56 protein-coding genes and 1 tRNA gene (2 of these 57 running past the window's edge) are annotated in these 55,375 nt (G+C 67.7%); 27 read left to right on the top strand and 30 right to left on the bottom strand.

The features are described 5' to 3' along the window. Together DIE04_RS18420 and DIE04_RS18415 are read left to right on the top strand one after the other, a co-directional pair. On the top strand, nt 1–1,000 hold the 3' portion of the coding sequence (locus DIE04_RS18420; RefSeq protein ID WP_124521126.1) for an MFS transporter. It extends 308 nt beyond the left edge of the window; the window shows 1,000 of its 1,308 coding nt (coding positions 309–1,308); its start codon lies off the left edge, out of view; it ends in the stop codon at nt 998–1,000. Between the two features lie 454 nt (nt 1,001–1,454). Continuing rightward, entirely contained in the window at nt 1,455–2,219 is a 765-nt protein-coding gene (locus DIE04_RS18415; protein WP_124521128.1) for a DUF4397 domain-containing protein, read from the top strand. Between the two features lie 60 nt (nt 2,220–2,279). Here the strand turns inward: DIE04_RS18415 and DIE04_RS18410 are convergent, their stop codons facing one another. After that, nucleotides 2,280–2,846, bottom strand: a complete 567-nt coding sequence (locus DIE04_RS18410; RefSeq protein WP_124524171.1) for a DUF3005 domain-containing protein — start codon at nt 2,844–2,846, stop codon at nt 2,280–2,282. A gap of 257 nt (nt 2,847–3,103) precedes the next feature. Here DIE04_RS18410 and DIE04_RS30185 point away from each other — a divergent pair, with 257 nt between their 5' ends. The 4 genes from DIE04_RS30185 to DIE04_RS18385 all read left to right on the top strand — a co-directional run bounded on the left by DIE04_RS30185 (nt 3,104) and on the right by DIE04_RS18385 (nt 7,049). Next, nucleotides 3,104–3,292 (top strand): hypothetical protein, encoded by a 189-nt coding sequence (locus DIE04_RS30185; RefSeq protein WP_260426911.1) that lies wholly within the window; start codon nt 3,104–3,106, stop codon nt 3,290–3,292. 276 nt (nt 3,293–3,568) lie between these two features. After that, nucleotides 3,569–5,101 carry an NCS1 family nucleobase:cation symporter-1 gene (locus DIE04_RS18395; RefSeq protein ID WP_124524170.1) on the top strand — a complete coding sequence of 511 codons (1,533 nt, stop codon included), beginning with the start codon at nt 3,569–3,571 and terminating at the stop codon, nt 5,099–5,101. A gap of 22 nt (nt 5,102–5,123) precedes the next feature. Continuing rightward, nucleotides 5,124–5,852, top strand: a complete 729-nt coding sequence (locus DIE04_RS18390) for an aspartate/glutamate racemase family protein (protein ID WP_124521136.1) — start codon at nt 5,124–5,126, stop codon at nt 5,850–5,852. Nucleotides 5,853–5,876: 24 nt separating this feature from the next. After that, a complete protein-coding gene (locus DIE04_RS18385) occupies nt 5,877–7,049 on the top strand; it encodes a LysR family transcriptional regulator (RefSeq protein ID WP_124524169.1) in 1,173 nt (390 codons plus the stop codon). Nucleotides 7,050–7,139: 90 nt separating this feature from the next. Here the strand turns inward: DIE04_RS18385 and DIE04_RS18380 are convergent, their stop codons facing one another. Continuing rightward, nucleotides 7,140–8,708 (bottom strand): MFS transporter, encoded by a 1,569-nt coding sequence (locus DIE04_RS18380; protein WP_124524168.1) that lies wholly within the window; start codon nt 8,706–8,708, stop codon nt 7,140–7,142. Nucleotides 8,709–8,808: 100 nt separating this feature from the next. On the opposite strand from DIE04_RS18380, the gene DIE04_RS18375 reads away from it, so the two are divergent. After that, nucleotides 8,809–9,687: a LysR family transcriptional regulator gene (locus tag DIE04_RS18375; RefSeq protein WP_124524167.1), complete on the top strand. Its 879-nt coding sequence runs from the start codon at nt 8,809–8,811 to the stop codon at nt 9,685–9,687. Nucleotides 9,688–9,818: 131 nt separating this feature from the next. Beyond that, a complete protein-coding gene (locus DIE04_RS18370) occupies nt 9,819–10,808 on the top strand; it encodes an ABC transporter substrate-binding protein (protein WP_124488406.1) in 990 nt (329 codons plus the stop codon). 30 nt (nt 10,809–10,838) lie between these two features. Here the strand turns inward: DIE04_RS18370 and DIE04_RS18365 are convergent, their stop codons facing one another. Continuing rightward, nucleotides 10,839–11,213 carry a phage protein NinX family protein gene (locus DIE04_RS18365; RefSeq protein WP_044843879.1) on the bottom strand — a complete coding sequence of 125 codons (375 nt, stop codon included), beginning with the start codon at nt 11,211–11,213 and terminating at the stop codon, nt 10,839–10,841. 289 nt (nt 11,214–11,502) lie between these two features. On the opposite strand from DIE04_RS18365, the gene DIE04_RS18360 reads away from it, so the two are divergent. Together DIE04_RS18360 and DIE04_RS18355 are read left to right on the top strand one after the other, a co-directional pair. Next, on the top strand, nt 11,503–12,579 hold the full coding sequence (locus DIE04_RS18360) for a glycosyltransferase family 2 protein (RefSeq protein ID WP_124521144.1): 1,077 nt from the start codon (nt 11,503–11,505) through the stop codon (nt 12,577–12,579). Nucleotides 12,580–12,595: 16 nt separating this feature from the next. Then, nucleotides 12,596–13,858 carry a glycosyltransferase family 87 protein gene (locus tag DIE04_RS18355; protein WP_260426307.1) on the top strand — a complete coding sequence of 421 codons (1,263 nt, stop codon included), beginning with the start codon at nt 12,596–12,598 and terminating at the stop codon, nt 13,856–13,858. Here DIE04_RS18355 and DIE04_RS18350 read toward each other — a convergent pair. From DIE04_RS18350 to DIE04_RS18290, 13 genes are all read right to left on the bottom strand, one after another. Beyond that, entirely contained in the window at nt 13,822–14,862 is a 1,041-nt protein-coding gene (locus DIE04_RS18350) for a TadG family pilus assembly protein (protein WP_124524166.1), read from the bottom strand. The two genes, DIE04_RS18355 and DIE04_RS18350, sit on opposite strands and share 37 nt — an antisense overlap. Beyond that, entirely contained in the window at nt 14,855–15,283 is a 429-nt protein-coding gene (locus DIE04_RS18345; protein WP_124524165.1) for a TadE/TadG family type IV pilus assembly protein, read from the bottom strand. The genes DIE04_RS18350 and DIE04_RS18345 overlap by 8 nt, the downstream gene beginning before the upstream one ends. Next, complete coding sequence (locus DIE04_RS18340; RefSeq protein ID WP_124524164.1) at nt 15,280–16,137, bottom strand: lipopolysaccharide assembly protein LapB; 858 nt, start codon at nt 16,135–16,137, stop codon at nt 15,280–15,282. The genes DIE04_RS18345 and DIE04_RS18340 overlap by 4 nt, the downstream gene beginning before the upstream one ends. Continuing rightward, nucleotides 16,134–17,078, bottom strand: coding sequence for a type II secretion system F family protein (locus DIE04_RS18335; RefSeq protein ID WP_044843873.1), 945 nt, complete (start codon nt 17,076–17,078; stop codon nt 16,134–16,136). Before DIE04_RS18335 ends, DIE04_RS18340 begins: the two co-directional genes overlap by 4 nt. Continuing rightward, nucleotides 17,075–18,052 (bottom strand): type II secretion system F family protein, encoded by a 978-nt coding sequence (locus tag DIE04_RS18330; RefSeq protein ID WP_124488401.1) that lies wholly within the window; start codon nt 18,050–18,052, stop codon nt 17,075–17,077. The genes DIE04_RS18335 and DIE04_RS18330 overlap by 4 nt, the downstream gene beginning before the upstream one ends. Beyond that, a complete protein-coding gene (locus tag DIE04_RS18325; RefSeq protein ID WP_124524163.1) occupies nt 18,049–19,461 on the bottom strand; it encodes a CpaF family protein in 1,413 nt (470 codons plus the stop codon). Before DIE04_RS18325 ends, DIE04_RS18330 begins: the two co-directional genes overlap by 4 nt. After that, complete coding sequence (locus DIE04_RS18320) at nt 19,458–20,681, bottom strand: AAA family ATPase (RefSeq protein ID WP_124524162.1); 1,224 nt, start codon at nt 20,679–20,681, stop codon at nt 19,458–19,460. The genes DIE04_RS18325 and DIE04_RS18320 overlap by 4 nt, the downstream gene beginning before the upstream one ends. A 22-nt stretch (nt 20,682–20,703) precedes the next feature. After that, a complete protein-coding gene (locus tag DIE04_RS18315) occupies nt 20,704–21,087 on the bottom strand; it encodes a CpaD family pilus assembly lipoprotein (protein ID WP_044843870.1) in 384 nt (127 codons plus the stop codon). Nucleotides 21,088–21,101: 14 nt separating this feature from the next. Then, nucleotides 21,102–22,481 (bottom strand): type II and III secretion system protein family protein, encoded by a 1,380-nt coding sequence (locus DIE04_RS18310; RefSeq protein ID WP_124524161.1) that lies wholly within the window; start codon nt 22,479–22,481, stop codon nt 21,102–21,104. Nucleotides 22,482–22,534: 53 nt separating this feature from the next. Then, nucleotides 22,535–23,566 carry a Flp pilus assembly protein CpaB gene (gene cpaB, locus DIE04_RS18305; RefSeq protein WP_124524160.1) on the bottom strand — a complete coding sequence of 344 codons (1,032 nt, stop codon included), beginning with the start codon at nt 23,564–23,566 and terminating at the stop codon, nt 22,535–22,537. Nucleotides 23,567–23,585: 19 nt separating this feature from the next. Then, entirely contained in the window at nt 23,586–24,065 is a 480-nt protein-coding gene (locus DIE04_RS18300) for a prepilin peptidase (RefSeq protein ID WP_124524159.1), read from the bottom strand. 88 nt (nt 24,066–24,153) lie between these two features. Then, on the bottom strand, nt 24,154–24,336 hold the full coding sequence (locus DIE04_RS18295) for a Flp family type IVb pilin (RefSeq protein ID WP_044843866.1): 183 nt from the start codon (nt 24,334–24,336) through the stop codon (nt 24,154–24,156). A gap of 314 nt (nt 24,337–24,650) precedes the next feature. Further along, nucleotides 24,651–24,905 carry a hypothetical protein gene (locus DIE04_RS18290; protein ID WP_124524158.1) on the bottom strand — a complete coding sequence of 85 codons (255 nt, stop codon included), beginning with the start codon at nt 24,903–24,905 and terminating at the stop codon, nt 24,651–24,653. A 215-nt stretch (nt 24,906–25,120) separates the two neighbouring features. Between DIE04_RS18290 and DIE04_RS18285 the strand changes: the two genes are divergently transcribed. The 6 genes from DIE04_RS18285 to DIE04_RS18260 all read left to right on the top strand — a co-directional run bounded on the left by DIE04_RS18285 (nt 25,121) and on the right by DIE04_RS18260 (nt 31,030). Continuing rightward, nucleotides 25,121–26,203: an ABC transporter substrate-binding protein gene (locus DIE04_RS18285; protein WP_124488394.1), complete on the top strand. Its 1,083-nt coding sequence runs from the start codon at nt 25,121–25,123 to the stop codon at nt 26,201–26,203. A 15-nt stretch (nt 26,204–26,218) separates the two neighbouring features. Further along, a complete protein-coding gene (locus tag DIE04_RS18280; protein ID WP_124524157.1) occupies nt 26,219–27,058 on the top strand; it encodes an ABC transporter permease in 840 nt (279 codons plus the stop codon). Nucleotides 27,059–27,082: 24 nt separating this feature from the next. Further along, nucleotides 27,083–27,907: an ABC transporter permease gene (locus DIE04_RS18275; RefSeq protein ID WP_124524156.1), complete on the top strand. Its 825-nt coding sequence runs from the start codon at nt 27,083–27,085 to the stop codon at nt 27,905–27,907. Nucleotides 27,908–27,942: 35 nt separating this feature from the next. After that, entirely contained in the window at nt 27,943–28,794 is an 852-nt protein-coding gene (locus tag DIE04_RS18270) for an ABC transporter ATP-binding protein (protein ID WP_124524155.1), read from the top strand. 162 nt (nt 28,795–28,956) lie between these two features. After that, entirely contained in the window at nt 28,957–29,913 is a 957-nt protein-coding gene (locus tag DIE04_RS18265; RefSeq protein WP_044843861.1) for a TauD/TfdA family dioxygenase, read from the top strand. Between the two features lie 169 nt (nt 29,914–30,082). Then, complete coding sequence (locus DIE04_RS18260; protein WP_124521168.1) at nt 30,083–31,030, top strand: TauD/TfdA family dioxygenase; 948 nt, start codon at nt 30,083–30,085, stop codon at nt 31,028–31,030. 43 nt (nt 31,031–31,073) lie between these two features. Here the strand turns inward: DIE04_RS18260 and DIE04_RS18255 are convergent, their stop codons facing one another. Continuing rightward, on the bottom strand, nt 31,074–32,735 hold the full coding sequence (locus DIE04_RS18255) for an ABC transporter substrate-binding protein (RefSeq protein ID WP_124521170.1): 1,662 nt from the start codon (nt 32,733–32,735) through the stop codon (nt 31,074–31,076). A gap of 360 nt (nt 32,736–33,095) precedes the next feature. On the opposite strand from DIE04_RS18255, the gene DIE04_RS18250 reads away from it, so the two are divergent. Further along, nucleotides 33,096–33,503: a DUF427 domain-containing protein gene (locus DIE04_RS18250; protein ID WP_124488388.1), complete on the top strand. Its 408-nt coding sequence runs from the start codon at nt 33,096–33,098 to the stop codon at nt 33,501–33,503. Between the two features lie 207 nt (nt 33,504–33,710). After that, complete coding sequence (locus DIE04_RS18245; protein ID WP_124488387.1) at nt 33,711–34,703, top strand: sulfonate ABC transporter substrate-binding protein; 993 nt, start codon at nt 33,711–33,713, stop codon at nt 34,701–34,703. 20 nt (nt 34,704–34,723) lie between these two features. Here the strand turns inward: DIE04_RS18245 and DIE04_RS18240 are convergent, their stop codons facing one another. Beyond that, nucleotides 34,724–35,308 (bottom strand): putative glycolipid-binding domain-containing protein, encoded by a 585-nt coding sequence (locus tag DIE04_RS18240; RefSeq protein WP_124521172.1) that lies wholly within the window; start codon nt 35,306–35,308, stop codon nt 34,724–34,726. 184 nt (nt 35,309–35,492) lie between these two features. Here DIE04_RS18240 and DIE04_RS18235 point away from each other — a divergent pair, with 184 nt between their 5' ends. Then, nucleotides 35,493–36,401 (top strand): LysR family transcriptional regulator, encoded by a 909-nt coding sequence (locus tag DIE04_RS18235; RefSeq protein WP_124524154.1) that lies wholly within the window; start codon nt 35,493–35,495, stop codon nt 36,399–36,401. Nucleotides 36,402–36,582: 181 nt separating this feature from the next. On the opposite strand, the gene DIE04_RS18230 is transcribed toward DIE04_RS18235, so the two are convergent. Continuing rightward, entirely contained in the window at nt 36,583–37,740 is a 1,158-nt protein-coding gene (locus DIE04_RS18230; protein WP_124521176.1) for an iron-containing alcohol dehydrogenase, read from the bottom strand. Continuing rightward, entirely contained in the window at nt 37,737–38,072 is a 336-nt protein-coding gene (locus tag DIE04_RS18225; RefSeq protein WP_124488383.1) for a putative quinol monooxygenase, read from the bottom strand. Before DIE04_RS18225 ends, DIE04_RS18230 begins: the two co-directional genes overlap by 4 nt. A 533-nt stretch (nt 38,073–38,605) precedes the next feature. On the opposite strand from DIE04_RS18225, the gene DIE04_RS18210 reads away from it, so the two are divergent. The 3 genes from DIE04_RS18210 to DIE04_RS18200 all read left to right on the top strand — a co-directional run bounded on the left by DIE04_RS18210 (nt 38,606) and on the right by DIE04_RS18200 (nt 40,901). After that, nucleotides 38,606–39,994 (top strand): nucleobase:cation symporter-2 family protein, encoded by a 1,389-nt coding sequence (locus DIE04_RS18210; RefSeq protein WP_124521178.1) that lies wholly within the window; start codon nt 38,606–38,608, stop codon nt 39,992–39,994. 98 nt (nt 39,995–40,092) lie between these two features. Further along, nucleotides 40,093–40,515, top strand: coding sequence for an NUDIX hydrolase (locus DIE04_RS18205; protein ID WP_124524153.1), 423 nt, complete (start codon nt 40,093–40,095; stop codon nt 40,513–40,515). 86 nt (nt 40,516–40,601) lie between these two features. Then, complete coding sequence (locus DIE04_RS18200; RefSeq protein ID WP_124488380.1) at nt 40,602–40,901, top strand: hydrogenase maturation factor; 300 nt, start codon at nt 40,602–40,604, stop codon at nt 40,899–40,901. A 58-nt stretch (nt 40,902–40,959) separates the two neighbouring features. On the opposite strand, the gene DIE04_RS18195 is transcribed toward DIE04_RS18200, so the two are convergent. Beyond that, nucleotides 40,960–41,172 (bottom strand): hypothetical protein, encoded by a 213-nt coding sequence (locus DIE04_RS18195; RefSeq protein WP_044843850.1) that lies wholly within the window; start codon nt 41,170–41,172, stop codon nt 40,960–40,962. Between the two features lie 362 nt (nt 41,173–41,534). On the opposite strand from DIE04_RS18195, the gene DIE04_RS18190 reads away from it, so the two are divergent. Further along, a complete protein-coding gene (locus tag DIE04_RS18190) occupies nt 41,535–42,695 on the top strand; it encodes a DUF4382 domain-containing protein (RefSeq protein ID WP_124524152.1) in 1,161 nt (386 codons plus the stop codon). Between the two features lie 27 nt (nt 42,696–42,722). Here DIE04_RS18190 and DIE04_RS29795 read toward each other — a convergent pair whose 3' ends face one another. After that, nucleotides 42,723–42,953, bottom strand: a complete 231-nt coding sequence (locus DIE04_RS29795) for a hypothetical protein (protein ID WP_185500376.1) — start codon at nt 42,951–42,953, stop codon at nt 42,723–42,725. A gap of 264 nt (nt 42,954–43,217) precedes the next feature. After that, the gene (locus DIE04_RS18180; RefSeq protein ID WP_124524151.1) at nt 43,218–43,574 is read right to left on the bottom strand and encodes a hypothetical protein; all 357 of its coding nucleotides are present in this window, start codon (nt 43,572–43,574) and stop codon (nt 43,218–43,220) included. 552 nt (nt 43,575–44,126) lie between these two features. On the opposite strand from DIE04_RS18180, the gene DIE04_RS30175 reads away from it, so the two are divergent. Further along, nucleotides 44,127–44,249 (top strand): hypothetical protein, encoded by a 123-nt coding sequence (locus tag DIE04_RS30175; protein ID WP_260426306.1) that lies wholly within the window; start codon nt 44,127–44,129, stop codon nt 44,247–44,249. Between the two features lie 350 nt (nt 44,250–44,599). Here DIE04_RS30175 and DIE04_RS18175 read toward each other — a convergent pair whose 3' ends face one another. Beyond that, nucleotides 44,600–44,842 carry a hypothetical protein gene (locus tag DIE04_RS18175; RefSeq protein WP_124570612.1) on the bottom strand — a complete coding sequence of 81 codons (243 nt, stop codon included), beginning with the start codon at nt 44,840–44,842 and terminating at the stop codon, nt 44,600–44,602. A 533-nt stretch (nt 44,843–45,375) separates the two neighbouring features. On the opposite strand from DIE04_RS18175, the gene DIE04_RS18170 reads away from it, so the two are divergent. After that, entirely contained in the window at nt 45,376–46,209 is an 834-nt protein-coding gene (locus tag DIE04_RS18170; protein ID WP_124570611.1) for a DUF932 domain-containing protein, read from the top strand. A gap of 129 nt (nt 46,210–46,338) precedes the next feature. Continuing rightward, nucleotides 46,339–48,516 carry a ParB/RepB/Spo0J family partition protein gene (locus DIE04_RS18165; protein WP_124570610.1) on the top strand — a complete coding sequence of 726 codons (2,178 nt, stop codon included), beginning with the start codon at nt 46,339–46,341 and terminating at the stop codon, nt 48,514–48,516. A gap of 45 nt (nt 48,517–48,561) precedes the next feature. Here the strand turns inward: DIE04_RS18165 and DIE04_RS18160 are convergent, their stop codons facing one another. Beyond that, a complete protein-coding gene (locus tag DIE04_RS18160; protein WP_124570609.1) occupies nt 48,562–49,236 on the bottom strand; it encodes a hypothetical protein in 675 nt (224 codons plus the stop codon). Nucleotides 49,237–49,818: 582 nt separating this feature from the next. Between DIE04_RS18160 and DIE04_RS18155 the strand changes: the two genes are divergently transcribed. Beyond that, a complete protein-coding gene (locus tag DIE04_RS18155; RefSeq protein WP_107313287.1) occupies nt 49,819–50,112 on the top strand; it encodes an H-NS family nucleoid-associated regulatory protein in 294 nt (97 codons plus the stop codon). 347 nt (nt 50,113–50,459) lie between these two features. Here DIE04_RS18155 and DIE04_RS18150 read toward each other — a convergent pair whose 3' ends face one another. The 5 genes from DIE04_RS18150 to fdhE all read right to left on the bottom strand — a co-directional run. Further along, nucleotides 50,460–51,713, bottom strand: a complete 1,254-nt coding sequence (locus DIE04_RS18150) for a site-specific integrase (RefSeq protein ID WP_124524256.1) — start codon at nt 51,711–51,713, stop codon at nt 50,460–50,462. A 70-nt stretch (nt 51,714–51,783) separates the two neighbouring features. After that, nucleotides 51,784–51,879, bottom strand: a tRNA-Sec gene (locus DIE04_RS18145). A gap of 31 nt (nt 51,880–51,910) precedes the next feature. Continuing rightward, complete coding sequence (selB, locus tag DIE04_RS18140) at nt 51,911–53,836, bottom strand: selenocysteine-specific translation elongation factor (RefSeq protein WP_124521378.1); 1,926 nt, start codon at nt 53,834–53,836, stop codon at nt 51,911–51,913. After that, nucleotides 53,833–55,272, bottom strand: a complete 1,440-nt coding sequence (selA, locus tag DIE04_RS18135; RefSeq protein ID WP_124521375.1) for an L-seryl-tRNA(Sec) selenium transferase — start codon at nt 55,270–55,272, stop codon at nt 53,833–53,835. Before selA ends, selB begins: the two co-directional genes overlap by 4 nt. A gap of 69 nt (nt 55,273–55,341) precedes the next feature. After that, on the bottom strand, nt 55,342–55,375 hold the final stretch of the coding sequence (gene fdhE, locus DIE04_RS18130; protein ID WP_185500372.1) for a formate dehydrogenase accessory protein FdhE. 902 nt of this gene lie beyond the right edge of the window; the window shows 34 of its 936 coding nt (coding positions 903–936); the start codon falls outside the window, past its right edge — the gene reads right to left on this strand; it ends in the stop codon at nt 55,342–55,344.

The raw sequence follows: 55,375 nt of genomic DNA, 5'->3' as shown, positions 1-55,375 counted from the left end.
CCTGCTGTCGGGCGCGACGATGTTCGTGCATACGCCGATGCAGTTCTACGTCGTGCGCTTCCTGCTCGGCGCCGCCGAAGCCGGCTTCCTGCCCGGCGTGCTGCTGTACCTGACCCAGTGGTATCCCGATGCGCGCCGCGCACGCATCGTCGCGCTGTTCATGGTCGGGCTGCCGCTGTCGAGCATGATCGGCAGCCCGATTTCCGGCTGGATCATGCGTGCGTTCGACGGCGTGCACGCGCTCGGCGGCTGGCAGTGGCTGTTCCTGCTCGAAGCATTGCCGTCGGTGCTGCTCGGCTTCGCGGTGCTGCGCTGGCTGCCCAACAGCATCGAGAGCGCGCGCTGGCTGAACGCGGACGAGCAGCGCATGCTGCGCGCGAACCTCGACGCCGATCCGTCCGGCAACAAGAGCCACGCGCTCGGCCGCGCGTTCTCCGATCCGAAGGTGTGGGCACTCGGCCTCATCGACCTGTGCGTGCTGCTCGGGCTGTATGCGGTGAGCTTCTGGCTGCCGACGATCCTGCGCGACACCGGCGTGAAGGACGCGTATCACATCGGCTGGCTGATGGTGATCCCGAATGCCGCGGCCGTGCTCGCGACGCTGTATTGCGGCGCGAGCTCCGACCGTGCGCGCGAGCGCCGCTGGCATATCGTCGTGCCGTTCCTGGTGTCGGCCGTCGCGCTCGCATTCGCCGCCGCGTCGTCGCACGGCACGCTCGCGACCGTGCTGCTGTTCTCGCTGATCAACGCGGGCGCGGCCGCCGCGATGCCGGTCGTCTGGGCGCTGCCGTCCACGTTCCTGAAGGGCTCGGCCGCCGCCGGCGGGATCGCGTTCGCGTGCTCGATCGCGAACCTCGGCGGCTTCGGCAGCACCTACTTCATCGGCTGGCTGCGCGATACGTTCCATTCGCAAAGCGCGGGGCTGTACGGCTTCGCCGCATGCATGCTGGTCGGATGCGCGCTCGCGCTCGCGTATCCTGCAAAGCTCGTGAACCGCTGATGCGCTCCATGCGCGCGGCGACCCGAGGTCGTCGCGCGCGATTCGCACAATTCGCACGACTCTCCACGTATCGATGCGTGCCCAACGATACGCGCGCTGCCCCCCTCTCGCCCTTCCGCATTCGTCGCAGCGCCCCCGGCTGACGGCTTGAACAGCTTTCCTGGGCGCCGCACCCGCGCACAGGTCGCCTCCCGACGTGCCGCACTGCCTTTTTACAAACACGTCGCCTCGCGCGCGCGTTCGCGCACGGGCATGCCACTGCCTCCCCGCGCAACTTCGCGCCACACCGGCGCGTACGCGTGTCCCGCCGTGCAGGCACGTCGTTTGCGAGATCAACGCGCCCGCCCCTCGGGCGGACGGCAATCCTTCCTTCAACCCGGCGCTGCGCACCGCGCGAGTCCTCGCGCGGCGATCCCGCATCGCAAGCAGGATTCCCCCTGAACGAGAGGACGACATGAAATCCATACGAACGATAGTGGCCCTGTGCTCGGTCATTTCCGTACTCACGGCGTGCGGCGGAGACAGCAACGACGTCGGTACCGTGCTCGGCATCTCGAAGCCGCAGGCGCGCTTCATCAACGCGGTGCCGGCCGGCCCGAATCTCGACTACTACCTGAACGCGAAGCTCGATGCGTCGGGTGTCGCGTACAAGGGCGTGACCCGTTATCACGACATCGATACGGGCACGCAGACCGCCAGTTACGACGTATCGGGAACGACCACGACCGTCGCGTCGCAGTCGTTCGGCGCGGCGAACGGTCACCACTACACGACCATCGCATTGCCGAGCACCTCGTCGGCGATTTCGCTGATCGACGATCCGTTCGACAAGAAGCTGCTGTCCGACAAGGCGCGCGTGCGCAGCTTCAACGCGTCGCCGAACACGCAGAACGTCGACGTGTACGTCGTGCCGCCGGGCACCGACATCAACACGCAAAGCCCGACGCTGGCGGGCGCCGCGTATCAGAACGCCGTGCCGGCATCCACACAGGATTCCATCTACCTGAACGGCGGAACCTACCAGGTGATCGTCACGACGGCCGGCAGCAAGGCGCCGATCCTGAAGACCGCGCCGGTCGCGATCAACAACAACGCCGACTGGTTGCTGGTGACGATTCCGGCGGGCGGCATCGGCGACGTGACGCCGAACGACATTCACGTGCTCGTCGCGCAGGGCAACGATGCGGACACGTCCGCACAGGAACTCGGCCCGCAATAACGGATAGCGGCTTCGGCGGACCGCTGGCCGGCGGTCCGCCCGGCAGCCCTCACTACGGCGTCAGTCGGTCCGCTCGAGACGGATCACGTGCTCGACCCGCGTGCCGTCGCCGTGCTCGACATCGACATCGCCGACATGCCGGACGCGCCAGCCCGGCCGCGTCCCAATTTGCGGCACGTTGCCGCCCGGCCGGCTGTCGATGCCGCCGAGCCCTTCGTCCGGCGTCTCGACCGCGTCGTCGAGCGACGCATTCGAATAGATCACGTTGTCGTGCCACTCGGTCGCGCCGCTGCGCGCCTCCATGCCCTTGCCGTCGACGTCGACCGTGTTGTCGGTCATCGCCATGTTCGCGTTGTCGAGCGTCACGATCCTGCCGCTGGCGCGACGCACCGGATCGCCGCTGTCGACCGCATGCGCGCCGACGTCGATCGGCGGCAGGCCGGTCGGCGTCTTCGCCGCGACGGCCTCAGGGGTCAGCGCCCGCTTCGTGACCTCGGCGGCTTCGGCGACCTCGGCGGCCTGGGTCGCCGCATCGGGCATGTCGCCGGCCGCCGGCGTCTTCACCGGGCTCTTCGCAATCTGTTCGCGCTGCTGTTTCGGGGTTGGGTTCGATTCCGCGTTGTGCATCGCACCTCCTGTTCCGGACGGCGTGCGCCGGCGGGATGCAGCCGGCGCCGGTCCGGGAATCGCTACAACGGTCGTTGCAAATCTTTCACGCGCGCGGCGCCGCCCACGCGTGCCCTGCGACACGCGCGCCGCGCCGACAGCCGTCCCGGCGGCACGCGGGCGACGGGCCCGCGCATGCCGCCCGCGCCGACGGTCAGCCGCCGCTTGCGCCCGCGGGCGCGGACGCCGCGCCCGGCATGCTCGCCGGACCGCCGGTCATGCCGCTGCCGGCCGTGCCGCTGCCCGGCATGCCCGACGGCGCGGTGGACGGCGCCGGCGCCATGCTGCTGGTGGAGCCGGTTGAACTCCCGCCGGTAGTGGTGTCGCTTTCGCTCTTCTTCTGGCAACCCGCACCCGCCGCCAGGCCGGCAATCAGGATGCCGGCGAAGACGACCCGCGATACGTGACGAATGGAATATCGCTGCATGACACCTCCGCTGATGTCGACTGGATGGAGACCTGTGGCGAGCAATGCGCGTGCCGTCCATCTCCTCCATTGCCACCGCCGGCGACCCGGCCCCATTCATTTTTCAAATGCCCCCCAGCCGAATATTTAATTTCCCATCGCCGCGACGGCCACCCATACTCGCGAACAAATCCGAGACATAACGTCCACGGCGGCCGGGCCTGCGCTGCGTGCACACGCTGCCGGTTCGCGCCCCGCACACGGAAGGAGACAACGCGTGCAACTGGAAGCCACCCACCGCGCGGGCATCGTGCTCGGCGCGGACGACGCATTGCATCGAACCGGTACCGCCGCGCGCGACCCCGCGCTGAGCCCCCGGCTGCACAACCCCGACCTCGCGCCGACCAAGGCGGAGGGCCGCACCTGGGGCCGCTACAGCATCTTCGCGCTGTGGACCAACGACGTGCACAACATCGCGAACTACTCGTTCGCGATCGGGCTGTTCGCGCTCGGCCTGTCGGGCTGGCAGATGCTCGCATCGCTCGCGATCGGCGCGGTGCTCGTGTACGGCTTCATGAACCTCACCGGCTACATGGGCCAGAAGACCGGCGTGCCGTTCCCGGTGATCAGCCGGATGAGCTTCGGCATCTACGGCGCGCTGTTGCCCGCGATGATCCGCGCGGTGATCGCGATCGCATGGTTCGGCATCCAGACCTACCTCGCGTCGGTCGTGCTGCGCGTGCTGCTCACCGCGATCTGGCCGGGCCTCGCCGCGTTCGACGAGAACGCGATCTGCGGGCTGTCGACGCTCGGCTGGGTGACGTTCGTCGCGATCTGGCTGGTGCAGATCGGCATCCTCACCTACGGGATGGAGATGGTCCGCAAGTACGAAGGGCTCGCCGGCCCGATCATCCTCGTCACGACGCTGTCGCTCGCCGCATGGATGTTCAGCCGCACCGGCGGCCATCTCGCGATGTCGATCGGCAAGCCGATGACCGGCCTGAAGATGTGGACCGAAGTGTTCGCGGGCGGCGCGCTGTGGCTTGCAATCTACGGCACGCTGGTGCTCAACTTCTGCGATTTCGCGCGCGCGTCGCCGAGCGCGAAGACGGTGCGGGTCGGCAACTTCTGGGGCCTGCCGGTGAACATCCTGGTGTTCGCGACGATCAGCTTCGTTCTCGCGGGCGCGCAGTTCAAGCTGAACGGCCAGATCATCCACAGCCCGACGGAAATCATCGCGACGGTGCCGAACAAGCTGTTCCTCGTGCTCGGTTGCCTCGCATTCCTGATCGTGACGGTCGCGGTCAACATCATGGCGAACTTCGTCGCGCCGGCCTTCGTACTGACGAGCCTCGCGCCGCACCGCCTGACGTTCCGCCGCGCGGGCCTGATCAGCGCGACGGTCGCGGTGCTGATCCTGCCGTGGAACCTGTACAACAGCCCGATCGTGATCGTCTACTTCCTGTCCGGCCTCGGCGCGCTGCTCGGCCCGCTGTACGGGATCATCACGGTCGACTACTGGCTCGTGCGCAAGCAGCGCGTGAACGTGCCGGACCTTTATACCGAAGCGCCGAGCGGCGCGTATTTCTACACGCGCGGCGTGAACCGCAAGGCGCTCGCGGCGCTCGTGCCGTCCGCGCTGATCTCGATCACGCTCGCCGTCGTGCCGGCCTTCAGCGCGATGACGCCGTTCTCCTGGCTGCTCGGCGCGGCCATCGCGGGCAGCGTGTACTGGCTGACGGCCGATCGCAAACGGCAATACGACGAGCGCTCGGGCGAACCCATCGCGGTCGCCTGCGCCCGACACTGAACGCAGCATACGGAGTGCACCGATGAGAATCCTGGTAGTCAACGTCAACACGACCGCGTCGATCACCGACGCCATCGCCGCGCAGGCGCGGGCCGCCGCGTCGCCGGGCACGGAGATCGTCGGGCTGACGCCGCGCTTCGGCGCGGAATCGGTCGAAGGCAATTTCGAGAGCTACCTCGCGGCGATCGCCGTGATGGACCGCGTGTTGAGCTACGACGAGCCATACGACGCGGTGATCCAGGCCGGCTACGGCGAACACGGCCGCGAAGGGCTGCAGGAACTGCTGACGGTGCCGGTCGTCGACATCACCGAAGCGGCCGCGAGCATCGCGATGCTGCTCGGCCACCGCTACTCGGTCGTCACGACGCTCGACCGCACGGTGCCGCTGATCGAGGATCGCCTGAAGCTCGCCGGGCTCGACGCGCGCTGCGCGTCGGTGCGCGCGAGCGGTCTCGCGGTGCTCGAGCTCGAGGAGAACCCGGCCCGCGCGATCGAGTCGATCGTCGACCAGGCCGCGCGCGCGGTGAAGGACGATCGCGCGGAAGTGATCTGCCTCGGCTGCGGCGGGATGGCCGGCCTCGACCGGCAGATCGAGGAATGCACGGGCGTGCCCGTCGTCGACGGCGTGTCGGCCGCGGTCGCGCTCGCGGAATCGCTGGTGCGCCTGAAGCTGAAGACGTCGAAGGTCCGCACCTATGCGCCGCCGCGCCCAAAGCGGATCGTCGGCTGGCCGGGCACCTTCGTCAAATGACGGGCCGCGGGAACGCGTAGCGACATGCGGGACGCACCGGCGCCGAACGGCCTGTCCCTCGATGCGTCCGACGCAAGGAGTGCGCTCGACGGCCTGGACGCGCGCCTGATGCGCATCCTGCTCGTGCTGCTCACCGAGCGCACCGTGTCGCGCGCGGCCGTGCGGCTGAACATGTCGCAGCCGGCGACGAGCGCCGCGCTCAAGCGGCTGCGCACGCTGCTCGGCGATCCGCTGCTGGTGCGCAGCCGCTACGGCATGGTGCCGACCGAGTTCGGCGCGCGGCTGATCGAGCCGCTGCGCAACGCGCTGCGCGTGATCGACTTCATCCGCATCCAGCAGCCGACCTTCGACGCGCGCACGTCGGTGCGCACCTACCGGATCGGTTGCCCCGATTACCTGAACGTGCTGTTCGTGCCGAAGCTCGTCGCGTTGTTCCGCGAACGCGCGCCGAACGCGCAGCTCGTGTTCCATCCGCTCGGCGACGGCTACGACGACGAACGCGCGCTCGCCGACGGCGAGCTCGACGTCGTGATCGACAATCGCCCTGCCCGCGTGTCGCGGTTCCGGCAGGACGACCTGTTCGACGATCGCGTCGTGTGCCTGATGCGCGCCACGCATCCGCTCGCACGGCGCGGCGCGATGACGGCCGCCGAATTCGCGAGCGCCGCGCAACTGTGCCCGACACCGTCGTGGCTCGAAGCGTCCGGCGCGATCGACCGGCAGCTCGAACGCGTCGGCCTGCAGCGGCGGATCGTCGTCACGCTGCCGCACTTCGAACTCGCCGCGCATGCGCTCGTGCGCTCCGACCTGATCCTCACCACCACGTACCGGCTCGCGCGCCACTACGCGAAGCTGCTGCCGCTCGGCGCGGTGGCGCTGCCGGCCGAGCCGCCCGAGATCGTGTACCGGATGACGTGGAACGAGTCGGGCGCCTGCGTCGACGGCGTGCGCTGGCTGCGCGGGCTGATCGCGGAGGCGACGCGCGGCTGGCTCGACGCGGAGGCCGCGCAGCCGGCCGTCGCGGCGGTTGCCGCGAATGCGGATGCGGATGCGCGGGCGAATGTGCCGATCGCCGACGCCCCGCCGGAACCGACCCGACGCACGCGCCGCCGGCAGGCGACGCACTGCGGTGCATCGCAACGGCCGCGTGTCGCGCGCGCGGCGCGCGTTCATCGCGTCGCGACGAAGTCGCGCTGAATCGATCGCCGACGACAACCTGAACGCGCACGCTCGGCGGCTCCGTATCGTCTCGTGCAACGAGCCCGGCATGAACCCCCGCCGCACGCATCACGCGTCGAGCATCGGTTGCGCAAGCAACTTGTATGCGATGACGGCGACGGCAAGCGCGAGCACGCCGCTGACCGTCAGCGCCGCGGCGAATCCGCTCGCGAAGGCCGCGGGTGCCGCATCGGCAAGCGTGCGCGCGGCCGACGGCGGCACGTGCGCGAGCGCCTGCGCGAGATCGCCGGCCAGCAGGCTCGACATGAACGGCGCGTCGACGAACGCGCGCATGCCCGGCGCGGCGGACAGCAGCCGGTCGAGGTGCGCGTGCGTGCTGGCGGCCAGCACCGCGCCGAGCACGCCGACGGCCGTCACGATCGCCGAGAAGCGCGTGGTCGTGCTGATGCCCGACGCCATCCCGGTACGGCCCGGCGGCACGCACGCCATGATCGCCTTCTGCGTGTCGCCGTTCATGATGCCCGCGCCGCAGCCGGTCACGAACATGCCGAGCGCGACGAGCCGGTAGTCGCCGCCGGCCGTCAGCGCCGCGGTCGCGAGATTGCCCGCGCCGATCAGGGCGAGCCCGCCCGCCAGCACGCCGCCGGACGATACGCGCGCGGCGAGCAGGCCGCCGAGCGACGGCCCTGCGATCATCGCGAACGCGAACGGCAGCATCCCGAGCCCCGCATCGATCGCGGACATCCCGAACGCGTTCTGCAGGTACAGCGGCAGGAACGTCATCATCACCTGCGCGCACGCCGCATAGCCGAACATCGCGAGCACGGCACCGACGAAACGCGGCTGGCGGAACAGCGCCAGATCGATCATGGGCCGCGCCTGCCAGCGCTCCGCACCGATGAACGCGGCCAGCAGCGCGGCGGCCAGCGCGAACCGGACGAGCGTCGCGGTCGACAGCCAGCCATGCGACGGCGCGCCGATCAGCGCCGCGATCGCGCAGGCGAGCGCCGCGCCGAACAGCAGGCTGCCGGCGGCATCCACCCGTTTCGCGTGCGGATCGCGCGACTCGTCGATCGCGACGCGCGCGCCGGCCGCGAGCAGCGCGCACACCGGCAGGTTCAGCAGGAACACCCAGCGCCAGCCGATCCACTGCGTGATCGCGCCGCCGACCAGCGGCGCGACGGCCGTCGCGATCCCCATGCACATCCCCCAGATCGCCCACGCACGCGCCCGTTCGCGTCCGTCCGGAAAGCGGTTCGCGATCACCGCGAGCGCGGCCGTCAGCAACAGCGCGGCCCCGCCGCCCTTTGCCGCGCGCGCGGCGATCAGCCAGCCGGCCGACGGCGCGATCCCGCACCCGAGCGACGCGAGCGAAAAGAGCGCGAGCCCCGCGCCGAGCATGCGCTTGCGTCCGAAGCGGTCGGCCAGCCCGCCGGCCGGCAGCAGGCATGCGGCGAACGCGGTCATGTAGGCGCTCACGACCCATTCGATGTCGGCGAAACTCGCATGGAAGCCGCGCGCGATGCTCGGCAGCGACACGGCGACGACGTTCGTGTCGAGCACGATCAGCGAGCACGTCGCCGACGCGACCGCGAGCGTCGCGGCGGCCGGCAGGCGGGTGCCCGTGCGCTCGGCGGCAGGCGCGCCTGCGCGCGGGGCGGGAGAAGACTGGGACATCGACGGCTCCGGAACAAGAGGAACGAGCCGTATGCTAGGCTTGCTCGGTATTACCCGTCATTGACATACCGATGCAGTTTCATTAACGAAAATTGCAATCATGAATCCGCTCGAATTCCGTCACGTGCGCGCGTTCCTGAGCGTCGCGCAGCACCTGCATTTCGCGCGCGCGGCCGACGCGCTCGACATGGCGCCGCCCGCGCTCACGCGTCAGATCCAGGAAGCCGAGCGGCTGCTCGGCGTGCGGCTGTTCCAGCGCTCGCGCCGGGAGGTTTCGCTGACGGCGGCAGGCATTGCGTTTCTCGCCGAGGCGCGCGCGGCGGTCGAGCATCTGCAGCGCGGCCGCGAACTCGCGACGCTCGCCGAGCGCGGCGAACTCGGCCGGATCGAGATCGGCTACGTGTCGTCGGCCGTCTATTCGGGCACGCTGCAGCGCACGGTCGGCGCGTTCCGCGCCGCGCATCCGCGCATCGAGCTGAACCTGCGCGAGGTACCGATGGACGACGTCGCGAAACAGCTCGACGCGGGCCGGCTCGACCTCGCGTACGTGCGCCCGCCGTTGCCGCTGCCGGGCGGGCTGCGGATCGTCACGCTGCAGCGCGACGTATTCGTCGCGGCGGTGCCGGCCGATTCGCGTTATGCGGCGATGACCGCCGTGCGTGCCGCCGATCTCGCCGACGCGCGCTTCGCCGTGCCGGAACAGGAGCGCGGCACGCTCGAAGTCGCACGCCGCGGCCGCTTCGCGCCGGTGATCGCCGCGCGGCCGGGCGGCTTGCTCGCGGTGCTCGCGTGCGTATCGGTAAACGGCTGGGTCGCCGTGATCCCGGACGCGCTCGCCGGCTGCGTGTCGTTGCCGGGCGTCGTGTACCGGCCGATCGCCGGCAAGCCGATCATGTCCGAGCTCGCGCTCGCGCACCGGCGCTTCGAGAAGGCGCCAGCGGTACGCGCGTTCCTGCGCGCCGTTCCTGCCGCGGGCTAGCGCCTGTCCCGCCGATAACGGACGCGCGAATAAGCATTTCGCGATTCGATGTTTGCCGGCGCGAAACCGATTCCGTAATCTGCCCGGCAGCCGCGCGGCCTCTCGCGCGGATCACCGAGGACCTGCCGCCGATGACTTCGCCCCCCGCCCCGGCCCGCCGCCGCGCACTGCTGCGCGTGGCCGCCCTGGCCGCCGCACCGCTTGCCGGCGCCGCCGCACGGCCCGTCCGCGCGGCCGGCCCCGACCTGTCCAACGTGACGCTGGTGCTCGGCGACCAGGCCGGCGGCCTGCGCGCGCTGGCCGAAGCCGCGCGCGTGCTCGACGGCGTGCCGTACCGGTTTCGCTGGGCGAATTTCCAGGGCGCCGCGCCGCTGTTCGAAGCACAGCGCGCGGGTGCGATCGACCTCGCGCCGGCCGGCGACCTGCCGGTGTTGACGGCCGCGCTCGGCGATCCGGCGCTGCGGATCGTGGCCACGCGCGTCGGCTCGCCGACATCGCTCGGCATCGTCGTGCAGCCCGATTCGCCGGTGCGCACCGTCGCCGACCTGAAGGGGCGCACCGTCGTCGTGTCGTCGGCGCGCGGCAGCATCTCGCAATACCAGCTCTACGGCGCGCTGCGCGAACACGGCCTCGCGCCTGGCGACGTCGACGTGCGCTTCGTGCTGCCGGTCGACGCGTTCGCCGCGTTCGAGGCCAGGCAGATCGGTATCTGGGCGACCTTCGATCCGTATTACGGCAACGTGGTCCGGCGCGGTGCGCGCATCGTGCGCGACGGCAGCGGGATCAATTCCGGGCTCGCGTTCCTCACGTCGCCGGTCGACACGCTCGACGATCGCGCGAAGCGCGCGGCGCTGTCGGACGTGCTCGCGCGGCTCACCCGAGCCGGCCAGTGGGCGCTCGCGCATCCCGCCGATTACGCGACCGTCTATGCGTCGCTCACGCGCCTGCCGCGCGAGGCGGCCGCCGACATCGCGCGCCGGGCGGCGCTCGCGCAGCGCGGTGTCACCGACGCGGACATCGACGTGCTGCAGCGCGTCGCCGATCGCGCGGCCGCGGACGCGATCCTGCCGAAGCGCGTCGACGTCGCGTCGATCGCGGTGCGCAACCTGTCGGCCGCGTAACCGGCTGCACGTCGTCGCCTGTGCGGGCGTTCAACGCGCCTTCGCCATGTCGAGATCCGGCACGTCATCGCCGAACGTCGACGCAACCAGCGTGCGCATCGCGGCGACCAGCAGCGTCGGGCCCGACTGGTTGAACGTGCAGCGCTCGCCGGCCGCCGGCACTGCCCGATGCAGCACCGCGCGCCACGCACCGTGCCCGCCGTCGCGCTCGAACGCGCCGAACGGCAAACGCTCGACGAGCGGCCCGCCGTCTACCCACGACGACGACGGCGCGTACGGCACCGGCGTGCCGCCCGGTTCGCGCAGGACCGTGCATCCCGCGGCGTCGACGCGCGGCGCGCCGAGTGCTTCCGCCATCGCCACCCAGAAATCGAGCGGCGCACCGACCAGATCGTGAACCTGCATCGCGCCCTCCCGCGGCCGTGAAAACGCCATCCTAGCGCTGCCGCGCGCGATGCGCCGGCCACGCCGCGACCGGTGCGTTGCCCGGCAAGCGCGCCCGTCGTGCGAAACCGCCGATACGTGTTACGAATCGGCGATTCCTGCGTACAATGAACGCAACTCGTATCGTCCGGGCGGCGGTGGACACGCACCCCGGAACCGCATTCACGCCGAACCGGGCCGGGCCTGTTCGGCGGACGACAACCGGAACCATACGGTGCAGCGCAGGCCGGATCTCTCGGGAGACCGCAGCATGTCCACGCACGCCAGGAAACCGCTGATATCGCTCGTCGTGCCGTTTCATGACGAAGAGGAAACGATCGACGCGTTCTTTGCCGAAACGCTGCCCGTTCTCGAGTCGGTCGCCGGGGTCCGCTTCGAGATCGTCTGCATCAACGACGGCAGCCGCGATCGCACGCTCGACCGGCTGCTCGCGATCGCCGCCCGCGACGCGCGCGTACACGTCGTGGATCTCACACGCCGCTTCGGCAAGGAAGCCGCGCTCACCGCGGGCCTCGACGAGGCCGCCGGCGCCGCGGTGATCCTGATCGACGCCGACCTGCAGGACCCTCCCGCCCTGATTCCCGCGATGATCGAACACTGGCGCGCCGGTGCCGAAGTCGTCGCCGCGAAACGCACCGACCGCATGTGCGACCCATACCTGCAGCGCGCGGCGGCGGCGCTCTACTATCGCGTGCACAACGCGCTGTCCGAAGTCGAAATGCCGGAAAACGTCGGCGATTTCCGCCTGATGGATCGCGAGGTCGTCGAAGCGCTGCGCGCGCTGCCGGAGCGGCGGCGGTTCATGAAGGGGCTGTTCGCGTGGGTCGGCTTTCGCACCGCTATCGTCGAATACACGCGTGCGCCGCGCAGCGGCGGCCGCTCGAAGTTCTCCGGATGGCGACGCTGGAACTTCGCGCTCGAGGGCATCACGAGCTTCAGCACCGTGCCGCTGCGCGTGTGGACCTACGTCGGTCTCACGTTCGCGATGCTGTCCCTCGCGTATGGCGCCTTCATCGTGGTGCGCACGCTGCTGTACGGCAATCCGGTGCACGGCTACCCGTCGCTGATTTCCGTCGTGCTGTTCGTCGGCGGTATCCAGCTGATCGGTATCGGCGTGATCGGCGAATACCTCGGGCGGATCTATCACGAGTCCAAGCAGCGCCCCGTCTATCTCGTGAGGCGGCGCTACCGTGCCGAGCGCGATGCCGCCGCCCAGCCGGCATCGAAGCTGCTGCAGTTTCCGCTGAAGCGCGCGCCCGCGGCCCGCCGCAGGGCAGCGATGCCGGCGGTCGCCGGCGCCGCCGCCCGCAAGGCGTCGTTCAAGTAGAACCGGACCGCCGCAATTGGACATTCCCCGCGAATCGATGCGCTCGGCGGAGCGGCCCGTGCGCGCGTGGCTCACGCTGCGGCGCGTCGTCGTGTACAGCGTGTTGATGCTCGTGCTCGACGCACTGTTCGTCACGATCTGGACGACCGTCGTTCGTCACGGGGCCGGGAGCATCGGGGCACGCCCCGGTGCCGACTTCTCGGTGTTCTGGTCGGCCTCGTACGTGATGCTGCACGGCTCGCCGGCGCAGGCGTACGACTTCTCCGCCTTCTCGCGGCTGACGACCGGCCTGTTCACGCATCTTCGCCGCGACGTCTTCGCCCCGTGGCTGTACCCGCCCACCTATCTGCTGCTCGTGACCCCGCTGGCGCTACTGCCCTTCGCGCTCGGTTACCCGGTGTTCGTCGCGATCGGCGTCGTCGTGCTCGGCCTCGTCGCGTGGCGCGTTTCGCGTCTCGGCATGATTCCGGGCGCATCGCGCGTCGGCCCGCTCGCGCTGGCCGCCGCGCCTTGCGTGTTCGTCACAGCGACGCTCGGACAAAACGCGTTCCTGACCGCATCGTGCGCGGCGCTGGCCGTCCACTGGGCCGATCGGCGGCCGATCTGGGCGGGCCTCTGCATCGGCCTGCTGTCGGTCAAGCCGCAGATGGCGCTGCTGTTCCCGTTCGTGCTGGTCGCCGTGCGCGCATGGCGCACGATCGCATGGGCCGCGCTCGCCACCGGCACGTTCGTCGCGCTGAGCGTCCTGATTTGCGGCATCGAGTCGCTGCGCCTGTTCGTCGCGAGCACCGGACTCGCGCGATCGATCGTCCTCGAACACGGTGTCGTGTTCTGGCTCGCGTCGCCGACGCCGTTCGCGGCGTTCCGGCTTGCGGGCGTGCCGCTCGGCGCCGCCTATGCCGCGCAAGCGTGTATTGCGGCAATCGCGATCGCCGCCGCGTGCATCGCATGGACGCAATCGCGCGATACCCGCGTGCGCGCCGCCGTGCTGGCAGTCGCGACGCTCGTGGCGAACCCGTACGTGTGGCACTACGAACTTGCGTGGCTCGCCATCGCGATCGCCTGCATGCTGTCGATCGGCTGGCGCGACGGCTGGCTGCGCGGCGAACAGGCCGCGATCGCGCTGATGTGGGCGCTGCCGGTCGCCGAATACCTGAACCCGTGGCTGCTGCTGCCGCAGATCGGCCCGGCCGTGACGCTGTTCGCGCTGCTCGTGCTGCTGCGCCGCGCGCGGCACGATGCTCACAACGCGAGCCGCGGCGGCACGTACACGCCGTAGTACGGCCCGACGCCCGTCGCGACACCGGTCAGCTTCACGCCGCCGACGAAGTGCCCCTGGATGTACTTGTACGTGCCGCCGAGCGACACGTCGATACGGAACGCCGCGAACGCGACGATCGGCACGTAGGTGCTGCTCGCCGTCTGCGTGACGACAGGCAGCACGACCGTCGAGCCGACCGGCACCGACGTGTAGAGCGTCGCCTTCACGCCGGTCGCGAGATAGATGCTGTCGCCGATATTGAGCGTCGTCGGGTTGCCGGTCACCATCAGGCCGCCCATCGTCGTCGTGTCGGTCGCGGTCGACAGGAACGACGTCCACTGGCCGCCCATGCACAGCGTGCCGTAGGTCTGGCCGTTCGTGATCGAGAATTCGTACGGCTGGTTGGTCAGCGGATTGATCAGCGGCTGGTTGGTCAGCGTGTTCCAGTACTGGTTGTACACGCACTGGTCGATCGCGATCGGAAAGAGCCCGCCCGCCGCCACCCCGCCCGGCGCGGCGAGCACCGCGATCGCGGTCGCGCTGCCGGACGCGCCCGGAATGCCGAGCAGCCCGCCGAGCAGCAGCGGAATCGAGCCGCCGTTCACGCCCGGCGCGCGCGACACGGTCACCTGAACCGCCGGCACGTCGTATTGGCCGGGCGTGATGGTCGTCGGCTGCATCGATGCGGGGTTGCGCGTCACGTTCCAGTACCCGGTCGTCACCGTGCCGGTCGCGAGCGGCGCGCCCGCCGCCGCATTCTGCGCGATCACGCCGTTCGCCGCCGGCGCGGCCTGCGACCAGTTCAGCGCGCCGCCCGTGGGCGACATCATCGCGTCGGCCGCCGCGAGCGCGGCCGCGTCGGCGGCGTTCTGCAACTGGTTGCGCACCGTGGCCACCCACGCGATGTCGATCGCCAGCGCGCCGAACGACAGCAGCGGAATCAGGAACAGCAGGAAGAACAGCGCGACGGAGCCGCGCTCGCGCGTGGCGCCGATGCATGGCGTGCCGGCTGCGTCATTCATAGAGCATCACCGAGCTGGCCGAGATCGTCACCGGGCCGGTGAGCGCGCTGAATGCCGACCCCAGCACCAGCCCCGAATACGTGTAGGTCACCGTGACCGTCAGCGCGGTGCCGGCCGTCGTGCCGTTCGCCTGCGTCACGGTGATGGTCGGCGTCGTCGCGGTGCCGCCGGTGATGAGGCTGTTCTGCGTGTAGGTCGATGCGACGTTGGCGATCTGTGTCGGGGTCAGCATCGGCACGCGCAGCACGACGCCCGCGCGCGCGGCCTCGCGGCTCGCGTTCGTGATGACGGCCTTGTCGCACAGCAGCAGGCTCGTGTCGATGATGCCGATCAGCACCATCAGCAGGAACGGCAGCATCAGCACGAACTCGAGGGATACGACGCCGCGCGCGTGGCGGGCACCCATCGCCTGGCGTGTCATCTTGCCGCCCCCGCGGCGGACGGCAGCGCGTGCGGCTCGAGCGCGGCCCCCGTCGACGGTCGCGCGGCGGCGGGCGCCGGGCGCGCCGCGAGCTGCGCGCGCACGGCCTCGTAGACGCGCAGATTGTCGGCCACCGCCGATGCGGGCAGATCCGCCGACAACAGCTTCTTCGCCGAATCGGTGTTGCCGAGCACGCCATACGCGAACGCGAGGTTCTGGCGCGCCTGCCACGGCGCATCGGGCAGCCCGGCCACGTCGAGCAGCACGTTCACGCCTTCGCGCGGCCGGTTGCTCAGCACGAGCGACAGCCCGAGGTCGACGCGCAAGCCCTGCGCATCCGGATGCACGCGCAGCGCATCGCGGTATACGGCCTGCGCGTCTTCATGGCGGCCCTGCAGGTCGAGCACCGTACCGAGCCCTTCCGCCGCGAGCGGCAGGTTCGGCTGCGCGGCCAGCAGCTCGCGGTAGCGCTGGGCGGCCTCGTCGAGCCGGCGCTGCCGCAACGCGACGCGCGCGAGCCCGACCTGCGGCCCGGGTTCCGCGGGTGCCTGCTGTCGTGCCTGCTCGTAGAGAATCCGCGCGCGCTCCAGATCGCCCGCGCGGTAGCTGACGTCGCCCAACCCGAGGCGCGCCGGGAGCGAATCGGGATGCCGGGCGAGCACCTTCTCGTACAGCGTCGACGCGAGATCGACGTTGCCGCCGGCGAGCGCGCTGTCGGCAATGCGCAGTTCGGCCTGCGGGTCGTCGCTCTTGTGCGACAGCGCTGACCTCGTCTGGATGCCCGGCGCGCAGCCGCCGGCCAGCACCGGCAACACCGCCGCGAATGCGAACGCACGGATCACGGATCGTGTCATTTGAACACCTCGAGCAGGCGAATCGCCGCTGGGCCCGCCGCGATCAGGCCGACCGTCGGCAGGATGAACAGCATCATCGGCAGCGTGATCTTCGGCGCGAGCTTCGCGGCCTGCTCCTCGAGCGCGACGATCTGCTCGGTGCGCTCGCTGCGCGACAGCGTCCGCAACGCCTGCGTGATCGGCGTGCCGAAGCGCTGCGATTGCGTAAGCGTCGTGGCAAGCGAGCGCGCCGACGCAAAGTCGACGCGCGTCGCGAAATGCGTGAGCGCTTCGGATACGTTGCCGCTCAGCGTCAGCTCGTCCGCGCATACCGTCAGCTCGTCGGCGAGCGGCGGGCAGATGCGCTCGAGTTCGCGCGCGACGCGCCGCACGCCCGATACGAGGCTGTTGCCGGCCATCGTGCAGATCACCAGCAGGTCGAGGGCGTCCGGAAAGCACGCGGCGATGATCCGCCGGCGCCGCCGGATCATTGCGCCGAGCACGTATTCCGGCACGATCACGCCGATCACGAACGCGGCGACCATCGCCAGCGCCCGGATCACGACGTATTCGCCGAAGCGCGGAATGTACGGGCTGAACACGATCGCGACGCCCGCGAGCAGCACGCCGCAGCTCAGCTTGATGCCGATCATCGACGACACCGCACGCCGCTCGCGAAAGCCCGCGCGCGTCAGCTGCAGCCCGAGCTTCACACGCTGCATCGGGTCGAGCACGGGCAACCGCTCGCCGAGTTGCGCGAGCCGCCGCGTCAGGTCCTGACGTACCTCGCCCGGCTGCAGCCGCCCCGCCACCAGCGACAGCGGACGCTGCCCGGCCGCCAGCTGCACGCGCTCCGCGATCCGCCGGCGCGTGCCGCCGCCGGGCGTCGCGAGCGCCGCCGCGACGCACGCGAGCAGCAGCAACAATTCGAGGCCGCGGGCGGCCAGCATCGACATCGTCATCGCGCGGTATCCAGTTTCGAGATCTTGTGAATCGTCAGCAGTCCGATCGTCAGCAGCACCGCGGCGATCGTCAGCATCACGCGTCCGGCATGCGTGTCGAACAGCAGCATCACGTACGCGCGGTTCACGAGGAACAGCGCGCCGATCATCACGAACGGCACCGCCGAAATGATCTTCGTCGTGATCCGCCCCTCGGCGGTCAACGCGCGTGTCTTCAGGCGGATGTCGCGGCGCGTGCGGATGATGCTCGACAGCTCGTCGAGCGTCTCGCCGAGGCTGCCGCCGGTCTCGCGCTGCAGCAGCAGGTAGACGGTGAAGAACGAGAAATCCGCGATCATCAGCCGGTCTGCCGCGTGCGTCAGCACGTCCTTCAGATCCGCGCCGACGCGCAGGCTGTCGCCCATCGAGCGAAAGGTCGAGCGCACCGGCTCCGCCGCGCTGTCGCCCACCGTGCTGATCGCCTGCGTGACCGGAATGCCCGCGCGCACCGCCCGCACGATCAGGTCGATCGCGTCCGGGAACGCTTCGAGAAACCTCAGCCGGAACCGCTCGACCAGCGCGCGATAGCTGGCGCGCATCGCCACCAGCGGCAGCCCGACGTAGATCAGCGGATGGAGTGCGTGCGGCAACGCGACGAGTTGCACCACCACGATCGCGGCAATCGCGCCGGCGATCGTGCCGGCGACGACGATCCGCATCCCGCGTTCGCCGCCAACCGCCCGCACGCGCGTCACGTAGCGCTGCAGCCACGCGCGCGCGCGGCTTTGCCGCCGCGGCAGGTTGAACAGCGCGATGCCGGGTGCCGCGGCCGCACCGGCTTCCCGACCCGCCAGCGACGGCGCAAGGTGCCGCATCCGCTCGCGAATGCGCTGCTCCGGCGTGTGGCGCGCACGGTCCAGCCACGCGGACAGCGCGAGGCCCGCCGCGAGGATCACGACGAACGCGCCGAGCGCGAGCAGGTCCGCGGTGCTCATTGCCGGAAGACCTCGGTGAGCGCGTCCTCGACGCCGTAGTACGCGGCGCGCGGCGCGAACGCCGGCCGCAGCGACGACGCCTCGAACACGCCTTTCACCACATCCCGCGTCGTGTCGCCTTCCTGGCGGAACGCAAACAGGTCCTGCGTGATCACCACCTCGCCTTCCATTCCGACGATCTCGGTGATCCGGGTCACGCGGCGCACGCCGTCGCGCATCCGCTCGACCTGCACGAACAGGTGCACGGCGCTCGCGATCTGGCGGCGGATCGACAGCAGCTGCAGGTTCGCGTTCGCCATCATCACCATGCTTTCGAGCCGGCTGATCGCGTCGCGCGGCGAGTTCGCATGGATCGTCGTCATCGAGCCGTCGTGCCCGGTATTCATCGCCTGCAGCACGTCGAACGCTTCCGCGCCGCGGATTTCGCCGAGGATGATGCGGTCGGGCCGCATCCGCAGCGCGTTGCGCACGAGGTCGCGCTGCGAGATCCCGCCGAGCCCTTCCGTATTCTCCGGCCGCGTCTCGAGACTGACGACGTGCGGCTGCAGCAGTTGCAGCTCGGCCGCATCCTCGATCGTCACGATCCGTTCGTGCTCCTCGATGTGTTGCGACAGCGCGTTGAGCAGCGTCGTCTTGCCCGAACCGGTGCCGCCGGAGATCACGATGTTCAGCCGGCACGCGCACGCGATCTTCAGCACCTGCAGCATCCCGTGCGAGATGTTGCCCTGATGCGCCATCCGCGCGAGCGTGATGTCGCGCTTCGCGAACTTGCGGATCGAGATCGACGCGCCGCGCATCGCGATCGGCGGCAGGACCACGTTCACGCGGCTGCCGTCGGCAAGACGCGCGTCGACCATCGGGCTGCTCTCGTCGACGCGGCGCCCGACCGCCGCCGCGATCCGCTGCGCGACGCTCGTCACGTGCGCGTTGTCGCGAAACTTCAGCGGCGTGAGTTCGAGCCGGCCCGCGCGCTCGACGTACACCTGGTCGGGGCCGTTCACGAGGATGTCGGAGACGGTGTCGTCGGCGAGCAGCGGCTCGATCGGCCCGACGCCGAACATGTCGTTCAGGATCGCGTCGACGATCAGCACCTGCTCGCCCGCCGTGATCTTCAGGCGCTCGCGCTCGACCGTGTGCGCGGCCACCTGCTCGATGCCCGCGCGCACTTCGTCGCGCGTCTTCATCAGCGCCGCCGACATGTTCATCGACGAGAACACCGCGGTGCGAATCGCGTCGAACTTGCCGGAACGAATCAGCGCCTCGTGGGTATCGGCCACCGCAAGCCCGCGCGCGGATGCGGGCGCCTGGCTCGCTGCCGGGCCCGGCACCGGTGCGCCTTCGGGCGGCGCGGCGGGAGAAGCCGCCGGCCCGGGCGCAGGCGTCGGCCGTTTGCGGGTACCGAACGTCACGATCCTTTCCTCCATTTCACGAAGCGCGCGTACCACGGCTGCGCGACGGCCATCGATTCGCCGGTGATGCCGTTCGCGAGCAGCCGGATCTCGTCCAGGAAGCCGCGGCGTTTCGTGCCTTCGATCGGCTCGCCGAGGTTCTCGGCGACCGCGAGCGTCTGCGGCTCGTGCGGCAGCTCGCGCAGCCGCACGCCGCCGAATGCGTCCTCGAAGTCGGCCTGCGCGACGCGCCCCTTGACCGGCTCGAGCGGGTTGTTCAGCATCATCGACAGCAGCCGCTCGCCGGGCAGCTCCCGCACGAAGCGCGCAAGCCGGGCGGCTTCGTACGCGGCATGCACCGAGCGGTCGGCGACGATATAGACGAGATCGGACACCGTCAGCGCATCCTCGAACAGTTTGCCGGCGCGGTTGCCCACGTCGAACAGCACGTAATGGAAGCGGTCCTTCAGCATCTCGACGAGCGACGCGATCGCCTCGTCGCGCAGCGGCGCGTCGTCGCCATACGCCAGTTCGGCCGAGAGCACGTGCAGGCGGTCACCCTTCGTGACGAACATGCGGTCGAACAACGCGTCGTCGGGACGCTGTTCCATGTTCAGCAGTTCGATCAGCCCGTTGTTGCTCGACAGCCCGAGCATCGAGTTCGCGCCGCCGCCGTGCAGGTTCAGGTCGACGTATGCCACGCGGCGGCGCTTCTCGCCCGCCAGGCAGCGCGCGAGACTCACCGCGACCGTCGTCGTGCCGACGCCGCCGCGCGCGCCGACGAAGCTGACGATCTTGCCGGTGCGCACCTGCACGACCGATTCCGTCGCGGTCAACGCGCGCCGCATCAACTCGACGGTCAGCGGCTTCACGATGTAGTCCTGCACACCGATGCCGAGCAGGTTGCGGAACAGCCCGACGTCGTTCTGCGTGCCGATCGCGACCACCCTCACGGACGGATCGCACACGTCGGCGAGCCGCATCAGGTCGGACACCGGCAGCACCGAATCCGACACGTCGACGATCAGCTGGCGCGGCGAGCGCTCGTGCTGCTGCAGCAGCCGGATCGCGTCGTCACAGTTGCCCGGCTGCACGTGGGCGCGCGTGATCGACAAGTCCTGGGCGACGCGGCGAATCACGTCTTCGCTGCCGGCATCGGACACGACCGCGATGAGATCCGCCGCACCGGCTGCGGCGGCGCGCTTGGCATTCTGGCGATCGAGGACGTTCATGGGCGGCATCGCGATGGGCATCGGGAGCGGGTCAGTGGCCGGGCGAGCCGGTCGTCGTCAGCGTCTTGTCCGGAGCCGGCTGCTTCACGCGATCCTCGACGTAGCGGCGCACCGCGTCGGCGGCGACTTGCGCATCGGCGCCGCCGTACGGCACGGGCGCGACCAGGTCTTCCGGCCGCGCGAGCATCGTCGCGAGATTCGTGTAGGTCGCGCAGCCGAACGGCACGCCGGGCCGCCCGAACCCCGCATCGACGAGATGCGACGGCTGCATCAGCTTCGCGCAGTCGGGCGGCACCGCGTGCACGCCGTCGAAGCCGATCGCGCGTGCATCGGGCAGGTTGAGCGGCGGCGGCGCCGAGAAGCAGCCCGCAAGCACCAGTGGCGGCAAGGCGGCGACGATGGTTCGAACTCGCATGCGCGCTCCTCCGGTCAGTACACGAAGCCCGCGGCGCCGACGAGGCGCGGCGTATCGCCCGTCAGCAGGTCGAGCCCGAGATTGCGCTGGATCGCGAACTCGAGATCGCTGCTCGGCCGCGCGACGGTGTCGAGCGCCTGCTCGAGCTGGCCGGGGCCGGTCGGCTGCACGATGTACGGCGTCACGATCACGACGACCTCGGTCTTGTTGTCCTGGAAGTTCTTCGACGAAAACAGCCGGCCGATGATCGGCAGCCGGCCGAGCCCCGGCACCTGCGCCACGGTATCCGCCGTCTGGCTCTGCAGCAACCCGCCGATCGCGAAGCTCTGCCCGCTCGACAGCTCGACCGTCGTCTCGACGCGCCGCACCGAGAGTCCCGGCACCCTGACGCTGCCGGTCGTCACGCTGTTGTTCGAATCGACCTCGCTCACCTCCGGGCGCACCTTCAGGCTGATCCGGTTGTCGGCGAGCACGGTCGGCGTGAAGTCGAGCGACACGCCGAACGGCTTGAACTCGACCGTGATCGCGCCGGTGTTGCCGGCCTGCGCGACCGGAATCGGAATTTCGCCGCCCGCGAGAAAGCTCGCGGTCTGCCCGGACATCGCGGTGAGGTTCGGCTCCGCGAGCATCGTGATCAGGCCTTCCTGATCGAGCGCGTCGAGCACGACGTCGATCGACCAGCGCCCCGCGCGGAAGCCGCCGAGCACCGAATACGCACCGGTCGGCGACAGGTTGAACACCTTGGTCGTCGGATCGAACAGCGTGCGGCCGCTGAGCAATCCGCCGAAGAAGTTGCCGGCCGAGCCGAGCGAGCTCCAGTTGATGCCGAGCTGCTGCGTGACGTTGCGGCTCACCTCGGTCACGCGCACGCGCAGGTTCACCTGGATCGGGCGCGACAGCGTGAGCCGGTTGACGATCTTTTCCTTGTCGTTGACGTAAGGCGCGAGCGACTGCATCACGGCGTCCGCGTCGGCCGCGCTCGGCACCTTGCCCGACACCATCAGCGAGCCCGGCGCGCCGGACACCGACAGCTTCAATTGCGGAAAGCGGCTGTCGAGCACCGCCTGCAGCGACGCGGTGTCGACCTGCACGATCACCGTGCGGCGCAGGATCGGCCGATGGTTCGCGCCGAGCGCGATCAGCGTGGTGGTGCCGGCCTTCTTGCCGAACACGAACACGGTGCGCGGCGACGGCACCTGGATGTCCGCGATGCTCGGGTCCGCGACGAACATCGCGGTCGCGGGTTCGGCCAGCGACAGCATCTCGCCCTTGCCGGTCGCGATCGACAACGCCGCGCCGGCGTCCGTCGCGCTCGCGCGCTGCGCGAGTGCGACGCCCGGCGCGACGATGCAGGCCAGGCACCAGAAAGCCATCCAACGAACCATGCGCACCATGCGTGTTCCCGTCAAATGCCGGCCGCCGGGCGGCCGGCCCGAATCGTCACTGCTCACTGCGGCGCCGCGATCCGTGGCACCTGCGCCGTCGCATCCGCGGCGACATTGCCGCCCGGGGGTGCCGCGGGCGCCGCCGGCGCAACCAGCGTGCCCATCCAACCGGACGGCAGCGGCGGCAAGCCCGGCGTGCCGGTGCCGGTGCCGCGCGACCCGTCGTCGACCGACGAGCCGCGATAGATCACGACCGTATTGCCCTGCGGCGCCGGCCGCGTGTCGGCGTCCGTTCTCGCGGGCTGCGCCGGCTGCGCACGGCGCGCCGCGCGCGACACGTCGCCGGCCCACACCGGCGGCGTATCGGGCTCCGCTTCGTCGCCGCCCGCCGCCTGCCGGCGATCGCTCGTCGCGAAGCTGCGCAGCGACAGCGACAGCGAGCCGAGGCGCGTCGCGACCAGCACGACCTGCGCGGTGCGCGGCGCGACCTCGAGCGTGACCGTGCGCGCGCGGGCCGGCACGTCCGGCGCACTCGCAGGCGTCTTCGCACGCTGGAATTCCGAGCCGACCGCGAGCACGCGCGCGCGCCGCACGACCGTCTCCGCTTCGAACGTGCCGGGCGACGTCGCGGAACCGCCGATCTCCTGCGTGAGCACCACGTCGACGAAGTCGCCCGGCTGGATCAGCCCCGCGTTGCCCGACACGTCGTCGACCGGCACCGAGATCGCGCGCATGCCGGGCTGCAGCGCGGCCGCGAGAAAATCCGGCGCGGCGCCCGGAATCACGTTGTCCGCACGGATCGGCGCGCCGGCGTCGACGCGATTGCGCAGCAGCGCGCCTTTCAGGTCCGCGCCCGGTTGCGACTCGACGAACGCACCGGCCGGCACCTGCGTGCGCGGCATGCGCTTCCACGCGAGATCGTTGTCGCGCAGCAGCAGCCCTTCGGGCAGGTCCGCCGCCGCGACGCGCACGCGCACCTCGGCCGCTTCGCCGGGCACCGGCGGCGTCGACGCGGCGACATACAGTTGGCGCAGGATGAACGCGCCGATCGCGGCAGCGATGATCAGCACGGTCATTCTCAGGGGTTTGGGCATGGCGGCGTGCGTCCCCGGTCTAGGCAAGCGAAACCGCGTGAGGGAACGGCGCCCAGACGGCCAGCGCCCCGCCGAGCGCGAGCGCGATCCCGTACGGCACGCCGCGCGTCGCGATCGTACGCGCCGGCGCGGCGCGACGCTGCCATGCGACGGCCGCGAGCGCGGCGACGCCGCACGCGGCGCCGCTCGCACCGACGATCGTCAACACCGGGAACGCGAGCGCCGGGCCGGCCCACAGGAATACCGCCGCCGCGAGCTTCACGTCGCCGCCGGCGATCCAGCCCGCGTGACGCAGGCCGGCGAACAGCAGCAGCATCGCCACGGCGGTCGCCACGTGACCGGCGAGGTGCGCGAGCCCTTCGCGCGCGAGTGCCGCCGCAACGAAATACAGCATCGCGAACGCCAGCACCGCGCGATTGGAGAGGTGCCGCGCGCGCGCATCCTGCGTCGCGAGCGACACCAGCACGAGCGTCGCCGCCGACTGTACGAGAAAGAGCATCGGAGAGCCGTCCGTCGGCGCGCCCCGGCTGGATACGTCGTACCGCTGCGGATCCGTGTGTTCGTCGGCGGCGCGCGGGTTCAGGAGATCAGATCAGCGCAGTGACCTTGTTGATCAGCGCGGTGAACACGGCCGGCAAGCCGCCGGATGTACTGCTGAGGATCACCCCGACCGCCGCCAGTGCGACCACGACGATGCCGGCCAGAACCGCGTACTCGAGCGAGCTGACGCCGCGTTCATCGCGCAGCAAGGTCTTGACGTATTGCAGCATGACAACCTCCGTGTGACGGGGTCGGTGATCGACCGTTGAGTGAAAAGAAGCGGCGCTGCTTCGGTGGCACGCACGGCATTTTCGCCCATTCACGACTCATGCGGCAGCCCTGTCGTCGGGCCATGCGCATCCCCCGGAATCCATTCGATCGCTGCAACGCGCGGTGGTCGGCAATGGAATCCGCCGCGACATGCGCGCTGGTTGTATAGCTGCATTGGCACAATGCAATTCACACCGATTCGTCTAGGGTATAGACAATTTTTTTGGCGATTTCAAACTATTTAGCGTCAGAGTGTATTTATGGGCGGTGCACTTCAGCGATGAAATTCGCGCATGCCATTTGCCGCTTTTCGGCATGATGCAACAAGCCCGGCGCGGCGTGCAGTAAGAATGTTAATACCGGGATGCATCGTTGCCGACGCCGTTGTAATTCGATGATTTTTATTCAGTTTTCCGATATGCCGCGTGATTTTCCTGTTCGAACCTGAAACGGACTCGCGCGTGCGTTTCCCGGCATCTTTTTCGTGCGCGCCGACATGATCCGGAAAATTTTGCGCACCCGATCGCATCGCCCGATCCGGATTAGCGCCGCTGTCACCGACGCTCGATCCGCACGCCGCGCTCGCCCGTCTCGCCATTTCCAATCGGCGACACGCGTGATTTGCCAACCCGAAACGCGGCGATAAGCATAGTTCAAATCGTTGCTTGTCCCGCGCCCGAGGCGTCCTCCAGAATGGTTCGACACCCTCCGGCCCGATTTCGACTCCTCACCATCCGACGCACCATGATCGACCGATTCCCGTCTCCACTGCGCCTGCTGCGATCGCTGCTGATCGCGTCCCTCGTTGCGTTGCCCGCTGCCGCCGCGCACGCCGACAAGCCCGCCACGATCCGCATCGGCGTCGCCCAGCAGGGCACCGGCGATCCGCCGACCTTCGGCGGGTCGAGCGCGGCCACCGCGCAGTTGCAGCAACTCGTCGAAAAGGAATTCGCGGCCGACGGCATCAAGGTGCAGTGGCTGTTCTTCAAGGGCGCGGGCCCGGCCGTCAACGAGGCGATCGCCAACAAGGCGCTCGACTTCGCCTACCAGGGCGACCTGCCGGCCGTGCTCGCGCGCTCGAACGGCATCAGGACGCGCCTGCTGCTCGCCGCGAGCGTGCGCTCGGGCGTCAAGATCGCGGTGCCGCCCGACTCCGGTATCCGCTCGATCACCGACCTGAAGGACCGCCGCGTGTCGATCTTCCGCGGCACGAACCTGCAGCTCGTCGCCGACAACGCGCTCGCGAAGAACGGCCTCGGCGAACGCGACCTGCGCGTGATCAACCTCGACTCCGCGAGTTCGCTCGCCGCGCTCGCGTCGAAGGGCATCGACGCGTCGGTGGGCGACTATCAGTTGTACAAACTGCGCGACGCGGGCCTCGCGAAAATCATCTACGAATCGCAGAACGACGGCCCGCAATACACGCGGCAGACCCACCTGCTCGTGCTTGACGACTTCGAGCACGCGCATCCGGACATCGTGCAACGCGTCGTCAACGCGCTGGTCAAGGGTGCGCAATGGTCGTCCGACGAAGCGAACCGCGATGCGCTGTTCAGGCTGTGGGAAAAAAGCGGCGTGCCGTATGCGTCGTGGCAGGCCGACTACGCGAACCAGCGCCTGAAGGACCGCCTGTCGCCGCTGATCGATCCGTTCCTCGTCGCGCGCTACAAGGCCGTCGCCCAGGACGCGCTGAAGCTGAAACTGATCCGCCAGCCGGTCGACGTCGACGGCTGGTTCGAGCCGAAGTACCTCGACAACGCGTTGCGCGCGCAGCACCTCGAGCACTACTGGCCGCGCTACGACGCGGCCGGCAAGCCCCTCTCCTGACCCGGACCCGCCCCGATGAGCGACACCGCGATCCCGATTCCGTCGTCCGACCCGCACGCGCGCGCCGCGCCGTCCCGCGCGGCGACCGCGAAGCGCGTGGCGTGGCTGCTCGCGCCGTGGGCGCTGCCCGCGCTGCTGTTCGTGTTGTGGACCGTCGGCAGCGCGCGCGGCTGGATCGCACCGCAGATCCTGCCGCCGCCCGCACACGTCGCCGACTCGCTCGCCGAGCTCGCGGCCAGCGGCGATCTCGCGCGCCACACGCTGATCAGCCTGCAGCGCGTGCTGGTCGGCTTCGCGGCCGGCACGCTGCTCGGTTTCGCGACCGGCGCGGCGCTCGGCCTGTCGCGCACGCTCGAAGCCTACGTGCTGCCCGGCTTCAATGCGCTCGTGCAGATTCCCGTGCTCGGCTGGCTGCCGTTCCTGCTGCTGCTCGTCGGCGTCGGCGAGCCGCTGAAGTACCTGCTGATCGCGCATGCGGCGCTCGTCCCCGTGACGATGAGCACGCTGCAGGGGTTCCGCCAGGCGCCGCCCGCGCTCGATGAAGCCGCGCGCGTGTTCGGCTATACGCGCCGCCAGCGCATCGTCCACGTCGTGCTGCCGGCCGCGATTCCGACGCTCGCGACCGGCGTGCGGCTCGCATTCACGAAATCGTGGCTCGCGCTCGTCGTCGTCGAACTCGTCGCGTCGTCGGAAGGGCTCGGCTACCTGATCGTGTACGGGCGCCAGCTGTTCCAGCTCGATCTCGTGATGGCGGCGGTGATCGTGGTCGGCGCGGTCGGCCTCGCGATCAACCGGCTGCTCGACGCGCTCGAAGCACGGCTGCGCCGCGGCGTGCCGTCCGCATTCCGCGGTTGAACCCGATTCAAGGATTCTCCTCCCATGCCGCTTGACGCCACGTCCGCATCGGACGCCCCACCGCCCGCCGTCAGGATCGCCCGTCGCTTTCCCGTGCCCGATTGGCGCGGTTTCGTCCTGCCGCTCGCCACGCTCGCGCTCTGGTGGGCCGTGTCGTCCGCGCACCTCGTCAAAAGCGGGCTGCTGGTCGGCCCGGCCGACGTGCTGCACACAGCGTGGACCCAGACGACCAGCGGCGCGCTGGCACGTGCATTGTCGGCATCGCTCGCGCGCGAAGCGTGCGGCTTCGCGATCGGCGCGACCGGCGGCCTGCTGCTCGGCACCGTGCTCGGACTGTCGCGCGTCGCCGCGCGCATGGTCGGCCCGAGCTTCGACACGTTCAAGCAGATCTCGCTGTTTGCGTGGATTCCGCTGATCTCCGTCTGGTTCGGCCTCGGCGACGTCGCCAAGGTCGTGTTCCTGTCGCTCGCCGCGCTGCTGCCGGTCGCCGCGCATACGTGCGACGGCATTCATGCGGTACCGCGCACCTACGTCGACGTGGCCCGCGCGCTGCGTTATTCGCGGCTTCAGCTCGTGCGCCACGTGATCCTGCCCGCCGCGCTGCCGTCGATCTTCACCGGGCTGTATCTCGGCCTCATCTACTCGTGGCTCGCGACGCTCGGCGCCGAGTACCTGCTCGTCGCGGGCGCCGGGATCGGCAACACGCTGATCGACGGCAGCGAGCAGTTCCGGATGGATCTCGTGCTGTTCGGGATCATCGTCGTCGGCGTGACCGGCTGGGCGCTGAACGCGGTTGCGCGTGCGATCGAGCGCAAGGTGCTGGCACGGCGCGGCGAGCTGCGCCGCTGATCGCCCTCTTCCTTCCCGTTGCTTCCCTTTCCGCCATGACGACTCTCGCTTCCGATTCGCTCGATATCCTCCACGTGAGCAAACGCTATGCGCAACGCGGCGCATCGCTCGCCGTGCTCGACGACGTGTCGCTGCACGTGCGTGCCGGCGAGTTCGTCACGATCGTCGGCGCGAGCGGCTGCGGCAAGTCGACTTTGCTGCGCCTGATCGCCGGGCTCGATACCGACTACGCGGGCGAAATCCGCGCCGGCGAAGAAACGGTGCGCGACACTTCGCTGCAGCGCGGGATCGTGTTCCAGGATCACCGGCTGTTCCCGTGGCTGACGGTTGCGCAGAACATCGAGGCCGCACTGCGCAATGCGCCGCTCGACGCACCGGCCAAACGGCGCGCGGTAGCCGAGCACATCGCGCTCGTCGGGCTGAACGGCTTCGAGCATGCGTACCCGAACCAGCTGTCGGGCGGCATGGCGCAACGCGTCGCGATCGCGCGCGGCCTCGTGAATCGCCCGCGCGTGCTGCTGCTCGACGAACCGTTCGGCGCACTCGATGCACAGACGCGCGCGCGGATGCAGAACGAACTGCTGCGCATCTGGGAACAGGAACGCATCACGATGGTGCTGGTCACGCACGACGTCGACGAAGCCGTGTATCTCGGCGATCGCGTCGTCACGATGGCGCCGCGTCCGGGGCGCATCGAGCGCATCCTCGACGTCGCGTTGCCGCGGCCGCGCCGGCGCGACTCGCCGGAATTCGCGCGGCTGCGCGACGCGGTGCTCGCCGATTTCGACGATCTCGAACCGCCCGGCAACGGCGGCAGCGTCAGCCGGGCAAACCGTGACGAGGCGCCCGATGCGCACCGGATCGGCGCATGGCGGCTCGCGTGGTGATGCGCTCACGCGGCGGGCCCGATGCCGTGCCCGAAACGCTCAGCATGCCGACACATATCGATCATCACGGCGCGCACTAAGGTTGTGACGATTCATCGGTTCCGGTTCCGCGCGGTCCCTGCTTGAATGGAGACTCGATCGACCCGACCCAGGAGACTCCCGATGTCCGAAGTCCAGCACGCCGCTCACCCGTCATCGCATGCTTCGCACGCCGCCGCGCCGCGCACGGCCGCCGTCCCGCTTCAGCTTCGCCAGGTCGCCGGCCGGATCGGCGCCGAAATCGCCGGTGTCCGGCTGTCGGGCACGCTCGACGACGCGACGTTCGACGCGATCCAGGCCGCGCTGCTGCGCCACAAGGTGCTGTTCTTCCGCAACCAGGGCCATCTCGACGACACCGCGCAGGAAGCCTTCGCGCGCCGCTTCGGCGAGACGGTCGCCCACCCGACCGTGCCCTCCGTCGACGGCAGCGCGCACCTGCTCGAACTCGATTCCGCGCACGGCGCGCGCGCCAATTCGTGGCACACCGACGTGACGTTCGTCGACGCGTACCCGAAGGTGTCGATCCTGCGCGCGGTCGTGATTCCGCCATTCGGCGGCGACACCGTGTGGGCCAACACGGCGGCCGCATACACGCATCTTCCCGAGTCGCTGCGCGCGCTCGCCGACACGCTGTGGGCAGTGCACACGAACGCGTACGACTACGCGTCGACGCACGTGCATGCCGACGACACGCAACTGAAGCGCTACCGCGAAGTATTCACGTCGACCGTCTACGAAACCGAACATCCGGTCGTGCGCGTGCATCCGGAGACCGGCGAGCGCACGCTCGTGCTCGGACACTTCGTGCAGAAGATCAAGGGGCTGTCGTCGCAGGATTCCGCCCATCTGCTGCAGGTGCTGCACGAACACGTGACACGCCTCGAGAACACCGTGCGCTGGAACTGGCAGCAAGGCGACGTCGCGATCTGGGACAACCGCGCGACGCAGCACTACGCGATCAACGACTACGGCGATGCACGCCGCGTCGTGCGTCGCGCGACCGTTCACGGCGACGTGCCGGTCGGCATCGACGGCCGCCGCAGCGTCGTGCTGAAGGGGCCCGGCGCGACGCTGCAATGACGTTCCCCGCACGGTGGCGGCTTCGGTCGCCACCGTGCCGGCGCCACCCTGCATTCCCGCCTTCCCGACCGGAGGATCCGACCATGACCTTCCCGCCACCGGGCCGACGCTTGCATGCGCAACGATGTCGCCGTCCGTCCGCCCCGTTCACTTCCGCCAGGAGCGTCGCATGAGCGCCCTACCCGTACCCGCCGCCGAGCCGGTCGACGTGATCCCGCTGTCCGCCCACATCGGCGCGGAGATCCGCGGCATCGACCTCACCCAGCCGCTGACCACGCCGCAGATCGCCGCGATTCGCGCCGCACTGCTGAAATGGCGCGTGATCTTCTTCCGCGAGCAGTTCCTCACGCACGAGCAGCATGTCGCGTTCTCCGCGCAGTTCGGCGAGCCGACCGTCGGCCATCCGGTGTTCGGCCACGTCGACGGTCATCCGGCCGTCTATTCGATCGCGAAGCATCGCAAGGCGACGCGCTTCGAAGGCGAGCCGGTACGCCGGCCGTGGACGGGCTGGCACACCGACGTGACGGCCGCCGTCAATCCGCCGTGGGCGTCGATCCTGCGCGGCGTGACGATTCCGCCGTACGGCGGTGACACGCACTGGACCAACCTCGTGCGCGCCTATGAAACGCTGTCCGCACCGCTGCGCGGCTTCGTCGACGGCTTGCGCGGCATCCATCGCTTCACGCCGCCGCCCGGTGCGCGCGCGACCGGCGCATTCGACGAAGCCGTCGAGCGCCGCCCGCTCGTGACCGAGCATCCGCTGGTGCGCGTGCATCCGGAGACCGGCGAACGCGCGCTGTACGTGAGCCCGAGTTTCCTGAAGTCGATCGTCGGGCTCACGCCGCGCGAGAGCCAGGCCCTGCTCGAACTGCTGTGGGAACACGTGACGCGGCCGGAATTCACGATCCGCTTCAAGTGGGAGCCGCGCAGCATCGCGTTCTGGGACAACCGCGCGACCGCGCATCTCGCGCCGGTCGACATCTTCGATCTCGACTTCGATCGCCAGCTCTACCGCACGACGCTCATCGGCGACGTGCCGGTCGGCCCCGACGGCCGGGCGTCCGTCGCGCTCGAGGGCTCGCCGGTCGAGGCAGCGGCCGCGGTCGCGCTGAACTGACCGCCGTGTCGACAGCCGGCGCATCCGCGCCGGCTTCCCCGCCTCAATCCAGCCACACGCCGTCGAACCGGTGCCCGCCGAGCGGCGAGAACGTCAGCCCGTGCACGCGCTTCGAGATCGGCAGCGACACGATCGACGTCGCGATCGGCGTGAACGGCACCTGATCCTTGAAGACGACCTGTGCCTGCTCGTAGAGCGACGTGCGTTTCGCGACGTCCGAGTTCGTGCGCGCCGCGCTGACGAGCCGCTCGAAATCCGCGTTGCACCACTTCGCGAGATTGCTGCCGTGCACCGCCTCGCAGCCGAGCAGCGTGCCGAGCCAGTTGTCGGGGTCGCCGTTGTCGCCCGACCAGCCGTACAGGATCGCGTCGTGCTGCCCGTCGCGTTTCGCGCGGCGATTGTATTCGCCCCACTCGTAGCTGACGATCTTCGCGCGCACGCCGATCTTCGCCCAGTCCTGCTGGATCAGTTGCGCCATCAGCTGCGCGTTCGGGTTGTACGGGCGCTGCACCGGCATCGCCCACAGCGTCAGGTCGAAGCCGTTCGGGAATCCCGCCTGCGCGAGCAGCGCCTTCGCGGCGGCAGGATCGCGCGGCGCATCCTTCAGGCGCGGGTTGTACGACCATTGCGCGGGCGGCATCGGGTTCGTCGCGATCGTCGCATCGCCGTTGAACACGGTCTTGATGATCGCCGTCTTGTCGATCGCGATGTCGAGCGCGCGCCGCACGTCGACGCGATCGAGCGGCGGATGCTGCGTGTTGTACGCGACGAAGCCGACGTTGAAGCCCGTCCCCGAAAACAGCGTCAGCTTCGGATCCCGCCGCACCGTTTCGAGATCGGCCGGCCGCGGGAACACCGACACCTGGCACTCGCCGGCCGTGAGCTTCTGCAGGCGCGCGGCCGGATCGGGCGTGATCGCGAACACGAGATGCGCGAGCTTCACGTCGTCCGGCTTCCAGTAGTCGGGATTCGCGTCGTAGCGGATCACGGCGTCCTTCTGGTACGCGCGCAGCTGGAACGGCCCCGTGCCGACCGGGAGCTGGTTGATGTCGGCTTCGCGATGGCGCGCCGTCAACTGCGACGCATATTCGGCCGACAGGATCGACGCGAACGCCATCGCGAGATTGCGCACGAACACGACGTCGGGCTGCTTCAGCACGAAGCGCACCGTATCGTCGTCGAGCTTTTCGATGCGCTCGATGTTGCGGTCGAACCCGAGATCGCTGAAGTACGGGAAACTGACCGGGTAGGCCTTGCGGAACGGATCGTCGGGATCGAGCATCCGGCGGAACGTGAACACGACGTCGTCCGCCTGGAACGGACGCGTCGGCGTGAACCACGCGGTCGTCTGGAACTTCACGCCGCGCCGCAGGTGGAACGTGTAGACGCGCTGGTCGGGCGACACGTCCCAGCTCGTTGCGAGCGACGGCACGAGATCGAGCGTGCCGCGCTTGAACTGCACGAGCCCGTTGTAGACCGTGTACGTGCTCGCGTCGAAATCGGTGCTGGTCGTGTGCTGGCCCGGATCGAAGCCGGCCGGGCTGCCTTCGGTGCAGTACACGAGCGTCTTGCCGGCCGGCGCCGCGAACGCGTGCGTGACCGTGCCGGCGAGCAGCAGCGATGCGGCCACGCCGCGCAGCACTGCAACGGCAACGGAGGTGTGCCGCGCACGATGCGCGGCCGATGAAACGAATGGAATCTTCATGGTGGCGGTCAGGGAAGGACTGTCATGCGAATGACGACCGCCGATCTTCGCGCGCCGCCCGCCGATCGCTTACCAATTAATTCCGCGTTGCTTATCGCCGCGGATGCATCCCGCTGCCACCGCATGGAAACGTCCGCGCGAGCACCGTGGACATGCGTGCGAATGCCGCTGCAGCGGCCCGCCCCGCGTCGCGCATCGACGCCGTTCGCGGTCCATCCTTCCGGCCCCCTGCAGGTTCTCCGGAATGGGCGCATCGTATCGGTTGGTCAACGCCGGCAGCGGTGCGCGGGGATACGCCCGGCGCACGCGTTCCGGCGCGGCGTGCCTGCCGGCGCGCCGCCCCTTCCTGGAGGACCCACGATGTCGCTCAACCCCGCTACGCCCTCTCGTCCCGTGAAGTCGCCGGGCCCCGATCATCCGATCACGATCGAACCGCACCCGTCGCGCGTCGTGGTCAAGGTGGCCGGCAAGATCGTCGCCGATACGCGCCGTGCGCTCGCGCTGCGCGAAGCCAGCTATCCGGCCGTGCTGTACGTTCCGCGCGAGGATGCCGACATGGCGCTGCTGCAACGCACCGACCATGCGACGTACTGCCCGTACAAGGGCGATTGCGCGTACTACTCGATTCCCGCCGGCGGCGCACGCTCGACCAACGCGGTGTGGACGTACGAGCATCCGAACCCGGCCGTCGAATCGATCCGCGCGCACCTCGCGTTCTATCCGGATCGCGTCGACGCGATCGAGGAAAGCCCGCTCGGCACCGATTGAGCGCGGCGCCGCGCCGGCGTTCACGTATTGTCCGCCCGCTGATTTGCATATGCGGATTCGTTGGTTGGCCGCCAGCCCGCGCGGCCGTATCGTCGTCCATCCGGCGCGGGCGCGGCCGGCCGCGCGCATCGACCGCATCCGGCTGCGTCCCGTGCCGGTCGCGCCGACAGCCCGCGCGACCCGTGAACCCGCCAGCAGGACGCCTCGATGAACGACCTACCGCACGCAGATCTTGAAACGACCCCGGCAAACCCGCGCCGCCGCCAGTGGCTGCACGGCGCGGCCGCCGGACTGGCCGGGCTCGCGCTCGGCCCGCTCGCGGGCATGCCTGCACTGGCTCAGGGCAGCGACAAGCGGCTGCGCATCGGTTTCCAGAAATACGGCAACTTCGTCATACTCAAGGCGCGCGGCACGCTCGAGAAGCGGCTCGCAAGCCAGGGCGTGGCGGTCCAGTGGCTCGAATTCCCGGCCGGTCCGCAATTGCTCGAGGGGCTGAACGCCGGCGCGATCGACGTCGGCACGGTCGGCGAAACGCCGCCGATCTTCGCGCAGGCCGCGGGCGTCGATTTCGTCTATATCGGCAACGAACCGCCCGCGCCGCACGGCGAGGCGATCGTCGTGCTGCCCGATTCGCCGATCCGCACCGTCGCGCAGCTGCGCGGCAAGAAGGTCGCGTTCAACAAGGGTTCGAACGTCCACTACCTGCTCGTGAAGGCGCTGGAGCATGCGGGCCTCACGTATGCCGACATCCAGCCGATCTACCTGACGCCCGCCGACGCGCGCGCCGCGTTCGTGCAGCGCAACGTCGACGCGTGGGTGATCTGGGATCCGTACCTGGCCGCGGCCGAACGGCAGCTCGGCGCACGCGTGATCGCGGACGGCGACGGGCTCGTGCGCAACACGCAGTACTACCTCGCCGCCCGCAAGTATGCGGCCGCGCAGCCGCAGGTGCTGCGCACGCTGCTCGAGGAAGTCGACGCGGTCGATCGCTGGGGGCGCGACCATGTTCCGGAAGTCGCCGCGCAACTGTCGCCGCTCGTCGGCCTCGATGCGCCGACGCTCGAAGTCGCGCTCAAGCGTGCCGGCTACGGCGTGCAGCCCGTCACCGATGCGACGCTGGCGTACCAGCAGGGCATCGCCGACGCGTTCAGCACGCTGAAGCTGATTCCCGGCAAGGTGACCGTCGCCAACGCGCGCTGACGCACCGCTGCCGCGACGCGTTACGGCGAACGCGTCGCGCCGATCCGCCGCCATTCGTCGTAATCGGTGACGAGACCCGCGTCGTCGACCGCGATATCGGCCGCATACGCGCCGCTCTCGTAGCGGTACACGTGCTCCGCCGTGCGCGCATAGCGCTGCTCGCCGCGCACGATCTCGAACGACGGAAAACGCAGCCACGCGGTACGAATGACGGCCGATGCGCCGACCGCCAGCCCGAGACGCCGGATCGGCAGCGTATTGGTCGACGGACTGAAGCCGAGATCGATGTCGGTCGCGCCCGCGAGGGCCGGCGCTGCGTCACCGTCGATCGTCCAGTGCCCCGCGTCGCATTCGATCGCGAGTTGCCGGGGCGGCGCTGCGCCGAGCCAGTATGTCACGCGCACCGAGCGCGTCAGCCAGTCGGCGCCGCATACGATCGCATAGTCGACGCGAAACGGCGTGCCGTCGAGCGCGCCCGCCACTGCTCCCGACAGGTCGATGCCCGCACGCGTCTCGGCGAGCCGGCACCATTCGGCCGCCTGCCAGGTCTGCGCGATCTGCCATGCGACGCAGCGCGTGCGCGCCGCTTCGTCCCGTTGTGTCATGTCGGCTCCCGTCGATCGCATGAGCCGGATTTTCGCTCACGGCGTCGATGATCTCACGGCCTTTGTCTGGCGCGTGCCTTCGTACCGATACCGAGTATCGGCTCGTCGCGCACCTTCGGTACCGGTCCTGCTTTGGTACCATCACCGCTCGGTATCACCCGAACCGGACAAGGGGCGTGATTTCATGGATTTGCTGGCGACGATGCGCATCTACGTCAGGGTCGTCGAGCGCGGCACGATGTCGGGCGCGGCACGGGATCTGGACATGGGCCAACCGGCCGTCAGCGAGCGCATCGACAAGCTCGAAAAACGTCTCGGCACACGTCTGCTGATGCGCAGTGCGCGTACGCTCACATGCACCGACGAAGGCCGCATTTTCTACGAACGCAGCAAGGCGCTGCTCGAAGCGGCCGAAGCGTCGATCGCAGCGGTTTCGAAAACGGAAAACACGCTCGGCGGCACGATCCGGCTCGCCGCGCCGCAATGCTTCGGCGAGGTCGTGATTCCGCAGGCGCTGATGCATATCCGCACCGCGTATCCGCAACTGCACATCGACCTGGTGCTGAACGACAACATCGTCGATCCGGTCACGGAAGGCGTCGACATCTCGATCCGCCTCGGCCAGCTCGGCGACGGCGGATTCGTCGCGCATCCGCTCGGCCAGGTCGACCGCGTGCTCGTGGCCGCGCCCGCCTATCTCGACCGCCACGGCCCGATCGACACGAAGGCCGATCTGGCGAACCACCCGTTCATCCGCGTCAAGGGCATCTTCGCGAACGAGCAGTTGCCGCTGCGGAGTGAAGACAAGACGCTCGAATACGCGCGGATCCAGACGGTGATGACGACGAGCCACTGGCGCCCGATGTTCGACACGATCCTGGCCGGCGGCGGCATCGGCGTCGTGCAGGCGCCGGCCTGCGCCCATGCGCTCGCGCACGGCAGGCTCGTCGAGATTCTGCCGCAATACACGATCCCCGCATCCGCGCTCAACGCGCTGGTCCAGGCGCAACGGCCGCTGCCGCCGCGCGTGCGGGTCGTCGTCGATCTGCTGAAGAAGGAGATTCCGGCGCTTTTGGACGGAAGCAAACCCTGAGCGCGCATACCCGCCCGAGCGGTACCGTCTGCTTTCCGGACAACTGAAGCCTCGCCTCGAAACCGTCCGTCGATTCGATCCGATTCGATCCGATTCGATTCCATGCGGCCACGCGTTTGCCGGCGCCGTCGCGTCGTTGCCCGTGCAGCCGCCACGCAGTCACGCAGTCACGCGCGCCGCATCACCACGCCTGCCGATAGATCGCCAGCGCGTCGGCTTCCGTCACCTCGCGCGGATTGTTCACGAGCAGGCGCGTCTGCAGCATCGCGTCCGACGCCATCCTCGGCAGGTCGCCCTCGCCGATGCCGACCTCGCGCAGCGTGCGCGGAATGCCCGTCGCGACGATCAGGCGATCGATCTCGTCGATCAGCGCCTGCGTCCTCGCGTCGTCGCTCCCCGCGGCCGACGGCGCGACGATCGCCGCGAGTTCCGCATACAGCGGCGCGGCAGCCTGCGCATTGAAGCGCAGCACGTGCGGCAGCACGAGCGCGTTCGACAGCCCGTGCGGCACGTGGAACATGCCGCCGACCGGATAGGCCAACGCATGCACGGCCGCGACCGGCGCGTTCGCGAATGCCTGGCCGGCGAACATCGCGCCGACCAGCATCGCTTCGCGCGCGCGGCGATCGTTGCCGTCGTCGCAGGCCTTCAGCAGGTTGCGCGACAGCAGCGTCAATGCGTGCACGGCCAGCATGTCGGACACCGGATTCTTCAGCCGCGACGACGTATAGGCCTCGATCGCGTGCACCATCGCGTCGATGCCCGTCGCGGCGGTTGCCGCGCGCGGCAGCCCGAGCGTCAGCTCGGCGTCGAGGATCGCGACGTCCGCGAACAGCTGCGGCGACACGACGCCCATCTTGCGCGCCTCGCCGACCGTGACGATCGACACGGCCGTCACTTCGGAGCCGGTGCCGGCCGTGGTCGGCATCTGCACGAGCGGCAGCCGGGACGTGGCAACCTTGTCGACGCCGTACATGTCGGCCAGCGCCTGCCGCCCCGGCGCGAGCACCGCGATCAGCTTCGCGACGTCCATCGACGAACCGCCGCCGAGGCCGAGCACGATCTCGGCATCGGCCGCCACCGCCCGCGCGGTCGCCTCGAGCACGACGTGCTCGGGCGGATCGGCGATCACGTCGTCGATCACGGTCACCTGCCAGCCGTGCGCGGCGAGGCTCTCCAGCGCGGGCGCGAGCACGCCGCTGCGATGCAGGAACGCGTCGGTGACGACGCACAGCCGCGCGAGCGCCGGAAAGCGTTCGCGCAACAGCGCGCCGAGCCGGCGCGCGGCGCCGAATTCGACGATCTGCGTCGGCACGGTACGGAATTGAAACGGGTTCATCGGGTGCCTCCCGGTGGCGTCGCCGTGCCGGTGTCCGGCTGCACCATGTACTGCGTCACGTCGCGGCGATCGAGCAACGGAATGATCGCGCCGACACCGAGCCGCTGGAAATGCGGCGTTTCCCGATGCACGTCGAGGCCGTCGGCATCGCGGTAACGCTCGAGGATCACGATATGGTCGGGATCGACCGGCGACCGGAAGTACGCATAGTCGAGGTTCTTCGGCTCGGCCCGCGTGGCCGGCGCGAGTTCCGCGAGCAATTCGATCACGCGGTCGCCGTTGCCGGGTTTCGCGAAGAAATGGGCGATGACCTGCAGGTAAGGTTCGTTCATGCTGCGCTCCGTATTCGCCAGCGGCCCGTCATGACGGGCCGTCATTCGACCATGCGCGGTCGCTCGTCGAGGGCGGCAGTCGGCGGCCCGACACGGTGCCGACGCCTCGTCGTCGCATTGTATTGAATCGGTGCCGCTTGCGCCGCGCACGCGTCATGCATGCGACGGCACGCTTCGCGCGAAGGGTTCACGGCAGGGCCGTCGAATGCCCGCGCGTCACACCAGCCGGCCGCCCCCGTCGACATGCAGGATTTCGGCATTCATGAAGCCGTTGCCCAGCAGGAACGCGATCGCTCCGCCGACTTCGTCGGCGCGACCGACGCGTCCGCCAGCTGTCCGCCGGTGAGCACGATCGAGCCGGTCGCGGGCATCAGCGGCAACGCGGCGCGGATCGCATGGACCGGCCCGGCGATACGCTCCTGCAGCGCGGCGAGCAGAATTCCGAATTCCGGCTATTGCATCGCCCCCCGGGCGGCGCCGGTGGGCCCTTCGGCTAAAATGCCGCACTTTCCACCTTGTCCGGCCCGCTCGCCATGCAACCCGCTTCCCCCGCCCGATCCGCCGCCCACGGCGCCGACGATGCAGACCTGTCGCACGACCTCGTCTACGGTCCCGACGACCGGCCCGCGCCGATGGTCGCCTTCGTCGCCGCGCTGCAGCACCTGCTGGCGATCATCGTGCCGATCGTCACGCCCGGCCTGCTGATCTGCCAGGCGCTCGGCGTATCGAGTCGGGATACGACCCTTATCGTGTCGATGTCGCTGGTGATTTCCGGCATCGCGACCTTCGTGCAGTGCAAGCGCTTCGGCCCGCTCGGCGCCGGCCTCCTGATCGTGCAGGGCACCAGCTTCAACTTCGTCGGCCCGCTGATCGCCGGCGGCAGCGTGATGGTCAAGCAAGGCACGCCGGTCGAGACCGTGATGGCCGCGATCTTCGGCGTCGTGATCGCCGGTTCGTTCGTCGAGATGGGCGTGTCGCGCATCCTGCCGTTCGTGAAGCGCCTGATCACGCCGCTCGTCACCGGCATCGTCGTGCTGCTGATCGGCCTCACGCTGATCAAGGTCGGCCTCATCAGCATGGGCGGCGGCTACGGCGCGATGGCCAACGGCACGTTCGCGAGCGCCCAGAACCTGACGCTGTCGTGCCTCGTGCTCGGCACCATCATCCTGCTGAATCGCGTGCCGATCGTGTGGGTGCGCAGCACCGCACTCGTGATCGCGCTCGTGATCGGCTACGCCGCGGCTGCCGTGCTCGGCCGCCTCGATTTCACCGGCGTGCACCAGGCCGCGCTGTTCCAGGTCCCGACGCCGCTGCATTTCGGCATCGGCTTCTCATGGTCGCTGTTCGTGCCGATGCTGATCATCTACCTCGTCACGTCGCTCGAAGCGATCGGCGACGTCACCGCCACCAGCAAGATCTCGAAGGAGCCGGTCGAAGGGCCGGTGTGGATGCGGCGGATCAAGGGCGGCGTGCTCGTGAACGGCGCGAACTCGCTGCTGGCCGGCGTCTTCAACACGTTCCCGAGCTCCGTGTTCGCGCAGAACAACGGCGTGATCCAGATCACCGGCGTCGCGAGCCGCTACGTCGGCATCTGGATCGCGGGCATGCTCGTGGTGCTCGGCCTGTTCCCGGTCGTCGCGGGCGCGCTGCAGGCCGTGCCGGAGCCCGTGCTCGGCGGTGCGGCAATGGTGATGTTCGGCGCGGTGGCCGCATCGGGCATCAACATCCTGTCCGGCGTCCAGCTCGATCGCCGCGCGCTGCTGATCATCGCGGTGTCGCTCGCACTCGGCCTCGGCGTGTCGCAAGTGCCGGACATTCTGAACAGCCTGCCGCATGCACTGAAGAACGTACTGGAGTCGGGTGTCGCGACGGGCGGCATCTGCGCGCTCGTGATGAACTGGTTCTTGCCGGAACAGAAGTAACGCTACGGACTCCATGACGACGCGGTCCGGCCGACGGGCCGCGTCGCGCTCGACGAGCCCGGCTTGGCCGGGCGCCCGACTCTCGCTAGAATCGGTTCATGCCTCAAGCCCCCATCTCCACGAATGCGCCGGAAGCCAGTGCGGTCCCCGTCAAGGAACGCGCGACCGTCGTCTGCTACCGCGAACGGCAGGTCCTGCTCGTCGCGCGCGCATCGTCGCGCTGGGCACTGCCCGGCGGCACGATCAAGCGCGGCGAAACGCCGCTCGAAGCCGCGCATCGGGAGCTGCAGGAAGAGACCGGCATCACCGGCCAGGACCTCGTCTATTCGATGCAGTTCACGGGGCTCGCGAAGGTGCATCACGTGTTCTTCGCCCAAGTCGGCCCGGAGCACACGGCCCAGGCGAGCAACGAGATCGAGAAGTGCAAGTGGTTTCGCATCGACAACGTCGACGAACTGCGCGCGAGCATCCCGACGAAACGCATCGTCGAGCTCGTCTACGAGCACGAAATCCTCGAGTAGGTAGACACCCCACCCCCGCCGGCTCGCGCGAGCCGATATGATGCGCCCACGGTCCATCACCGCGTTCCCTTCCGAGCGAGCTGCAGATGAACAGTGCGTACACCTACCGCGGGTACACGATCGATATCCGCTGCGAATTCCGGCTCGACGAATCGCGCGACGACGCGCCGCCCGCCCAGCTGCGGTTCGGGTTCGTCGCGGTCGTGCAGGTACGCTCGGCCGGCAGCGCGCCGCGCCTGCTCGGACCGATTCGCCTCGCCGACGACGGCGGCCACCTGTTCCGCAACACCCGCAATGCGTTGCGCGCAGGCCGCGCGGCCGGCGAAATCCTCGTCGACGATCTGCTGGTCGATACGGGTCAGGCAAAAGGACGCGCGCATTCCTGAGCCGTCGATCGGCCCGGCATCATCTTTGCGGCGTTTTGCGGAGCGCGCGTGCCGGCGCTCAGTGCAGGCGCTTTCGTCGTAGTTCGTGTGTGGAATAGACGGCGAGGAAGATACCGAGCATCGCAACGCCGGACGCCAGGAAGTCGTTTGCGGTTCCCGTGCTATTCAGCGATTTCGGGAAGATGCCGAGACTCAGCCCTGCGGCAGCCAGAAACACGCCTGCCGCCACACCCCACACCGGTCCGGTGGTCTTTTCGATTGTGTTTTTCATACAGCACCCGTCTACAGTCTTTGCCTGAATGGCGGCGGCGCATGGCGCTCGCATCTACCATTCGTGATTCGACTATAGCGGCGAAATAATCAGGGCGGATTTAGTGCTTTCACCGATCAAGTTTTTGCCGATCGCGAACATGCCGTGTCCCGGCGACTCATGCCCTGCTCGATCGATCCGGACAGGATTCCCTCGCTGTGAGCCTTATTGCCTGCCATTGCGTCGCGAATATCGATCGACGGGCAGCGGTTCTTACGCTCCGACGCAGAATTTACGGTTCGTTTCAAAGCTGCTCATACTGTGGGCGTTCCCCGCGGCTATGCTTCGTTGCACGCACAATAACCTCGAAGGGGGACAAAACAATGAACAACACATTCTGGAAGGCCGCACTATGCGTGGCAGCGGTGCCGTTCGCGCTCGCAGGATGCGGCGGCGGCGACGATGGCGGCAGCCCGCAAACCGGCACGCTGCACGTCGCGATGACCGATGCACCGTCATGCGGCTTCGATCACGTATTCGTGACCGTTTCTCAGGTTCGCGTCAATGCGAATGGGAATGCTTCCGATAACGATGCCGGCTGGTCGACCATCACGCTGGCGACACCGCAGAAGATCGACCTGCTGTCGCTGACCAACGGCGTGCTCGCCGATATCGGCCAGACCGCCTTGCCGGCCGGCCAGTATCAGCAGATCCGCCTCGTTCTCGCGCCGAACCAGGGCAATACCCTCGCGAACTCGGTCGTCCCGACGGGCGGCACGGAACAGGCGCTCGCGACGCCGAGCGCAACGCAAAGCGGTTACAAGATCATCCAGCCTTTCACGGTCCAACCGAACACGCTCGTCGACCTCGTGCTCGACTTCAACGCGTGCAAGTCGATCGTCCAGCGCGGCAACGGCACGTATGCGCTGAAGCCGGTCGTCACCGCGATCCCGACCGTCGTGAGCGGCGCGATCTCCGGCTATGTCGCCTCGGCCGAAGCCGGCGCGACCGTGTATGCGGAACAAGGCGGCAAGGTGGTCCGCGGCACGGTTGCCGACAACACCGGGAAATTCGTGCTGTCGCCGCTGATCCAGAGCTCGACGCAAGGCAACTACGACGTCGTGATCGTGCAGAACAACTTCGCGTCCGGCATCGTCCGCTCGGTCCCGGTCGTGGTGAACACGACCACGGCCGTGTCGGCGTCGACTGCCCCGATCACGCTGCCGGCATCGACGATGAGCACGGTCAGCGGCACGGTGACGGCAAGCGCCAATGCGTTCGTGCGCGCGTTGCAGACCGTCGATGCGAATGCGTACGAGATCACGTCGATCAACGCGAACCTGGATACGGGTACGTATGCGCTCAACGTGCCCACGGCCGCGCCGATCGTCGGCACGTACTCGGGCTCGCTGCCGGTCGCGCTGGCCGCGTCGCCGACCGCCGCGGCACAATACACGATCGAAGCGGACGCAGCGTCGGGCGCAACGCAATCGACGAACGTCAACGCGACGACCAGCCAGTCGAACGTCAATTTCAGCTTCTGACGCATCTGCAGCATCATCGAAAGGGCCTCACGGCCCTTTCCTCAATAAACGGGAGAACGAAGTGAAGAAAGGGGTTATCGCATTGCTCGCCGCGGCGAGCGTGGTCGGCGCGCTCAGCGGATGCGTCGCATACGTGCCGGGGCCGCCGGTCGTCGTGGCACCGCAGGGCGGGCCGGGGAACGGGTTCTGCCCGCCCGGACAGGCGAAGAAAGGCAATTGCTGATTGCACGAGGCCCGCGTAGCGCGGGCCTTTTTCATGGTCGGTCGCTGCATGACGGGCATCGCGGCGGAATGGCGGAAGGCAGCCGACTCCAACTGTCGGGCGAGAAGCCTCGCCAGGGTTTGACTTCCATCGTTGCGAGTCTCCTCGTACCCTTGCTTCGCGCCAGTTCAACTGCGACCCGCATCACTCGCTGCATGCCGAGAAGCGCTTGCCGCTTCGCACAGATGCGTGGCGGGCGGGCTGACCAATGCGACAACGTCATGGGCATTCCCTCAGCGGCAGACATGCCGCGCACGCGACTACCGTGATCCACGATTGGCCACATTGAACGATACCGTGGAGACCCGCGAGCTGATCAGCAATGTGGCCGCCGAGGACATATACACCGCGACGTGTCCAAAGCGAATCGCATTCGCCAAACCGCCGCTTCCATCCAGCGTCGGCGCACCGCTTGACGCGGCCGCCCGATGAGTCAACGAGATTAGCCCGCCGGTCACCGCAACACCGATCAATCCACCCATCGTTCGCAGCGCTCGAACTGAGGCAGTCGCGATGCCAACCTGTGCAGGTCCGGCCAGCTGATGGCCAATGATCGTCCAAGCCCGAAAACGTAAACCGAAGGCAATCCCAAGCAACGCGACGAGGTCCGTCGTCATTCCGGTCGACCCGCCGCGAAATCCGCGACGTCAAACCCACCGACAGCCTCCGGCGATAGCTGCCCGCCCGCATCGCGCAACCACGTTGGGCGAGCGGCGCGCCGGCAAGGCATCGACAAACGCGGCGAGAGCTACATTCCCGGCATGCGCACTAAATCGCGAACTCTCCAACGCGCTGCCGCCCGATTTGCGTCGACTATACGACAGATACGCGACGCACGATCTACGCTTGATCGATCGACTTGACGACACCACGGTGATCGAAAAATGAAGCCAGGTTTGGTCGTTCGACCTGCAATCATTAATCTTGCGTCGCGGCGACTGACGCTGGAACGGCAATAGATTCATTCCCCATGCCTATTATCTCCATCCATCCCCAGAAAATAGTGACATATCTCGCGAGGAATTATCTCAAATATAGCACACCGAAATAAATTGTTTACTTTCTCTATCCCATCTATATACTTACGATTGCATTTCAACCGCAACACCTGAAGTGCAACATCAAGAACAGTTGTTTTCGCAAATTCTTCCTTACTGAAGGAGAGTGAAATGAATGCTGTCTCGATTCAACCCACCAAAGTCGTCGCCTATGGCTCGTTTCTTGCCGTCATTCTGTCCAAGAAATCTATTCCAGGCGATGGACTCTACGGGCGCGGCGTGAAAGGTATGTAACAGTAGCGCGCTGAATCACACGATGATACGAGGCACGCGCCCAAGTATCGGCTGGGCGCGTGCCTCGCGAATGCTCTCATAGTGGGCATGCATGTCACACAAGCACTCGACAGAACAAGACGCGAAATTGCTTTATCCGAACTATTCGCTCGAATGCGTTTTACTTGATGGTGAGACGATCTTCTATAGCGAGACAAAGAATAGTTATTTCGGTCTGTCAGGGGTAGCAGTCGATATTTTGACGATCTCTCGGAGATTGCACACGGGGCTACGCGCGGAGGATTTTATTAATGAGATTGCAGGTAGCCGAGCACTAACGACCACCGATAAGAAATTGATTTTAGATGGAGTCACCACATTAATCGATCTGGGCGCCCTTTATGAAAAATGACGGCGCGTACATCTTTCTCACCCATAGCCTCGTGCGAGCCATGTTGCTTGGTCGGCCGGTCAGCGACGCCTATCTCGGTATTTTCAAGTCGATCTTTCCCGGCGCGGTTAGAGGCAGGTACGTGGGCGCGGTCGACACCGCCAACTTTCAGCAGATCCATCCAGCCGCTCTGCTTCAGATACTCGATCCACTGAAGCGCCATACCCGCCCCTTTGTCCTTACGTCGCCAACAGTATACGGAATGGCTTCCTCCTGACACCTCTGTGGTTCCTGAGCGAGAGCTACCTAAGATCCATCGAATGCCCGAATCCTGACTCGTTTCGTGTCTACCGCAAGGTCCAAAGCGAAATCCGATACCTCTCAATCACTCACATTCCTGCCCTGGCAGTTATTCACAGCGTTGCCTGCAAAAACTGTGAATAACCAGTGCTTCGGAATTCTTTACCGTCGAACTCGCGCCTTGGCATCCGCCTGACACCCTGTTTCCTGCCCTGTCCCGCGACCGTAGCCGAGGGCGGGGCGGCATCAAGGGGCGAGGGACCGTGTTGCCCGCACCATCCCTCGCCTCTTTCCTTGACACCGCCCCGCCCCCGGCTCCTTGGGTCGCACGGGCAGGAAACAGGGTGTCAGGCAAAAGCAAAGGCCAACCCCGAGTTCCACCGGGAAGGGGTTCCCGCGTAAGCGGCAAGGCCATCCCACGGCCCGTCCTTCAACCTTTTTGCTGTGGAGATAGTCATGCAACTCGCCTCTTCTTTCCGTTACGGCTCCCCGATGCTGCGTGCCGACTCGCCCCTGTCGGACGACCAGATTCGCCGCGTTGCCCCGTCCATCTTCGCGGACGGCAAGCACGAAAGCCGTTCGGAACGCTACACCTACATTCCCACCATCGACGTGCTTCGAGGTCTGCGCAACGAAGGCTTCCAGCCGTTCATGATCTGCCAGACCCGCGTGCGCGATCAGGGCAAGCGCGAATACACGAAGCACATGCTTCGCCTTCGCCACACGGATCAGATCAACGGCGACGAAGCCAACGAAATCGTGCTGCTGAACTCGCACGATGGCACGAGCAGCTACCAGATGCTCGCTGGCGTGCTGCGCTTTGTCTGCCAGAACGGCATGGTGGCGGGCGACAACATTGCCGATATTCGCGTGCCGCACAAAGGGAACATCGTTCAGAACGTCATTAATGGCGCGTTCGACGTGCTCGACGACTTCGACCTGATTCGCGAACAAAAAGAAGGTATGCGCGACGTGACGCTCGACCGCGACGAACAGCACGCGCTCGCCCGCTCCGCGCTCGCGCTGCGCTACGACCCGACCGATGCCGAGGCACCGGCCCCGATCACTGAAAGCCAGTTGCTCGCTCCGCGCCGTTTCGAGGATCGCCGCGACGACCTCTGGACGGTGTTTAACCGCGTGCAGGAAAACCTCACCAAAGGCGGGCTGCATGGCCGCTCGCGTACCGGGCGCGCGATGTCCACACGCCCCATCACCGGTATCGACCAGAACGTGAAGCTCAATCGTGCCCTCTGGATGCTGGCCGACGCCATGCGCCAAATGAAGGCGTAAGCGCCATAGGGCGATGTCGCGTCGCCCTATTCCAACCATTCCTTTCAGGACTCCTATCCAGGTCTTGTCCTGACAGGTTTCGGAAAAGACGCGACCCGGACCTTTCTTCTCAATCCTCGGGAGTCAATCATGCAAACCGAAACCACCGACGTGGGCACCGCCGATGCAGCTTCCTTGCTCGAAACTAGCTTCGGCAACGAGCAGCCCATCGTGACCGTGCCGTATTCCAGCCTGCGGCGCTCGCCGCTCAACGCGCGCACAAAAACCCTTTCCGGCATTCCCGGCCTCGCCGCCAATATCCGTGCGAAGGGCCTGCTGCAAAATCTCGTTGTCCACGAAATGAAGGGATCACGCGGCAAGCAACTCCGGTATGGTGTCTGCGCGGGCCAGCGCCGCGAAGCCGCGCTTGACCTGCTATTCGAGCAGAAGCACATCGCCGCCGACTATCCGGTGCCCGTGCGGATCGTCAGCGAAGGCGAAGCCCTCGCGATTTCACTGATCGAGAACAGCGAGCGTGAAGGACTCGACCCGTTCGACGTGCTGCGCTCGTACCGGATGCTGGCCGAAGAAGGCCGCAGCGTCGATTACATCGCTGCGCTGTTTTCCGCTTCGCCTCTCACGGTCAAACGGCGCATGAAACTCGCGAACGTGTCGCCCAAGCTGCTCGCCCTGCTGCGCGAAGACGGCATTACCCTTGACCAGTTGGCCGCGCTCGCATTGGCCGACGACCATGAAACGCAGGAGCGCGTCTGGTTCGATGCGCCGAACGACTGGCAGCGTGCCCCGCAATATCTCCGTCAGGCGATCACGCGGGCCGAAATTGATGCGAGCTGCAGCCGTCTGGTGCACTTCGTCGGCCTCACTTCTTACGAGGCGGCGGGCGGGTATGTCCGACGCGACCTTTTCAGCGACGTTGAAAACGCCGGATTCATCGCCGACGCGGAACTGTTGCAGCGACTCGCGGGCGAAAAACTCGAAGCCGTGGCCGAGAAAGTCCGTGCCGAAGGGTGGAACTGGACCGAAACACGCATCGAACGAGACGCGCTCGAACTGAACCACTACGGCAGGCTCGATCCGCTCGACCGCCCATATACCGAGGACGAGCAGCGGGAAATGGATGCCCTGACGGCGCGACAAGATGAACTCACGGAACAGTACGACGCACTTTCGGAGGACGATGAAAACGCCTATGAGGAAGGCGAACGGATCGAGGTCGAACTGAACGCAGTCACCGCCTCGATTCAGGCGCTTGAAATACGCACGCAAGCATGGGACGCACAACAGATGGCAGAAGCCGGTGCGCTCGTCATCCTCGACCCGCAAGGCAACCTGATCATCGAGCGCGGGCTGGTACGCCGTGACAGCGATGCCGGGCGCGGCGCGGGTACTGCGACAATCGAGCAGGCCGTCGCCACACCCAAGGAGGCGACCCGGAAGCCCAAGCCGGTTCACAGCGCGAAGCTCTGCCAGCGCCTGAGTGCCCACCGCACCGCCGCCATTCACGCGGAACTGATCACGCAACCGTCCGTCGCCCTCGCCGCGCTGCTGTTCCGGCTCGCGCCGATCGCCTTCCCCGAGCGGTACGGTGTCGGGCCAAGCCGGGACTATCTGGAACTCAATGCCACCAGCAACCACGATGCGCTGCTGAAGGCCGCCGACGATCTGTCCGACAGCACCGCATGGGGCATCATCGACGCGCAGCGCCAACAGTGGCTCGCGGCCCTCCCCCGAAATCAGGCCGACTTGCTGCCGTGGCTGATCGAGCAGGATCCCGGCACGACGCTGTTCGACCTGCTCGCCTTCTGCACCGGCACCCTGCTCGACGGTGCGACCGGTACGGAAGGCCCGCACGCCATCAATGCTCTGACCAACGCGCTGCAACTCGACATGACTCGATACTGGACGCCGACCCGCGCCTCGTATTTCAACCACGTCAGCAAGGCTCGAATCGTGGACGTAGCCATGCAGGCAGTTTCTCCCAAGATTGCCCTCGACTTCAGCAAGATGAAAAAGGGCGATGCCGCCGCCGCTGCCGAACTGCGGCTGGCAAAGGCCGCATGGCTCCCGGAAATCCTCACCGATCGGGAAATTCCGCCAATCCGTGCCCTCGGCGTGATGAACGATTTGGACGATGAGGCTGACGAAGATGAAGCGGAAAACCCGCAGGTAGCCAGTGCAGACGAAGCCGACGCGCAGGAAGCTAGCGCTGCAGCTGACACTGCGCCGGCGAACGAACACCGCCCGGCGTGGCCCTTCCCAACCGCCGCCAGCATAGCGAATGCCGAAACGCTGCAACACATCGCGTGATGGCCCACTCCCCGCCTGTGCTCGCGCGCAGGTGGGGAATACCGTTTATCGGGCGTGTTCGCCCACCCAAAATGCGGCAGCGACCAACATCACAAGCAGACCAGCCGCGACGACCAATAAGCGGCTCAGCGCCCGAATCAAACGCCGTTCAGTCACTTCGATACCCGTCTGCACCCGTTTCAAGGCTTCCGCTATCGCCCGCTCAAACAGGCTCGCCGCCTCGTCCATCCGCTCCCGCTGGTCCCGCGCCGCCACCGCCGCTGCACCGACAAGGCGGTTACCGGCAATCTTCGCGACCCGGTTCGCCATCCCGTTCGCGAGCGCGGCTATCGATCCCTCATTGAGCACCGCAAGCGCAACCTGATACCTCGCTTCGTGTTCCCGGATCATGCCCTCGGCCAACTGGATCGTCGCCTTGCAGCGCGCGAGCGCGTCGCGATGCTGGCGCATCAAGGCATCGGTCGCCTCCTCGGCTTCCTGACGCACTGCCTCGAAACTGCCGTCCCCGGCCCTGCGGATACGGTCGGGCATTGCCTCGTAAAGCCGAGCGTAGTATTCGAGCACGACGATCATCGACCACAGCGCGTCGTTGTCCCGCAAGCTCAGCGCACCGGAAACCCGCCGCATTCGCAGGAGACTGGCATCATCGGGCAATTCACCCGTGACCTCGAAAAACAGTCGGGCGAGCGCATCAGGCGATCTCGCCCGCCTGTTACGCATGAGCCGTCACCTTGGCGAACATCGTGCTGCACACTGCGCGCCAGCGCAGCAGTACCGATCAACGCATCTGCGAAGTTGAACGATATGGAAAAACGAAACGTCCCACCACAACATCGGCGCAGAATTGGTCTGTCAATTGCACAAGATCCCGCACGTCCCGAAGAAATGAAGCGGCTTGCCTGAAGTTTCACGCTTTAGCAGAGCCGGCGATAACACAATAGGCCTCCTGATTGTGCCTCCAACGCAGCCTGATGGAGACGGTCCCAACAGGCACCGGAAGATCAGTGCGGTTGAGCGCACATCGGCGCACAGCGGGCGACCGCCCAACAATCCGCTGATGATCGTCGGCAATTTGCGTATCCAACCGAAATAGCCCAATGTACGGCTTTCGATTGCTCCGCCAGATTCGTGGCCTCGGAGACGATAAATGATCGACTCCGGGTCAAAACGATGAGAAAATCGCCCAATAGTTCCAATTGTGCTGCAGACAATGACATGTCGCAGACCCGATGCGCCGCGCCGAATTGGACTCTTCGAAGCGACGATTTCAATACTGTTTCTTTTAACCACGTGGAGTGAAGAATGGCCACCTATCAAGAACTGAAAGCCAAGGCTGATGCACTGCTCGTGCAAGCGGAAGAAGCTCGGCAGGCCGAACTAGAGACTGTGCTTGAAGAAGTTCGCGCGCGGGTTCAGGAGTACGGACTCACGCCGGACCAGATCTTCGGCCGTAAGCGCGTACGTAGCGCGAATGGCAGCCAACCCGCAACGCCGAAGTATCAGGATCCGAAAACGGGCAAGACGTGGAGCGGGCGTGGCCGCGAACCGTCATGGATCAAGGGTAAGAAACGCGATCGCTTCTTGATCGCCGAATGATCACGGCAGCGTAGCGATCGGTCGCCCTACGGACACCCTCTGGGCCCGCGGCTTCATGCTGCAGACCCAGTTGAATCTGTATCAAGCCGTGCCGGCCCAACCGATTCAGATCCGCCTTATCTGACCAACGTTGAAGACTTCCTGCGGTCCATTGGAATCCATACCGTTCGTCTCCCCGGCGACTCGATTTCACACATAGCAGCGATACCGCCAGATGTCGATGAATTCGGCATGCATTGCATCAGGATCAAGCGACATACCGACGACACAACCTCGCACTCGCGATACCGGGCAAGTGCGAACCCGCCCGGCCCGCAGCACCGTTTCAGAACAGAAGCAGCGTCGATTTAGGCAGCGAACGTTTGCGGCATGACCGGCGCCATTGACGCTTCAAGCTTGCACCCGCTTGAACAATACGCCCCCCAGTCTTCCATCATGAGCCGCCGTCTTTCGAGTTGATCACGACGCCGATAAGCCGCTATCGTCTGCGAAGTAATGACGTGTGCCAAGACTTCCTCTGCCAGAGAATCCGGATAGTCGGTGCATTCGGCGACCCAGTCACGAAATGTCGACCGAAAACCGTGCACGGTGATCCCAGAGTACGACATGCGTTTCAACAGGGCCAACATTGCCATGTTCGACAATGGGTGCCCTTCCGTGCAACCGGGAAACAGATATCCATATTTGGCCTTCGGTAGCGCAGCACGCACGACTTCGACGGCTCGCTGACAAAGCGGCACGCGAAGCGGCCGACCGCTTTTTGTACGATCGCCCGGGATGCTCCAGATACGACTGTCGAGATCGAATTCGTCGACCCGTGCAAATCGTGCCTCGTTCGTGCGAGTCGCCGTGAGAATAAGCAAATGCAGCACCCGTGCCGCGCGTCGGGGACGAAGTTCCAGTTCCCGGATAAACGTCGGCAGGTCTTCCCAAGGCAACGCCGGATGATGCTTTACCTGCGAGCGTTTCTTTGACCGGGGTAACACCAGTTGGAGATGATCTACGTACCGAGCAGGGTTGCCACCGGCGCGGTGCCCCATCACGGTCTCCGCGTCGAGGATCGCCTTGATGCGACCGCGCACCCGGCGTGCCGTTTCTGCCTTTTTGGTCCAGATCGGCTGCAGGATACGCACAATCATCGCGGTGTCGATGTCGCGCACACGCACATCGCCGATGATGGGATAGGCGTACGTCTCCAGTGTGTTGCCCCATTGCTGGACATGCTTGCGGTTTCGCCATTCCGGCTCACGCGCACGGATGAACGATTCAGCCGCGTCACGGAACGTCACATTGGCATCGGTCGAGATATCGAGCCGGTGGCGACGCTGCTCTTCACGCCGTGCGAGGATGGGATCGATATGGTTTTCGACCATCTCGCGATATCCGCTGACCAGCTTCCGGGCTTCCCCAAGCGAAACCCGCGACAGCGGTCCGAGGCCCATTTCGCGCACGCGCCCATCGATCGTGAAGCGAAACACCCATGAGCGTGCGCCGCTATCGGCGATCTGCAGGTAGAGGCCACCGCCGTCTGCGTAATGGCCTGGATCGGCCACCTTCGCGACGCGCAGTGCGCTAAGCCGATGCAAGTGTCGTCCCGCCATGTTGTCCTCCTTTCCTACCCACAAAACCCAACCCGCTACCCATGTTTCATGGGGAGATTGTGCAGAGCCGTGGCGGAAGGCAGCCGGAGTCGAACCGACCCGGGAGTGTCTGACACCCCCAACCGGGTTTGAAGCCCGGCCGTACCACCGGATACGAATGCCTTCCGTGGGGAAAAAAACCAAAGAACGACGAGCGCCTACGCCTGTACACCCACCCAACCGCTGTCAGGCCGCAGGAAGTGAAGATCGCGGTGGAAGCGAGTATACCCAACCCGATCGAAGAACTCGAGAATCTGGATCGCGCGCTTGCGGCCGAGCCCCGTCGCGTCGCGAAACGTCGCCGCGTCGAGCCCGCCGCCGCGCGTCGGCGCGAGATGCGCGACCAGCCCGGCCAGCTCGCGCACGACATCCGCGTGATAGAACAGGTCGCGCACGACCTGATGCACGTCGCCGCGCCGCGCGAGCTTGCGCAGCAGCGTGCGCACGGCCTCCTCCTGCGCGCCCGTGTCGCGCGCCAGATCGCGGACCCACGGCGGATCGAAGCGCCCCGCATGAATCAGCGGCAGCAGTTGCCGCGCCAGCGCTTCCTCGCGCGCATCGAAACTCACCGAATGCGACGGCAGATGCAGCCACGGCCCGCTTCGCGCCACCTCACCGCCGTCCACCAGCGCATCGACCAACGCACGCCACAGCGCATCGCCGACGAGCGGCGCCGCCATCCGCCGCAGGCGCGCCGCATCGAGCCCCTGCTCGTCCGGCACGCGTTCGTGATACGCGCGCAGCGTATCGATCGCCCGCGCCTGCAGCGCGTCCCAATGCACTCGCGCGATCACCGTGCCGTCGTTCGACGCGCGCTCGCGCTGGCCGATCGCCAGCGCGTCGTCCGGCAACGCCAGCACGTCGGGCGCGAAGCCCGTCAGGTGCGTGAGCATCGCGCTTGCGATCCCGAGCGGCGCCTGCGCGAGCAGCGCATCGAGCCGCCCTTCGTCGAGCCACGCCGCCAGTGCGTCGAGCCATGCGCGGCGCGCAGGCGTGCGACGCTTGCGTGCGGGACCGAACGGATCGAGCACGCGACCGCCGCCGACGGTGCGCGTCGCCTGCGGATTGCGGACGATGAAGCGATCGCCCGGCAGCGCGAACACGGGTTCGTCGAACACCAGTTGCACGCGCATCATCTGGCCCGCCGCGAGCGTATCGCCGTCGAGCAGCGCGACGTGCGCGACGCGATGCAGCGTGCCGAGATGCACGTGCAGCGGCGCCCAGTGCGTCAGCGTGAGCCCCGCATCGGCCAGCAGCGTCAGTTCGACGTCGAGACGCGGCGACGTCGCGACGAGCCGCGCATCCGCGACGGTATCGCCACGCTCGACGTCCGCACGGTCGACGCCAGCCAGGTTCAGCGCGCAGCGCTCGCCCGCGCGGCCCGCGTCGACCGGCCGGTTCTGCGCATGGATGCTGCGCACGCGCGCAGCACTGCCGGTGCGCACGACCGCGAGCGTGTCGCCGGTCGCCACGCGGCCCGCGAACGCGGTGCCCGTCACGATGGTCCCCTGCCCGGCGAGCGTGAACACGCGATCGACCGCGAGCCGGAACAGGCCGTCGTCGCGGCGCGCACGCCATGCGAGTGCCGCATCGGCGAGATGACGCTTCAATGCGGCGACGCCCGGATCGTCGTCGCGCGTCGCGCAAGTTTCGAAGATCGGCGCGCCATCGAGCGCCGAGCCGTGCAGCCACGTGGCGATCTCGTCGCGCACCGCCGACAGGCGCGCGGCGTCGACCCGATCGCACTTCGTCAGCGCGACAGCACCATGCGCGACGCCGAGCAGTTGCAGGATCGCGAGGTGCTCGCGGGTCTGCGGCATCACGCCGTCGTCCGCGGCGATCACGAGCAGCGCGAAGTCGATCCCGCTCGCACCGGCCGCCATCGTATGAATCAGCTTCTCGTGGCCCGGCACGTCGATCAGGCCGAGCACGTCGCCGTTCTCGAGCGGCGTATACGCATAGCCGAGCTCGATCGAGATGCCGCGCGCCTTCTCTTCCTTCAACCGGTCGGTATCGACGCCGGTCAGCGCGCGCACGAGCGTCGTCTTGCCGTGATCGATATGTCCCGCGGTACCGACGATCATGCAGCCGGCCCCGCGGCCTGCACGCATTGCGCGACGAATGCCGCTTCGTCCGCCGCTTCGAGGCAGCGCAGGTCGAGCCGCAGCGCATTGTCGGCGATGCGGCCGATCACCGGGCGCGGCCATTCGCGCAACCGTTTCTCGAGCTGCGCGAGCGCACGGCCGCCGCGCTTGCCGTCCGGCATGCGCACGACGAGCCCGGCGCTCGGCAACTGGTCGACCGGCAGCGCACCGCTGCCGATCTGGCTGAACATCGGCTCGACCTGCACGTCGAAGCCGCCGCCGAGCGCGGCCTGCAACGCCGGACGCACACGCTCGGCGGCCTCGGTGATCTCGCGCTGCGGCCGCGTCAGCAGACGCAGCGTGGTGAGCCGCTCGCGCAGGAATTCCGGCGCCTGGTACAGCCGCAGCACGGGCTCGAGCGCGGCGAGCGTCAGCTTGCCGACGCGCAGCGCGCGCTTGAGCGGATGTTTCTTGATCTTCGCGACGAGCGCGCGATCGCCGACGATCAGCCCGGCCTGCGGCCCGCCGAGCAGCTTGTCGCCGCTGAACGTGACGAGGTTCGCGCCTGCCGCGACGCTTTCCTGCACGGTCGTCTCGTGCGGCAGGCCCCATTGCGACAGATCGGCGAGCGTGCCGCTGCCGAGGTCGACCGCCACCGGCAGCCCGTGCTCGCGCGCGAGCGGCGCGAGTTCGGCCAGCGTCACTTCCTTGGTGAAGCCGCTGATCGCGTAGTTGCTGCAGTGCACCTTCATCAGGATCGCCGTGCGCGGACCGATCGCGTCCGCGTAGTCGCGTAGATGAGTGCGGTTGGTGGTGCCGACCTCGCGCAGCTTCGCACCCGCACGGCTCATGATGTCGGGAATGCGGAACGCGCCGCCGATCTCGACCAGTTCGCCGCGCGACACGATCACTTCGCGTTTCGGCGCAAGCGCCGACAACACGAGCAACACGGCCGCGGCATTGTTGTTGACGACGGTCGCGGCTTCCGCGCCGGTCAGTTCGCACAGCAGATCGTCGATCAGGTCGTCGCGGTCGCCGCGGCGGCCGGTGGCGAGGTCGAATTCGAGGTTGACGGGCTGCGTGAGCGCGTCGACCACCGCGCGCACCGCGTCGTCGGGCAACAGCGCGCGCCCGAGATTCGTGTGCAGCACGGTGCCGGTCAGGTTGAACACCGCGCGCACGGTGCCCGCGCTCTGCTCGGCCAGCGTGCGGGCGACGGCCGCCGCGATGCGCGGCTCGTCGAGCGGCCCGGCCGCCGGCGGATCCTGCTGCGCGGCGGTGCGCCAGCGTTCGAGTTCGGCGCGCACCGCGTTCAGCACGCGCGTACGGCCATAGTCGGCGAGCAGCGGCTGCAGCGGCGCCGACGTCAGCACGCGCTCCACCGACGGCACGCGTGCGAGGACGGCATTCAGTTCATTCAAACCCGGTTCGGTCACGTAATGGTGGCTCCAATTCCATGCGCGGCAGGCAGCCGGCGCAGGCGCTCGCGCCCCGGCTCCGTACCGTCATTCCGCTTCGCGCGACATGTCCGGCCACAGC

Source organism: Burkholderia sp. Bp8994 (genome assembly GCF_003853805.1).
Classification (GTDB): Bacteria; Pseudomonadota; Gammaproteobacteria; order Burkholderiales; family Burkholderiaceae; genus Burkholderia.
Note: the sequence above shows the minus strand (reverse complement) of the source record. Positions and strands in the feature narration are given on the sequence as shown.

What these genes read in the sequence shown, in the direction of transcription:
- DIE04_RS18415 (WP_124521128.1), top strand. Translation starts at nt 1,455, where the DNA reads ATGAAATCCATACGAACGATAGTGGCCCTGTGCTCGGTCATTTCCGTA.
- DIE04_RS18410 (WP_124524171.1), bottom strand. Translation starts at nt 2,846, where the DNA reads ATGCACAACGCGGAATCGAACCCAACCCCGAAACAGCAGCGCGAACAG.
- DIE04_RS30185 (WP_260426911.1), top strand. Translation starts at nt 3,104, where the DNA reads ATGCCGCTGCCGGCCGTGCCGCTGCCCGGCATGCCCGACGGCGCGGTG.
- DIE04_RS18390 (WP_124521136.1), top strand. Translation starts at nt 5,124, where the DNA reads ATGAGAATCCTGGTAGTCAACGTCAACACGACCGCGTCGATCACCGAC.
- DIE04_RS18385 (WP_124524169.1), top strand. Translation starts at nt 5,877, where the DNA reads ATGCGGGACGCACCGGCGCCGAACGGCCTGTCCCTCGATGCGTCCGAC.
- DIE04_RS18380 (WP_124524168.1), bottom strand. Translation starts at nt 8,708, where the DNA reads ATGTCCCAGTCTTCTCCCGCCCCGCGCGCAGGCGCGCCTGCCGCCGAG.
- DIE04_RS18375 (WP_124524167.1), top strand. Translation starts at nt 8,809, where the DNA reads ATGAATCCGCTCGAATTCCGTCACGTGCGCGCGTTCCTGAGCGTCGCG.
- DIE04_RS18370 (WP_124488406.1), top strand. Translation starts at nt 9,819, where the DNA reads ATGACTTCGCCCCCCGCCCCGGCCCGCCGCCGCGCACTGCTGCGCGTG.
- DIE04_RS18365 (WP_044843879.1), bottom strand. Translation starts at nt 11,213, where the DNA reads ATGCAGGTTCACGATCTGGTCGGTGCGCCGCTCGATTTCTGGGTGGCG.
- DIE04_RS18360 (WP_124521144.1), top strand. Translation starts at nt 11,503, where the DNA reads ATGTCCACGCACGCCAGGAAACCGCTGATATCGCTCGTCGTGCCGTTT.
- DIE04_RS18350 (WP_124524166.1), bottom strand. Translation starts at nt 14,862, where the DNA reads ATGAATGACGCAGCCGGCACGCCATGCATCGGCGCCACGCGCGAGCGC.
- DIE04_RS18345 (WP_124524165.1), bottom strand. Translation starts at nt 15,283, where the DNA reads ATGACACGCCAGGCGATGGGTGCCCGCCACGCGCGCGGCGTCGTATCC.
- DIE04_RS18340 (WP_124524164.1), bottom strand. Translation starts at nt 16,137, where the DNA reads ATGACACGATCCGTGATCCGTGCGTTCGCATTCGCGGCGGTGTTGCCG.
- DIE04_RS18335 (WP_044843873.1), bottom strand. Translation starts at nt 17,078, where the DNA reads ATGACGATGTCGATGCTGGCCGCCCGCGGCCTCGAATTGTTGCTGCTG.
- DIE04_RS18330 (WP_124488401.1), bottom strand. Translation starts at nt 18,052, where the DNA reads ATGAGCACCGCGGACCTGCTCGCGCTCGGCGCGTTCGTCGTGATCCTC.
- DIE04_RS18320 (WP_124524162.1), bottom strand. Translation starts at nt 20,681, where the DNA reads ATGCCGCCCATGAACGTCCTCGATCGCCAGAATGCCAAGCGCGCCGCC.
- DIE04_RS18315 (WP_044843870.1), bottom strand. Translation starts at nt 21,087, where the DNA reads ATGCGAGTTCGAACCATCGTCGCCGCCTTGCCGCCACTGGTGCTTGCG.
- DIE04_RS18310 (WP_124524161.1), bottom strand. Translation starts at nt 22,481, where the DNA reads ATGGTGCGCATGGTTCGTTGGATGGCTTTCTGGTGCCTGGCCTGCATC.
- cpaB (WP_124524160.1), bottom strand. Translation starts at nt 23,566, where the DNA reads ATGCCCAAACCCCTGAGAATGACCGTGCTGATCATCGCTGCCGCGATC.
- DIE04_RS18300 (WP_124524159.1), bottom strand. Translation starts at nt 24,065, where the DNA reads ATGCTCTTTCTCGTACAGTCGGCGGCGACGCTCGTGCTGGTGTCGCTC.
- DIE04_RS18295 (WP_044843866.1), bottom strand. Translation starts at nt 24,336, where the DNA reads ATGCTGCAATACGTCAAGACCTTGCTGCGCGATGAACGCGGCGTCAGC.
- DIE04_RS18290 (WP_124524158.1), bottom strand. Translation starts at nt 24,905, where the DNA reads ATGCGATCGGGTGCGCAAAATTTTCCGGATCATGTCGGCGCGCACGAA.
- DIE04_RS18285 (WP_124488394.1), top strand. Translation starts at nt 25,121, where the DNA reads ATGATCGACCGATTCCCGTCTCCACTGCGCCTGCTGCGATCGCTGCTG.
- DIE04_RS18280 (WP_124524157.1), top strand. Translation starts at nt 26,219, where the DNA reads ATGAGCGACACCGCGATCCCGATTCCGTCGTCCGACCCGCACGCGCGC.
- DIE04_RS18275 (WP_124524156.1), top strand. Translation starts at nt 27,083, where the DNA reads ATGCCGCTTGACGCCACGTCCGCATCGGACGCCCCACCGCCCGCCGTC.
- DIE04_RS18270 (WP_124524155.1), top strand. Translation starts at nt 27,943, where the DNA reads ATGACGACTCTCGCTTCCGATTCGCTCGATATCCTCCACGTGAGCAAA.
- DIE04_RS18265 (WP_044843861.1), top strand. Translation starts at nt 28,957, where the DNA reads ATGTCCGAAGTCCAGCACGCCGCTCACCCGTCATCGCATGCTTCGCAC.
- DIE04_RS18260 (WP_124521168.1), top strand. Translation starts at nt 30,083, where the DNA reads ATGAGCGCCCTACCCGTACCCGCCGCCGAGCCGGTCGACGTGATCCCG.
- DIE04_RS18255 (WP_124521170.1), bottom strand. Translation starts at nt 32,735, where the DNA reads ATGAAGATTCCATTCGTTTCATCGGCCGCGCATCGTGCGCGGCACACC.
- DIE04_RS18250 (WP_124488388.1), top strand. Translation starts at nt 33,096, where the DNA reads ATGTCGCTCAACCCCGCTACGCCCTCTCGTCCCGTGAAGTCGCCGGGC.
- DIE04_RS18245 (WP_124488387.1), top strand. Translation starts at nt 33,711, where the DNA reads ATGAACGACCTACCGCACGCAGATCTTGAAACGACCCCGGCAAACCCG.
- DIE04_RS18240 (WP_124521172.1), bottom strand. Translation starts at nt 35,308, where the DNA reads ATGACACAACGGGACGAAGCGGCGCGCACGCGCTGCGTCGCATGGCAG.
- DIE04_RS18235 (WP_124524154.1), top strand. Translation starts at nt 35,493, where the DNA reads ATGGATTTGCTGGCGACGATGCGCATCTACGTCAGGGTCGTCGAGCGC.
- DIE04_RS18230 (WP_124521176.1), bottom strand. Translation starts at nt 37,740, where the DNA reads ATGAACCCGTTTCAATTCCGTACCGTGCCGACGCAGATCGTCGAATTC.
- DIE04_RS18225 (WP_124488383.1), bottom strand. Translation starts at nt 38,072, where the DNA reads ATGAACGAACCTTACCTGCAGGTCATCGCCCATTTCTTCGCGAAACCC.
- DIE04_RS18210 (WP_124521178.1), top strand. Translation starts at nt 38,606, where the DNA reads ATGCAACCCGCTTCCCCCGCCCGATCCGCCGCCCACGGCGCCGACGAT.
- DIE04_RS18205 (WP_124524153.1), top strand. Translation starts at nt 40,093, where the DNA reads ATGCCTCAAGCCCCCATCTCCACGAATGCGCCGGAAGCCAGTGCGGTC.
- DIE04_RS18200 (WP_124488380.1), top strand. Translation starts at nt 40,602, where the DNA reads ATGAACAGTGCGTACACCTACCGCGGGTACACGATCGATATCCGCTGC.
- DIE04_RS18195 (WP_044843850.1), bottom strand. Translation starts at nt 41,172, where the DNA reads ATGAAAAACACAATCGAAAAGACCACCGGACCGGTGTGGGGTGTGGCG.
- DIE04_RS18190 (WP_124524152.1), top strand. Translation starts at nt 41,535, where the DNA reads ATGAACAACACATTCTGGAAGGCCGCACTATGCGTGGCAGCGGTGCCG.
- DIE04_RS29795 (WP_185500376.1), bottom strand. Translation starts at nt 42,953, where the DNA reads ATGAAAAAGGCCCGCGCTACGCGGGCCTCGTGCAATCAGCAATTGCCT.
- DIE04_RS18180 (WP_124524151.1), bottom strand. Translation starts at nt 43,574, where the DNA reads ATGACGACGGACCTCGTCGCGTTGCTTGGGATTGCCTTCGGTTTACGT.
- DIE04_RS30175 (WP_260426306.1), top strand. Translation starts at nt 44,127, where the DNA reads ATGAATGCTGTCTCGATTCAACCCACCAAAGTCGTCGCCTATGGCTCG.
- DIE04_RS18175 (WP_124570612.1), bottom strand. Translation starts at nt 44,842, where the DNA reads ATGGCGCTTCAGTGGATCGAGTATCTGAAGCAGAGCGGCTGGATGGAT.
- DIE04_RS18170 (WP_124570611.1), top strand. Translation starts at nt 45,376, where the DNA reads ATGCAACTCGCCTCTTCTTTCCGTTACGGCTCCCCGATGCTGCGTGCC.
- DIE04_RS18165 (WP_124570610.1), top strand. Translation starts at nt 46,339, where the DNA reads ATGCAAACCGAAACCACCGACGTGGGCACCGCCGATGCAGCTTCCTTG.
- DIE04_RS18160 (WP_124570609.1), bottom strand. Translation starts at nt 49,236, where the DNA reads ATGCGTAACAGGCGGGCGAGATCGCCTGATGCGCTCGCCCGACTGTTT.
- DIE04_RS18155 (WP_107313287.1), top strand. Translation starts at nt 49,819, where the DNA reads ATGGCCACCTATCAAGAACTGAAAGCCAAGGCTGATGCACTGCTCGTG.
- DIE04_RS18150 (WP_124524256.1), bottom strand. Translation starts at nt 51,713, where the DNA reads ATGGCGGGACGACACTTGCATCGGCTTAGCGCACTGCGCGTCGCGAAG.
- selB (WP_124521378.1), bottom strand. Translation starts at nt 53,836, where the DNA reads ATGATCGTCGGTACCGCGGGACATATCGATCACGGCAAGACGACGCTC.